The 57,671-nt window shown below is 49.2% G+C and carries 51 protein-coding genes and 1 pseudogene (2 of these 52 cut by a window edge); 32 read left to right on the top strand and 20 right to left on the bottom strand.

Features of this window, described 5'->3' with window-relative positions:
- From P2W84_RS07265 to P2W84_RS07250, 4 genes are all read left to right on the top strand, one after another.
- Positions 1-69 carry the final stretch of an ATP-dependent Clp protease adaptor ClpS gene (locus tag P2W84_RS07265; protein WP_276089457.1) on the top strand. Its footprint begins 213 nt before the window's first position, so only the last 69 of its 282 coding nucleotides appear in the window; the start codon falls outside the window, past its left edge; its stop codon occupies positions 67-69.
- 131 nt (positions 70-200) lie between these two features.
- Positions 201-2,678: a TonB-dependent receptor gene (locus P2W84_RS07260; RefSeq protein ID WP_276089456.1), complete on the top strand. Its 2,478-nt coding sequence runs from the start codon at positions 201-203 to the stop codon at positions 2,676-2,678.
- Between the two features lie 18 nt (positions 2,679-2,696).
- Positions 2,697-3,251 carry an NUDIX hydrolase gene (locus P2W84_RS07255; RefSeq protein ID WP_276089455.1) on the top strand — a complete coding sequence of 185 codons (555 nt, stop codon included), beginning with the start codon at positions 2,697-2,699 and terminating at the stop codon, positions 3,249-3,251.
- A gap of 20 nt (positions 3,252-3,271) precedes the next feature.
- Positions 3,272-4,033, top strand: a complete 762-nt coding sequence (locus tag P2W84_RS07250) for a lysophospholipid acyltransferase family protein (protein ID WP_276089454.1) — start codon at positions 3,272-3,274, stop codon at positions 4,031-4,033.
- Here the strand turns inward: P2W84_RS07250 and P2W84_RS07245 are convergent.
- Together P2W84_RS07245 and P2W84_RS07240 are read right to left on the bottom strand one after the other, a co-directional pair.
- On the bottom strand, positions 4,030-4,779 hold the full coding sequence (locus P2W84_RS07245) for a LytTR family DNA-binding domain-containing protein (RefSeq protein WP_276089453.1): 750 nt from the start codon (positions 4,777-4,779) through the stop codon (positions 4,030-4,032). The genes P2W84_RS07250 and P2W84_RS07245 overlap by 4 nt on opposite strands.
- Entirely contained in the window at positions 4,776-5,807 is a 1,032-nt protein-coding gene (locus tag P2W84_RS07240; RefSeq protein ID WP_276089452.1) for a sensor histidine kinase, read from the bottom strand. Before P2W84_RS07240 ends, P2W84_RS07245 begins: the two co-directional genes overlap by 4 nt.
- On the opposite strand from P2W84_RS07240, the gene P2W84_RS07235 reads away from it, so the two are divergent.
- The 3 genes from P2W84_RS07235 (at position 5,778) to P2W84_RS07225 (ending at position 8,845) form a co-directional block, all read left to right on the top strand.
- Positions 5,778-6,230, top strand: coding sequence for a hypothetical protein (locus P2W84_RS07235; protein WP_276089451.1), 453 nt, complete (start codon positions 5,778-5,780; stop codon positions 6,228-6,230). The two genes, P2W84_RS07240 and P2W84_RS07235, sit on opposite strands and share 30 nt — an antisense overlap.
- 186 nt (positions 6,231-6,416) lie before the next feature.
- Complete coding sequence (locus tag P2W84_RS07230) at positions 6,417-6,794, top strand: BlaI/MecI/CopY family transcriptional regulator (protein ID WP_276089450.1); 378 nt, start codon at positions 6,417-6,419, stop codon at positions 6,792-6,794.
- Entirely contained in the window at positions 6,791-8,845 is a 2,055-nt protein-coding gene (locus P2W84_RS07225; protein ID WP_276089449.1) for a TonB family protein, read from the top strand. Before P2W84_RS07230 ends, P2W84_RS07225 begins: the two co-directional genes overlap by 4 nt.
- Positions 8,846-8,954: 109 nt before the next feature.
- Here P2W84_RS07225 and P2W84_RS07220 read toward each other — a convergent pair whose 3' ends face one another.
- The 4 genes from P2W84_RS07220 to P2W84_RS07205 all read right to left on the bottom strand — a co-directional run bounded on the left by P2W84_RS07220 (position 8,955) and on the right by P2W84_RS07205 (position 14,123).
- Positions 8,955-9,725, bottom strand: coding sequence for a succinate dehydrogenase/fumarate reductase iron-sulfur subunit (locus P2W84_RS07220; RefSeq protein ID WP_276089448.1), 771 nt, complete (start codon positions 9,723-9,725; stop codon positions 8,955-8,957).
- A gap of 9 nt (positions 9,726-9,734) precedes the next feature.
- Positions 9,735-11,714 carry a fumarate reductase/succinate dehydrogenase flavoprotein subunit gene (locus P2W84_RS07215; protein ID WP_276089447.1) on the bottom strand — a complete coding sequence of 660 codons (1,980 nt, stop codon included), beginning with the start codon at positions 11,712-11,714 and terminating at the stop codon, positions 9,735-9,737.
- A gap of 18 nt (positions 11,715-11,732) precedes the next feature.
- The gene (locus P2W84_RS07210) at positions 11,733-12,413 is read right to left on the bottom strand and encodes a succinate dehydrogenase cytochrome b subunit (protein WP_276089446.1); all 681 of its coding nucleotides are present in this window, start codon (positions 12,411-12,413) and stop codon (positions 11,733-11,735) included.
- 177 nt (positions 12,414-12,590) lie between these two features.
- Positions 12,591-14,123 carry a Do family serine endopeptidase gene (locus P2W84_RS07205; RefSeq protein WP_276089445.1) on the bottom strand — a complete coding sequence of 511 codons (1,533 nt, stop codon included), beginning with the start codon at positions 14,121-14,123 and terminating at the stop codon, positions 12,591-12,593.
- Positions 14,124-14,331: 208 nt separating this feature from the next.
- Here P2W84_RS07205 and dapF point away from each other — a divergent pair, with 208 nt between their 5' ends.
- Positions 14,332-15,117 (top strand): diaminopimelate epimerase, encoded by a 786-nt coding sequence (dapF, locus tag P2W84_RS07200; protein WP_276089444.1) that lies wholly within the window; start codon positions 14,332-14,334, stop codon positions 15,115-15,117.
- Here dapF and P2W84_RS07195 read toward each other — a convergent pair whose 3' ends face one another.
- The gene (locus tag P2W84_RS07195; protein ID WP_276089443.1) at positions 15,118-17,397 is read right to left on the bottom strand and encodes a helix-turn-helix domain-containing protein; all 2,280 of its coding nucleotides are present in this window, start codon (positions 17,395-17,397) and stop codon (positions 15,118-15,120) included.
- A gap of 68 nt (positions 17,398-17,465) precedes the next feature.
- Here P2W84_RS07195 and P2W84_RS07190 point away from each other — a divergent pair, with 68 nt between their 5' ends.
- Both P2W84_RS07190 and P2W84_RS07185 read left to right on the top strand, forming a co-directional pair.
- Positions 17,466-20,270 (top strand): outer membrane beta-barrel family protein, encoded by a 2,805-nt coding sequence (locus tag P2W84_RS07190; RefSeq protein ID WP_276089442.1) that lies wholly within the window; start codon positions 17,466-17,468, stop codon positions 20,268-20,270.
- A 56-nt stretch (positions 20,271-20,326) separates the two neighbouring features.
- Entirely contained in the window at positions 20,327-21,118 is a 792-nt protein-coding gene (locus P2W84_RS07185; RefSeq protein ID WP_276089441.1) for a GLPGLI family protein, read from the top strand.
- Between the two features lie 28 nt (positions 21,119-21,146).
- Here the strand turns inward: P2W84_RS07185 and P2W84_RS07180 are convergent, their stop codons facing one another.
- Entirely contained in the window at positions 21,147-21,842 is a 696-nt protein-coding gene (locus P2W84_RS07180; protein WP_276089440.1) for a response regulator transcription factor, read from the bottom strand.
- Between the two features lie 11 nt (positions 21,843-21,853).
- Positions 21,854-23,692, bottom strand: coding sequence for a HAMP domain-containing sensor histidine kinase (locus P2W84_RS07175; protein ID WP_276089439.1), 1,839 nt, complete (start codon positions 23,690-23,692; stop codon positions 21,854-21,856).
- 372 nt (positions 23,693-24,064) lie between these two features.
- Between P2W84_RS07175 and P2W84_RS07170 the strand changes: the two genes are divergently transcribed.
- The 3 genes from P2W84_RS07170 to xth are packed head-to-tail and all read left to right on the top strand — an operon-like array spanning position 24,065 to position 26,736.
- On the top strand, positions 24,065-25,498 hold the full coding sequence (locus tag P2W84_RS07170; protein WP_276089438.1) for a sensor histidine kinase: 1,434 nt from the start codon (positions 24,065-24,067) through the stop codon (positions 25,496-25,498).
- Positions 25,499-25,501: 3 nt separating this feature from the next.
- Positions 25,502-25,903: a response regulator gene (locus tag P2W84_RS07165; RefSeq protein ID WP_276089436.1), complete on the top strand. Its 402-nt coding sequence runs from the start codon at positions 25,502-25,504 to the stop codon at positions 25,901-25,903.
- Between the two features lie 59 nt (positions 25,904-25,962).
- The gene (gene xth, locus P2W84_RS07160; protein WP_276089435.1) at positions 25,963-26,736 is read left to right on the top strand and encodes an exodeoxyribonuclease III; all 774 of its coding nucleotides are present in this window, start codon (positions 25,963-25,965) and stop codon (positions 26,734-26,736) included.
- Positions 26,737-26,822: 86 nt separating this feature from the next.
- Here the strand turns inward: xth and P2W84_RS07155 are convergent, their stop codons facing one another.
- Positions 26,823-27,188, bottom strand: a complete 366-nt coding sequence (locus tag P2W84_RS07155; protein ID WP_276089434.1) for a DUF3127 domain-containing protein — start codon at positions 27,186-27,188, stop codon at positions 26,823-26,825.
- Positions 27,189-27,260: 72 nt separating this feature from the next.
- On the opposite strand from P2W84_RS07155, the gene P2W84_RS07150 reads away from it, so the two are divergent.
- The 8 genes from P2W84_RS07150 to P2W84_RS07115 all read left to right on the top strand — a co-directional run bounded on the left by P2W84_RS07150 (position 27,261) and on the right by P2W84_RS07115 (position 34,511).
- A complete protein-coding gene (locus P2W84_RS07150) occupies positions 27,261-28,448 on the top strand; it encodes a class I SAM-dependent RNA methyltransferase (protein WP_276089433.1) in 1,188 nt (395 codons plus the stop codon).
- A 55-nt stretch (positions 28,449-28,503) separates the two neighbouring features.
- Positions 28,504-28,779: a helix-turn-helix transcriptional regulator gene (locus tag P2W84_RS07145; protein WP_276089432.1), complete on the top strand. Its 276-nt coding sequence runs from the start codon at positions 28,504-28,506 to the stop codon at positions 28,777-28,779.
- Positions 28,780-28,809: 30 nt separating this feature from the next.
- Entirely contained in the window at positions 28,810-29,463 is a 654-nt protein-coding gene (locus P2W84_RS07140) for an HD domain-containing protein (protein WP_276089431.1), read from the top strand.
- Positions 29,464-29,532: 69 nt separating this feature from the next.
- Positions 29,533-30,795, top strand: a complete 1,263-nt coding sequence (locus P2W84_RS07135) for a putative DNA modification/repair radical SAM protein (RefSeq protein WP_276089430.1) — start codon at positions 29,533-29,535, stop codon at positions 30,793-30,795.
- Between the two features lie 7 nt (positions 30,796-30,802).
- Complete coding sequence (locus P2W84_RS07130; protein WP_276089429.1) at positions 30,803-31,651, top strand: TIGR03915 family putative DNA repair protein; 849 nt, start codon at positions 30,803-30,805, stop codon at positions 31,649-31,651.
- Positions 31,652-31,714: 63 nt separating this feature from the next.
- Entirely contained in the window at positions 31,715-32,740 is a 1,026-nt protein-coding gene (locus P2W84_RS07125) for an ATP-binding protein (protein ID WP_276089428.1), read from the top strand.
- Between the two features lie 104 nt (positions 32,741-32,844).
- Positions 32,845-33,486, top strand: a complete 642-nt coding sequence (locus P2W84_RS07120; RefSeq protein WP_276089427.1) for a DUF47 family protein — start codon at positions 32,845-32,847, stop codon at positions 33,484-33,486.
- 14 nt (positions 33,487-33,500) lie between these two features.
- On the top strand, positions 33,501-34,511 hold the full coding sequence (locus P2W84_RS07115) for an inorganic phosphate transporter (RefSeq protein WP_276089426.1): 1,011 nt from the start codon (positions 33,501-33,503) through the stop codon (positions 34,509-34,511).
- A gap of 45 nt (positions 34,512-34,556) precedes the next feature.
- Here the strand turns inward: P2W84_RS07115 and P2W84_RS07110 are convergent, their stop codons facing one another.
- Positions 34,557-35,876: a carboxypeptidase-like regulatory domain-containing protein gene (locus P2W84_RS07110; protein ID WP_276089425.1), complete on the bottom strand. Its 1,320-nt coding sequence runs from the start codon at positions 35,874-35,876 to the stop codon at positions 34,557-34,559.
- On the bottom strand, positions 35,869-36,447 hold the full coding sequence (locus P2W84_RS07105; RefSeq protein WP_276089424.1) for a sigma-70 family RNA polymerase sigma factor: 579 nt from the start codon (positions 36,445-36,447) through the stop codon (positions 35,869-35,871). The genes P2W84_RS07110 and P2W84_RS07105 overlap by 8 nt, the downstream gene beginning before the upstream one ends.
- Before the next feature lie 100 nt (positions 36,448-36,547).
- Here P2W84_RS07105 and P2W84_RS07100 point away from each other — a divergent pair, with 100 nt between their 5' ends.
- The 8 genes and pseudogenes from P2W84_RS07100 to P2W84_RS07065 all read left to right on the top strand — a co-directional run bounded on the left by P2W84_RS07100 (position 36,548) and on the right by P2W84_RS07065 (position 45,921).
- Positions 36,548-38,461, top strand: coding sequence for a von Willebrand factor type A domain-containing protein (locus P2W84_RS07100; protein WP_276089423.1), 1,914 nt, complete (start codon positions 36,548-36,550; stop codon positions 38,459-38,461).
- The gene (locus P2W84_RS07095; RefSeq protein WP_276089422.1) at positions 38,448-39,179 is read left to right on the top strand and encodes a DUF4197 domain-containing protein; all 732 of its coding nucleotides are present in this window, start codon (positions 38,448-38,450) and stop codon (positions 39,177-39,179) included. The genes P2W84_RS07100 and P2W84_RS07095 overlap by 14 nt, the downstream gene beginning before the upstream one ends.
- A 73-nt stretch (positions 39,180-39,252) precedes the next feature.
- Positions 39,253-40,104 (top strand): M23 family metallopeptidase, encoded by an 852-nt coding sequence (locus tag P2W84_RS07090; protein ID WP_276089421.1) that lies wholly within the window; start codon positions 39,253-39,255, stop codon positions 40,102-40,104.
- Between the two features lie 50 nt (positions 40,105-40,154).
- Positions 40,155-41,267 (top strand): annotated as a pseudogene (locus P2W84_RS07085) (DEAD/DEAH box helicase); the annotation flags it as partial.
- Between the two features lie 393 nt (positions 41,268-41,660).
- Positions 41,661-42,941: a replication-associated recombination protein A gene (locus P2W84_RS07080; protein ID WP_276089420.1), complete on the top strand. Its 1,281-nt coding sequence runs from the start codon at positions 41,661-41,663 to the stop codon at positions 42,939-42,941.
- Positions 42,942-42,948: 7 nt separating this feature from the next.
- Complete coding sequence (locus P2W84_RS07075; RefSeq protein WP_276089419.1) at positions 42,949-44,427, top strand: DUF5687 family protein; 1,479 nt, start codon at positions 42,949-42,951, stop codon at positions 44,425-44,427.
- The gene (locus tag P2W84_RS07070; RefSeq protein ID WP_276089418.1) at positions 44,424-45,119 is read left to right on the top strand and encodes an ABC transporter ATP-binding protein; all 696 of its coding nucleotides are present in this window, start codon (positions 44,424-44,426) and stop codon (positions 45,117-45,119) included. Before P2W84_RS07075 ends, P2W84_RS07070 begins: the two co-directional genes overlap by 4 nt.
- A 121-nt stretch (positions 45,120-45,240) precedes the next feature.
- Positions 45,241-45,921 (top strand): OmpA family protein, encoded by a 681-nt coding sequence (locus P2W84_RS07065; protein ID WP_276089417.1) that lies wholly within the window; start codon positions 45,241-45,243, stop codon positions 45,919-45,921.
- Positions 45,922-46,050: 129 nt separating this feature from the next.
- Here P2W84_RS07065 and P2W84_RS07060 read toward each other — a convergent pair whose 3' ends face one another.
- Positions 46,051-46,398: a hypothetical protein gene (locus P2W84_RS07060; protein ID WP_276089416.1), complete on the bottom strand. Its 348-nt coding sequence runs from the start codon at positions 46,396-46,398 to the stop codon at positions 46,051-46,053.
- Between the two features lie 136 nt (positions 46,399-46,534).
- Between P2W84_RS07060 and P2W84_RS07055 the strand changes: the two genes are divergently transcribed.
- Positions 46,535-47,545 carry a Gfo/Idh/MocA family oxidoreductase gene (locus P2W84_RS07055; protein WP_276089415.1) on the top strand — a complete coding sequence of 337 codons (1,011 nt, stop codon included), beginning with the start codon at positions 46,535-46,537 and terminating at the stop codon, positions 47,543-47,545.
- 7 nt (positions 47,546-47,552) lie between these two features.
- On the opposite strand, the gene P2W84_RS07050 is transcribed toward P2W84_RS07055, so the two are convergent.
- From P2W84_RS07050 to P2W84_RS07040, 3 genes are all read right to left on the bottom strand, one after another.
- Complete coding sequence (locus P2W84_RS07050) at positions 47,553-48,539, bottom strand: alpha/beta hydrolase (protein WP_276089414.1); 987 nt, start codon at positions 48,537-48,539, stop codon at positions 47,553-47,555.
- 56 nt (positions 48,540-48,595) lie between these two features.
- A complete protein-coding gene (locus P2W84_RS07045; protein WP_276089413.1) occupies positions 48,596-50,893 on the bottom strand; it encodes a TonB-dependent receptor in 2,298 nt (765 codons plus the stop codon).
- A 100-nt stretch (positions 50,894-50,993) separates the two neighbouring features.
- The gene (locus tag P2W84_RS07040) at positions 50,994-51,338 is read right to left on the bottom strand and encodes a hypothetical protein (protein ID WP_276089412.1); all 345 of its coding nucleotides are present in this window, start codon (positions 51,336-51,338) and stop codon (positions 50,994-50,996) included.
- A 255-nt stretch (positions 51,339-51,593) separates the two neighbouring features.
- Here P2W84_RS07040 and P2W84_RS07035 point away from each other — a divergent pair, with 255 nt between their 5' ends.
- Positions 51,594-51,986, top strand: coding sequence for a response regulator (locus tag P2W84_RS07035; RefSeq protein ID WP_276089411.1), 393 nt, complete (start codon positions 51,594-51,596; stop codon positions 51,984-51,986).
- On the opposite strand, the gene P2W84_RS07030 is transcribed toward P2W84_RS07035, so the two are convergent.
- The 4 genes from P2W84_RS07030 to pdhA form a co-directional block, all read right to left on the bottom strand.
- The gene (locus tag P2W84_RS07030) at positions 51,983-52,753 is read right to left on the bottom strand and encodes a Ku protein (RefSeq protein WP_276089410.1); all 771 of its coding nucleotides are present in this window, start codon (positions 52,751-52,753) and stop codon (positions 51,983-51,985) included. The two genes, P2W84_RS07035 and P2W84_RS07030, sit on opposite strands and share 4 nt — an antisense overlap.
- Positions 52,754-52,807: 54 nt before the next feature.
- Positions 52,808-54,190: a histidine--tRNA ligase gene (gene hisS, locus P2W84_RS07025; protein ID WP_276089409.1), complete on the bottom strand. Its 1,383-nt coding sequence runs from the start codon at positions 54,188-54,190 to the stop codon at positions 52,808-52,810.
- A gap of 87 nt (positions 54,191-54,277) precedes the next feature.
- On the bottom strand, positions 54,278-55,918 hold the full coding sequence (locus P2W84_RS07020) for a pyruvate dehydrogenase complex dihydrolipoamide acetyltransferase (protein ID WP_276089408.1): 1,641 nt from the start codon (positions 55,916-55,918) through the stop codon (positions 54,278-54,280).
- A gap of 31 nt (positions 55,919-55,949) precedes the next feature.
- A complete protein-coding gene (pdhA, locus tag P2W84_RS07015) occupies positions 55,950-56,945 on the bottom strand; it encodes a pyruvate dehydrogenase (acetyl-transferring) E1 component subunit alpha (RefSeq protein WP_276089407.1) in 996 nt (331 codons plus the stop codon).
- Between the two features lie 229 nt (positions 56,946-57,174).
- On the opposite strand from pdhA, the gene P2W84_RS07010 reads away from it, so the two are divergent.
- Positions 57,175-57,671, top strand: the 5' portion of a protein-coding gene (locus P2W84_RS07010; RefSeq protein WP_276089406.1) for an NlpC/P60 family protein. 58 nt of this gene lie beyond the right edge of the window; 497 of the gene's 555 nt are visible here — the first part of the coding sequence; it begins with the start codon at positions 57,175-57,177; its stop codon lies beyond the right edge, outside the window.

Here is a 57,671-nt window from a genome sequence, read left to right as displayed (position 1 = left end):
TCTTTTACCGAAATGGAGGTTTACCGGAAGATCCTTCAGCAGGAAGGGCTTACTGTTTCCGTTGATTAGTCTGCAAGGACCTGCCGGTTAACAATAATTTTACTTTCACAACTGCTTTTTGGTGTAATAAAATAGTTACTGCCTCCTTTTTTAAACTTAGGCCCCTTTTCTTTGTCTCCCTTATACACAAGGGACCTGAGATGAAGAATTACCAAAGACTATTTTTACTGATTATTACCGTATTTTACTTATTCCCCCTGGAAGGCGGCGCCCAGACTACCAGTGCCAGAATAACGGCAAAAGTGATGGATGCGCAAAGCGGCGAGACCATTCCGTTTGCTACGGCTGTGGTCCTGAACAGGAAAACAAAAGCCGTAGTCAAAGGAGCACAAACAGATGCTGACGGCAACCTGAACATAGCCGCACTGGCAAAGGGAGTATATACCTTTAAACTAAGCTATATCGGTTATCAGACCATGGTCCGCGATTCCCTGCAGGTATCTGACCAGCCGGTCAACCTCGGCACCATCAGAATGAAGCCTTCAAAAGGCACGGTACTTAATGAGGTGCAGGTTACTGCTCAGAAAAGTACGATGCAACTGGGTATCGACAAAAAAGTGTTTTCCGTTGACCAGAGTCTGGTAAGCGAAGGAGGCTCCGCTTCGGACTTACTCCAGAATGTTCCTTCGATCCAGACCGATATCGACGGAAATGTCAGCCTCAGGGGTTCGACAGGTGTCAGGGTACTGATCGACGGCAAGCCCTCTCTTATCGCAGGGGGCAGCGTTGCCCAGATCCTCCAGTCAATTCCTGCCAGCTCCATTGAGAGTGTTGAAGTGATCACCAACCCTTCAGCCAAATATGATGCGGAGGGCCAGTCGGGCATCATCAATATCGTCCTCAAGAAGAATAAGAAACTGGGACTGAACGGATCGGCAGCACTGACTGCCGGTAACCGCGATAACTATAACGCCAATACCAGTCTAAGCTTCCAGAACAGCAAGGTTAATCTTTACGGCAACTACAGTTATCGTTACGGTAACAGAACAGGGGGCGGCTACAGCAACATCTTTTATAAACAGCCGCTTTCCTCAACTGTCTATGCCAATCAGCTTACGACTGGCGATATGCTGGAAAAAGGCCATAACGTAAAAGCCGGCATAGACTATAACCTTTCCGAAAAAAGCATACTCAGCTTCTCCGGCGGATTCAATATCCGTGACAACGACCGTACAGAACTGCTGAAGATAGACCAGCTTGACGCGGCAAAGAATCCGGTAAACCTCAGCAACAGGAACAATACCAATCTGGGCTCAGGCGGAAGTTATGATCTTAGTCTCGATTTTAACCAGAAATTTAAAAAGCCCAAGGAGGAACTTACCTTTAATTTCAGCTTCTCTGAAGGCGACAACGATAATCTTCAGTTATATAACACCGAATTTTATGAGAGCGACGGAACAGGCAATACCTTGCCCAACATTCAGCGAAATGACGGATATGGCTTTAACCGGAACTACAACATACAAACAGACTACACTTTACCTGTAGGAAAAGCAGGTAAGGTCGAAGCCGGTTACCGGAGCCAGATCAGAACATCAGAAAGCAGCAACCTCTCCGAGTTACAGGACGCACTCACCGGAGTATACGTACCGAACTTTGCATTGACCAATCAGTTCAACAACAAAGACCAGGTACATGCGCTGTACCTCAATTATCAGAACCAGGTGAACAACTTCGGTTACCAGATAGGTCTTAGGGCAGAAGACGCCAGGCTGGATACCCGCCTCGGTGTATATGACAATTCCGGTGCGATCAGCCATGTCCCGGGAAAAGTCGCCTATACCAGGCTTTATCCAAGTGTCTTCCTTACACAGAAATTCAAAGGCGACCAGCAGGTGCAGCTTAGCTACAGCCGTCGTGTCAACAGGCCCAGGGGCTGGGATACCAATCCCTTCCTTGATGTATCAGACCCACTGAACTACCGCAGGGGCAATCCAAACCTCAGGCCAGAGGACGTGCACGCATTTGAGCTCAGTTACAGTAAGTTCTGGCAAAAGGTGACACTGATTTCAAGTGCCTACCTGAGGCAGACCGATGACGTGATCCAGCGGGTGCGCACCGAACCCGACGAAAACGGCATTACCATCACAACGCCGCAAAACCTTACGCGTAATTATTCGAGCGGCCTGGAACTGATCGGTCGTGTAGATGTCGCCAAAGCCTGGAATTTCACCGGGAACATCAACCTCTATCAGAACAAGATCGTTGGTGTGCCTGAATTCGGCATCGTCGAAAACTCGGGGTTCAGCTGGAACGCCAACCTGACCAACAACTTTACGCTGCCCTACGGAATTACCTTGCAGTTAAGGGGCGATTACCGGGCACCGGAAGTAATGGCTCAGGGCAAAAGAAACGCGATGTACGGAGTTGACGCAGGCGCAAAGTATGACTTCAAAGACAAGAAGTCTTCGCTGAGCCTGAATGTGCGCGATGTGTTCAATACGCGGGCCTGGAGTATGACTACAGACGCCAACAACACCGTTATCGATTTCCGTCGCAGGATGCAGGGCACCATGGCCAGCCTTACTTATTCCTACAGGTTTGGAAAAACCAGCTTTGGCAGCAAAAAGAAAAAAACGGACCAGCAGGAAATGCGATCTGATGAAGAGCCTTTCTAATTTTTGTATATTGGTACCATGGAAGAGACAAACCCCTGGATTACCATAGAAAGCCATAAGATCTACGAAAATAAATGGATCGGCCTCACTGAGCACCAGGTGATCAACCCTTCTGGTGGCAAGGGTATCTATGGCGAGGTGCATTTCAAGAACTACGCCATAGGCATATTACCGGTTGATGAAGACCTCAATACCTGGCTCGTGGGACAGTACAGGTTTCCGCTCAAAGCCTATAGCTGGGAAATCCCGGAGGGTGGCGGCCCGCTGGAATCAGATCCGCTCGAAAGTGCAAAAAGGGAACTGCTGGAAGAGACCGGAATGACGGCAAGCGAATGGACAGAGCTGCAGCGCATGCATCTTTCCAACTCTGTGAGCAACGAACTTGCCATCATTTATATTGCCAGGGGCCTGACAATGGGTGAGGCAGAGCCGGAGGAAACCGAGCAGCTCACCGTCAGGAAGCTACCGCTTAAGGATGCCTGTCAGATGGTGCTGAACGGGGAGATTACCGACAGCATGAGTGTGGCCGCCCTGCTCAGGGCACAGCTGCTCCTCAAAGATGGCCATTTGTAGAATTTCAGTATCATTGCAACATGAATAAATTCCTAGGTTATCTCTTAAGCCCGGTCTTTTACCTGTGTTTCTTTCTGATACTGGTTATTTTCCAGCCCATTCAGTGGTTTTGCTACAAGGTACTTGGCTACGCCGCCCACAAGCGTTCTGTAGATATCCTTAATTTTTTCCTTACTTACAGTACCCTGACACTGGGGGCCAGTACACGCTTTATCAACAGGCAGGCGCTGCCTAAAGACAGGCCTATCATTTTTATGGCCAACCACCAGAGCATGTATGACATACCGGCACTCATCTGGTTCCTCAGAAAATACCATGTTAAATTCATTTCCAAAATAGAACTGACCAAAGGCATTCCCTCCATTTCGTTCAACCTGAAGTATGGGGGCGGGGCCAACATCGACCGCAAAGACAGCAAACAGGCCATTTCAGAGATCATCAAGCTCGGGCGGAGGATGAAGGAGCATACCTGGTCAGCAATGATCTTCCCGGAAGGCACCAGATCAAAGGACGGCCAGATGAAACCTTTCCAGGTTGGTGGTATCGCCACCCTGCTCAAGGTAACACCTCATGCACTAATTGTTCCGGTGGCTATTGAAAATTCCTGGAAACTGGTACAGTTCGGCAGCTTTCCGCTTAGTTTTGGCGAACGTCTGAAATGGACCGTCCTCCCACCGATAGAACCGGCAGGCAGGACACCGGATGAAGTCAGCAATGAAGCTGAAAATGCCATAAGGTCTCATCTGGGCCAGCTCCCTGCACCGATCCGCGAGCGCATTTAAATGTTCTTGTTATCGATGTGCCTGAAGAATTCATCCCGGTAGGTATCACCGATAGGGATCACTTTGCCGCAGATAGAGATCCGGCTCCTTTCAATGCTTTCGATCTTATCCAGGGAAATAATGTAAGACTTGTGTACCCGGATAAACTGGCCCTGCGGAAGGGTTTCTTCCATTTTCTTCATATTCTGAAGCGTGATGATACGTTCAGTCCTGGTATAGATAGAAATGTAGTCCTTTAATCCTTCAATATAGAGGATATGATCCAGTTCGATCTTCTGGATCTTATGTTCCGTTTTGACAAAGATAAAATCCTGGACCGGGACCGCAGCAGCAGAAAAAGGTGCAGAAGTCAATATCGGCTGCGGGGGCTGGACCACCTCCACAGGCTTTACCTGGTTGTGGACCTTTTCCACCGCCTTGTAGAAACGGTCGAAGGCAATCGGCTTCAGCAGGTAATCTGAGACATTCAGATCATAGCTTTCCAGCGCATATTGCGAATAGGCAGTCGTCAGGATATATCTGGCCTTGGAATTGGCGATCTTCAGAAACTGGATGCCTGTAAGTTCGGGCATCTGGATGTCCAGAAACACCAGGTCCACTCCACCGGCCTGTACCATTTGCAGCGCCTCTATCGCATTCTCCGTTCTCTTAACCAGTTCGAGAAAGGGCACTTTGGATACATAATCCTCTATAATATCCAGTGCCAGCGGCTCATCATCAACAGCTATACATTTTAACTTCGTCATATATCCAGCATTAATTCGCTTGTGTAGTGTGTAGCCGAATTTACAATATTTAATTTATACCTGTCAGGATAAAGCAACTGCAGGCGCCTTTCCACATTACTCAGACCCACTCCCCCCATTTCATCCTTGTTGTAATTGTTCTTTTTGTTGGTAATGCTGAAATGGAGAATCTTCTGGTTCGCGATAATATTGATCCGTATCGGGTCCTTCGGGTCATTGGCAACCCCATGCTTGAATGCGTTCTCCACAAAGGAAATCAGGATCAGCGGAACGATGCGCTGGTGGTCGATCTCCCCGTTCATGGTAAATTCCACAAAGGCCCCGTCTTTAAAACGCAGTTTCTGCAGCTCGATGAAATTCTGTACATATTCAATCTCCTTGCTCAGGGAAACCCAGCTATCGTTACTCTCATAGATCATATAACGCATCATCTCCGACAGCTTCAGGATCGCATCGGGTGTTTTCTCTGATTTCTGATAAGCCAGCGAATAAATGTTATTGAGTGAGTTGAACAGGAAATGCGGGTTCAGCTGCGACTTCAGGAACTGCAGTTCCATTTCTTTCCGTTCCCTTTCCAGGTTACGCTGTACCCGTTCATTGCCCGCCCAGTCGATCGCAAACTTGAGCAATGCACTGATGACTACAAAAAAACCAGATATGAATAGTGCTTCCGCCGCATACCGCGCCAGTGAACTGTATGCTACCGCACCCTTTTTACCGGAATAGGTCAGCAACTGCTCCGGGTTCAGGCTCGCAATAGCTGTCTTGATGACACACATACCCAGTATCAGCAGCGTGATCGACACCATATACAAGCCGTAACGCTTCTGCTCCTTTACCAGCATCGGGATCAGCAAGGTATAGTTGATATAAAATATCGAAACATTACATACCCCCGAATAGCCATAGATGATCCCGATATCTCTAGCGCTGTAGGTCCTCCTGTTCAGGACAACATCCAGAAACAGCAGGGAACAGATCAGTGACCAGAAAATAACATGTACAACCAGTGGTCTTTTATTATCCATACCTCAAATATCCTTATCAAAATAGACAATCCGGCATTTCCCGGCATTTTCATTCGACGAACAGGCATTTTTTTTCTACCAACACCGGCAAAGCCTGCTCCAGACCTCAAAACCGGCATTCGGGGCGTTCATCTAGGAGAATATCCGCTTGGTCTAAAACATTTTAGCGGGGCGAATTTTATGATTCTCTTTGTTTCATCAAAACACAACAAGAAAATTAAACATAGCCATCAGGCCAAAAAATACAAGATCATGAAAAAGTTAACCAACATCTCTCCTTTCCTTTTGCTGCTTGTTCCGGTATTCATTGCCACCCTGCTCACTTTGGCAGTCGGCAACAGCCAGGCAAACGAGGAAATGGCGATGAAAAGTGCCCCCGTAAAATCCGGCACATTGACTATCAGCACTTTGTTTTCAAAGTAAATTCCAAAGCACTCATACAAATTAGTTTTAGTTAATAGTTAGACAAGGCAGGAGGATTCCTGCCTTTTTTTTAAATAAATTTTGAAAACTAAAATATTAGTTATACGTTTATACTAAAGACTTAGTTATCAACCCGGCAATGCGCAGTGCGGGGACTGGCTAATCAAGCACTAAAACTGATCAGAAATGGAAATTAAAGACCTCACAAAAGCGGAAGAGCAGATCATGCAGATCCTATGGCAGATAAAGAAGGGTTTTGTAAAAGACGTTATTGACCATTTACCAGAACCCAAACCGGCCTACAATACTGTCTCTACCATCATCCGTATACTGGAAACGAAAGGGTTCATCGGCCATGAAACATTTGGCAAAGCCCATAACTATTATCCACTCATCAGCAGGGAAGATTATAAGCGTCATGCGACGGACAAATTACTCGGCAATTACTTTGAGAACTCGGTGGAAAGTATGTTCTCCTTCTTCGTCAAAGAAGAAAAACTCGACCTGGATGATGTCGATGAGATCCTGAAAATGATTAACAAACTCAAAAAGAAAGAAAAATGAACTGGGCACATTACCTCCTGCAAGTCAACCTATACCTGGTGGTATTCTATGGCTTCTATAAACTCCTGCTCGACAGGGAAACTTATTTCAAACTGAACCGGCTGTACCTGCTCTCTGCAGGCATCCTGTCGCTGGCCATTCCATTCTTACGATTCGAGTGGTTCACGACTCAGCCCGTAGCACAAAAGGTCTACGTCGGGGTGGACCAGCTCAATGGCATCATGAGCCAAATCATCGTCAGCCCGGAAAAACAGGAAAGCATCAGCCTGACCGATACGCTTGTCGTTGTTTACCTGGCAGGCGTACTGGTCGCCATGCTGATATTTGTGGCAAAATTCTGCCGGGCACTGCTGTTGCTGCGTTCACCTGAAAAAAATGCAGCCTTCTCGTTCTTCGGCAAAAAAGTCGTCGATCAGCACATGGACGGTGTGGAAACGGTCAACGAACATGAGCATATCCATATGCGCCAACTGCACTCGGCCGACATCATTTTATTTGAGCTGATCGGTATCTTACTCTGGTTTAACCCCGTAATCTACGCCATCAAACGTACGATCAGGAATATCCACGAATATCTTGCCGACGAGGCCGCCGCCCATTTTCAGGGTAATAAAGACCAGTATGCCCTGCTGCTGATGAGCAAGGCGATGGGTGTAGTACCAAGTACGCTGACCAACAACTTCGCGGCCAGATCCATGCTCAAAAAAAGGATTGCTATGCTTTATAAGGAGCGTTCTGCAAAAACCGCAGTCCTGAAATACGGCTTCTTCGTACCCCTATTCGGCCTCGCACTCATCCTTTCTTCCGCCACCGTCAGGAAGAATGAAAACCTGAGAAGCCTCGCAGAAGAAATCCCGCTGGATGCTCCGGTAAGCACGGTCAGAGAAGTGGTGGCCGCGACTGCCCGAACTGCCGGGCTCAGCCGGGTTACGGGAAACCCCAGGATCATTACTTCCGGCGAGAACAGCATTAACCCGGACTGGGAAAAATTCTACAACCACATCAGGACAACCATCAAATACCCCGAGGCCGCGAGACGCGCAGGGATCACCGGCATCGCTCAGATCAAGTTCGGTCTGAAAAACGGGGAAACCCGGGACCTGAGTATAGCAGGCGCCTCCCTGGGTGGCGGCTGCGATGTTGAGGTAATGAAGTCCATCCTGTTTTATCCTGACCTGAAGGATATTCCCGATGGTCAGTACGTGCTCCGCGTTGCCTTCACTTTAACTGACGAGGATGCTGCTGCTGTATCTGCGAAGGCCAGGGCCCTGAAGAATCTCCCCGGCTATACCCTGTTAAACACGATCAATGTGAGAGGCTTCAAACCATCAGGTACTGCAAGCCAGCCGGTGGAAAGCTCACCGGAGGCACAAACCGAAAAGGTATACGACTTTGTCAGCCTGGAGACGCAACCTACCTTTCCCGGTGGGATGGCAGCGTTCTACAAATATATCGGGGACAACATTAAATATCCCCAGCAAGCCCGGGACAATAAGATTGAAGGTAAGGTATTTTTATCCTTTGTCGTGGAGAGAGACGGCAGCCTGACCGATATCAAGGTAGAAAGGAAACTAGGCTACGGAACTGATGAGGAGGCGGTCAGGGTGATCAGCAAAAGCCCCAGATGGATTCCTGGCGTCCAGGGCGGAAAAAAGGTTAGGGTAAAATACAACCTGCCGATCGCCTTCAACCTGTCTCCATCGAAAAAGCCGCCCCTTGCTAATGTGGAATCAATACTGGGAGGAAAGGTTGCTGGTATCAGGGTTAACAGCGAGAAGTCGACGGACACGAACAAAACCGTACAAATCCGTGTCAGCACACAGCCGCTTTATATCGTTGATGGTGTAAAACTCGACAACAAAACCGGACCTGACGGCCTATTACTTTCTCCGCTCTCAACCATCAAACAGGAAGATATTGAAGCGATCCACGTGCTTAAGGATGACGATGCGATAAAGACTTATGGGAATGCGGGAAAGTATGGTGTCATCATCATCACCACAAAATCAGGAAATAAAAAAGGCCCGGCTAACCAGAAAAAAGACGAATAAAAAATTGAGAACGCCCTCAATCCGATAATTAACGCCTCAATGCAAGAAGGCCCCGGATGGTTATCCGGGGCCTTCTTACGTATACCCTTGTCTCGTGGATATAAAAGTATTAAATATCTTCTTCAGAAACAAATTTTGCAGAATAAAAGTCTCGGTTCATTCTTGCGATGTTTTCTAGCGAAATACCTTTAGGACATTCTGCTTCGCAGGCACCCGTGTTGGTACAGTTACCAAATCCTTCGGCATCCATCTGCGCCACCATACTTTGTACCCTTTTGTAACGCTCAGGTTGCCCCTGTGGTAAAAGCGCCAGCTGCGAGATCTTGGCCGAAACAAACAGCATTGCAGAAGCATTCTTACAGGTAGCTACGCAGGCACCACAACCGATACAGGCCGCTGCCTCGAAAGCAGCATCCGCCTGACGCTTAGGAATAGGCAGGTTGTTCGCATCCTGGGCATTACCGGTGTTCACGGATATGAAACCGCCTGCTGCAATGATCCTGTCAAACGCAGAACGGTCTACCGTAAGGTCTTTGATGACGGGGAAAGCCTGCGCCCTCCAGGGTTCCACCACGATCGTATCACCGTCTTTAAACGAACGCATGTGAAGCTGACAGGTTGTGATCAGGTCCTTCGGACCGTGCGGACGTCCGTTAATGAACATCGAGCACATTCCGCAGATCCCTTCACGGCAGTCATGATCAAAAACGATCGGCTCCTCACCTTTATTGATCAGTTGCTCGTTCAGCACATCGAACATTTCTAAAAAGGACATATCAGGCGAAATATCAGACACCTTATAATCAACCAAAGCACCTTTGCTTTTGCTATTCTTCTGACGCCAAACCCTCAGCGTCAAGTTCATATTTCCTGTACTCATGATACTGTACTATTTATAACTCCTTTGTGCTACTTTAATATTTTCAAACTTCAGCTCCTCCTTGTGCAGCTCAAAGTTCACTCCTTCTTTAAACTCCCAGGCCGCCACGTATGCATAATTCACGTCGTCACGCAAGGCTTCTCCTTCTTCGGTCTGATACTCCTCCCGGAAGTGTCCGCCGCAACTTTCGTTTCGGTTCAGCGCATCGATACACATCAGCTCACCCAGCTCAATAAAGTCGGCAACGCGACCCGCCTTTTCCAGTTCTGTATTCAGCTCATCGGTGCTTCCCGGTACCCTGACATCCTTCCAGAATTCCTCACGAAGCTGCCTGATCTCCTGGATCGCCTCCTTAAGCCCTTGTTCGTTCCTCGCCATACCGCATTTTTCCCACATGATATGTCCCAGTCGCTTGTGGAAATGGTCAACCGATTTCGTACCCTTAATGCCGATCAGCGTATCCAGAATGCCCCTAGCCTTTGCCTCAGCCTCCACGAATGCAGGGTGGTCGGTAGGGATCGCCTTTACGGAGATCTCCTTAGACAAGTATTGTCCAATGGTATATGGCAATACGAAATAACCGTCGGCCAGCCCCTGCATCAGCGCGGAAGCGCCCAGGCGGTTGGCGCCGTGGTCGGAGAAATTTGCCTCCCCGGCACAATACAGACCAGGTACAGTAGTCATCAGGTTATAGTCTACCCAAAGACCGCCCATCGTATAGTGCACCGCAGGATAGATACGCATCGGTGTCTCATAAGGATTCTCGCCGGTGATCTGTGCATACATGTCAAACAGGTTACCGTATTTTTCCCTGATCACCTCGGTACCCAGGCGCATACAGGTTTCCTTATCCGGGTGGTGATTACCCGCCTTAGCTGCCTCAATCCTTCCGTAACGCTCTGTATTTGCCTTAAAGTCCAGGTATACCGCCAGTTTAGAAGCGCCTACTCCATAGCCTGCATCGCAACGTTCCTTGGCCGCCCTGGAAGCCACGTCACGCGGCACCAGGTTGCCGAAAGCAGGATAACGGCGTTCCAGGTAATAATCACGCTCGTCTTCGGGAATGTCCTGAGGTTTGCGCGGATCGTCTTTCTTTTTAGGCACCCAGATACGTCCGTCGTTACGCAGCGATTCTGACATCAGCGTCAGCTTGCTCTGGTGGTCTCCCGATACCGGGATACAAGTCGGGTGGATCTGTGTATAGCAGGGGTTCGCAAAATAAGCGCCCTGTTTGTGTGCCTTCCAGGCCGCAGTCACGTTACTGCCCATCGCATTGGTCGACAGGAAGAACACGTTTCCGTAACCGCCGGTAGCCAGCACAACTGCATGTCCGAAATGACGTTCCAGCTCCCCGGTGATCAGGTTACGGGCAATGATGCCCCTGGCCTTGCCATCGATCTTCACCACTTCCAGCATCTCGTGACGGGTATACATATCTACCTTGCCCATACCGATCTGGCGTTCCAGTGCTGAATAAGCCCCGAGCAATAACTGCTGCCCAGTCTGGCCCGCAGCATAAAAGGTACGCTGCACCTGCGTACCACCAAAGGAACGGTTGTCCAGCAGGCCGCCGTATTCACGTGCCAGCGGCACGCCCTGGGCCACGCACTGGTCAATGATATTCGCGCTCACCTCAGCCAGGCGGTGTACGTTGGCCTCACGTGCGCGGTAGTCGCCGCCCTTAATCGTATCATAAAATAAACGGTAAACGCTGTCACCGTCATTCTGGTAGTTTTTTGCTGCATTGATACCACCCTGTGCGGCGATAGAGTGCGCCCTTCTCGGCGAATCCTGGAAACAGAAACACTTTACCTTATAACCCATCTCCGCCAGCGTAGCGGCAGCGGAAGCACCGGCAAGACCGGAACCTACAATGATCACTTCGATGCTTCTTTTGTTGGCCGGGTTTACCAATGGTACAGAAGAACGGAACTTAGTCCACTTTTGGGTCAATTCGCCTTCCGGAATATTTGAATTCAATTCTGACATAATTCTTTTCGTTCTTAATTATTTAATAAAACCCAGGTAGATCGCCAAAGGCATCAAAGCAAATATGAAAGGGATAATAATGGAAAACCATACACCTGTCTTCCTGATGACCGGCGTATATTTTTTATGGTTCCAGCCTAAGGTCTGGAAAGCCGAAGCAAAACCATGCAGTAAGTGATAAGCAAGGGAAAACATGGACAGCACATAAAGTGCGACGATGACCGGATTCTGAAAGGTTTCTACCATTACTGCAAAAAGGTCGTGGTTACCATTCGCATCCTCGGTAGGAATACCGGTAAATCTTGACATCACCCAGAATTTTGAGATGTGTACGATCAGGAAGATCAGCAGCAGTGTACCCAGAAGGCCCATTGACCTGGAGTACCATTTGCTGTTGGCAGAACCGTTATTGACCGCATACCTTACCGGCCTTGCCTTCTGGTTTTGAACCGTAAGGTTATAGCCCTGGTAAATATGTCCCAGCAATCCGAGAAACAAAACTACCTCCATGGTCCTTATAACCCAGTTTGTCCCCATAAAATGGGCACCCATGTTAAAAGTCAGCCCCCCGTCATTCACAAAGATGAGAGAATTCAGGAAGCAGTGTACTACGAGAAAAGAGATCAGGAACAGGCCGGTAATACCCATTATTAATTTTTTCCCTATTGATGAGGAAAAAGCGTTTCCGAAACTAGCCATTAGAATAATATTTTTTTAGTTCTGTTGTGCAAAAGTATTTAATTAAAAAATTAATTGATAAATACCAAAGACAAAATAATGACAAATGAGCTATTTAGAAACATTCTAAGAATTCGGAGGCAGGCAATAAAAAAAGGGGCATGAAAAGCCCCTTTTTTATATCCCAGAGAATAACGATCAATTGATACTATAGGTAAAAGATCCCTGCGGTCCGACACCAGTGATGGTAGTCATACCATTTCTGGAATTCGGCAATGCATTCTCTACATCCTTTGAACTGTTCACCGGCCGGCCATTCACGGAAGTAATGATCACCCCTTTAGGCACCTCCCAGTTGTCAAACAACTTACCACGCTCTGTACCAGTCACCACTACTCCGCTCTTCACACCATACTTCGCTTTCTGAGCCTCAGAAGCTGGGGCAAAGGTTGCCCCAAGCTTATCAAAGCTGGTTCCTGTAGGCTTATTGCTGGACGCTGTCTTCGGCCTGGTGTCCTCGTCTCCCCTTGACTTCAGGGTCACACTTACATTTTTCAGCTGGCCATCCCTCAGGTAGGTCAGTTGTATTTTATCGCCAGGGCTCAGACGGCCGATCCTTTCCTGCAGATCAGGAGAGTCATAGATGGTCACACCGTCTACCTTTTTGATGATGTCGCCTTTCTTCAGTCCGGCAGCCGCAGCGCCGCTGTTCGGCAATACTTCAGAAACATACAGGCCTGTAATGTCCTTTACATCCAGCTTTTCAGCATTGTCCGCATCAAGCGTAGTAAAACTTACCCCGATATAACCACGTTTCACCTCGCCATATTTCCTGAAATCGTCCAGGATCTTTTTAGCCAGGTTCACCGGGATCGCAAAACCATATCCCTCATTCCTTCCGCTTTGCGAAGCGATCGCCGCATTGATGCCTACCAGCTCGCCGCTTGCATTCACCAGCGCACCACCGCTGTTCCCCGGGTTAATCGCTGCATCGGTCTGGATATAGGACTCGATGCTGGTATTCGCCCTAGAAGGCAGCTTTCCTGTTCTCTGGTATTCCTCATATTCTTCTTCGGTGGGCGGCTCCTGGTTTCTGGCCAGTATGCCGATGCTCCTTGCCTTCGCGCTTACGATACCCGCAGTAACCGTAGTCTGCAGATCCAGCGGGAAACCTACAGCCAGTACCCATTCACCGATCTGCACATTATCTGAGTTGCCCATCTTCACGATCGGAAGGTTGCTGGCCTCTACCTTGATCAGCGCCAGATCCGTATTCGGATCAGTTCCGATCACTTTTGCAGCGACCTTACGCCTGTCCGAAAGGATCACTTCGATCTTATCCGCTTTCTCTACAACGTGGTTATTGGTCACAATGTATCCATCCGGAGTCAGGATTACGCCGGAACCTGAAGCGGCCCTCGGCACACTTTGCATCCTTCTGCCACCGCCACCGAAAAATTCCTCAAACATGTCAAACGGAGAGCCTCCGACCCTGCTTGAGGTATTTCCATAAGTGGTCTTGATGTGCACTACCGCAGGTGAGACTGCAGCTGCAGCCTCTACGAAATCGACAGCTCCTGCTGAGGAAATCTTAGGGTTGTTCGCAAAGATCACCTTCTGCTGTTCCTCGAAGGAAAGGCTCTGATCCTGGCGTTCCAGCATTTTGTACCCGCCAATTGCAGCCGCACCACCTACAAACGCGGCCAACACAATTACTCCTATTTTTTTCATTTCTTTCATTTTTTGATTCATCTACCGGGCGATCAGTGTCGCAGTTCTGTGAGCCGGTACCAAAAGCTCATCGGAATATCATATTAACACCGTCATCGCATTTATTGCTTTCGTTAATTCAAATTTAATACCATATGAACGATATTTGCATCAGAAACAAGTCAGGAACATTGTTAAAAAATGTTAAAGCCTGGCAGCTAAACCACTCGTGAGCATGCACTTCTATAAATACCAGGGCGCCGGAAACGACTTTATCCTCATTGACCACCGTATGGGGCCGTTAAAAGACATCAGCTACAAACGCATCCATGAGTTGTGCGACAGGCGTTTCGGCGTCGGTGGAGATGGCCTGATGTTCCTTACAGACCATCCGGATTACGATTTCGAGATGCATTACTTTAATGCCGACGGCAATCCCGGCAGTATGTGCGGCAATGGCGGCAGGTGCATCGTCGCCTTTGCCAGGCACCTGGGCATTATTGACAAGGAAACTAACTTTCTGGCAGTAGACGGCCCGCATTATGCCAAAATTTCCGAAAATGGCGAATGGGTAGACCTGCAAATGATCGATATCGACACGATTACCAGGGACGGAAATGCCTATGTACTCAATACCGGTTCACCCCACTATGTCCTGCAGACGGAAAACCTCAAAGACCTAGACGTTTATCAGGAAGGCAAAGCCATTCGCAATAACGGCACCTACCGGGAAAAAGGCATCAATGTCAATTTCGTAGAAGACCAGGGCGACAGGCTCTTTGTCCGCACCTTCGAGCGTGGTGTGGAAGATGAAACCTTTGCCTGCGGTACCGGTGTTACTGCCGTGGCACTGGCAGTTGCCCGTCACAAACAGCAAAGCGGCCATATTGAAACCCCGGTAAAAGTACTTGGCGGTGACCTGAAGATCAGCTTCGACTATGACGGCCGGCACTTTACCAATGTCTTCCTGTGCGGCCCGGCAAAAAAAGTATTTGAAGGAGAGGTAGAACCCTGATCAGTCTCCCCCGGCAATGGCTGCGGCCAACCCGATCTTGATCTCGCCAAAAGAATATTCCCGTCCCAGGTATTCCCGGATCGGGTTCATTTGCTTTGTCTTCAGGATCCGGATCGCCTCCAGGATAGCCTTCAGTTTGTCCTCCCCGATGATCCCGGCCCCCGAGACCAGCCCTTCCGCTACATAATGGGCAAGGTGCCCCTCAATCGTTCCGATTACCATCTTACGCTCCAGGGCGATCTCTGCAATTGTCTTCCCTGATCTGAACAGTTCCAGCGACAGCTCCTTGGTATCTGTCTTAGGTTCCCTGGCTGCTGCTGTCTTTGCTTTTTTCTTCTTCTTGACGGCCTCACCGGCAAAAAGGTCACGCATCAGTTGGTCACGTTCCGCATTGCCGATCAGCCGTTCCGCATCCTGGCGCCTGAAATCCCTGTTATCCATCAGTGCCTGCAACAGGCCCGGAGCCTTTTGCATGCGTTTCATCTGCTCATAAAAGACCGATTCCATTTCTATCAGCTCGCCCAGGAATTCCTTTACCTGCTTCTCGTCCTGTTTCACCAGTCCGATACGTTCAAGAACCTGCACAGAAAGACCTGTCAGCAGCGGCACGAAATAAGTACTGGCGGCCGAAACCCGCTCCAGCAATTTCATCCTGCCTTCTTCCGATGCATCCGTACCCAGCCTGGTCAGTTGCACCTTAAACTTATCCCCGCTCTTTCTCAGTTCCACTACGGCCTGGAACAGCTTTTCCGCCCACTTATGGTGTTTCTGCTTCGCAGAGCGGTAAATGTCCTTATTGTAAGAATGTACATGCTCGTACAGGTAATTATCCAGCGCCGAAAGATCAAAGCATTTCAGCAGGTAATCCATCAAAAAACGACCGGTTTCCTGCCCCACCTGCTCCTGCAGAACCTCCATATCCGGCTTGGTCCCCGAAAAAAAACCGACATGCTGGTCCGGTCTTATTCCGGATCCGAGCAGCGAAGTCAGCACCAGGCCGTTCAGTGAACGCAACCTGGACAAGGCTACATATACCTGTCCGGGTGCAAATGCATTGCCCACATCGATGATCGCCTTATCAAAAGTCAGCCCCTGGCTCTTGTGCACCGTAATTGCCCAGGCCAGCTTCAGGGGGTATTGGGTAAAGGTTCCGACCAGGTCCTCCTTGATCTCCCCGGTCACTTTGTCTGTGGTATACCTGATGTTCTTCCAGGTATACTTCTCCAGCACGATCCTCGGTCCGCCGCCTTCCGGAGCCACCTCGATCAGGTCGGGCTTCAGATCCGTCACCACCGCGATCTTGCCATTAAAAAACCGTTGTTCTCCCGTAGGGTCGTTCTTGATGAACATCACCTGTGCCCCTGTCTTCAGCTCCAGGATATCGTCCGCAGGAAAGGCATACTCACTGAAATCATCTTCTATCTTTGCCCGGTACAGGTAGCTATATCCCGGCAGTTCGTCCAGGTGTTGCCGGTTCAGGGTATCCGCCTTGTTGTTGTGCGTGGTCAGCGTAATGTATTTATCCTTCAGTTCCGGCTTAAAATCTGCCCGGTAATACCGTTGCAGCAAATCCATATCGGCCTGGGTTACCCTATTGTTCCTTAAATTATTCAGCAGGTCCACAAACACCTGGTCTTCCTGCCGGTAGATCTTATCCAGTTCGATATACACCGGCGGATGCTCCCGCAGCACCTCTGCATCGAAGAAATATATACTCTGATAAAACTGAGAAAGCAGGCTCCACTCACTGTTCTTCACTACAGGCGGCAACTGATAGAGGTCACCGATAAAAAGTACCTGTATACCTCCGAACGGGGCATTGTTCCTGCGGACATAACGCAGTACCACATCCATTGCATCCAGCAGATCGGCACGAAGCATACTCACCTCATCGATGATCAGCAGCTCCATATCTACCAGCACCTTTCGCTTTGCCGCGTTCATCGTCAGATGTTTCACCACCGTTTTCGGAGTATGGTATTGCGTACCTTCGCCAGGATCACCCGGAGGATTCCGGGGCAGAAAAGTCCCGAAAGGCAGCTGGAACAGCGAGTGGATCGTCACACCCGACGCGTTGATCGCAGCGATACCGGTAGGGGCCACGATCACCGCCTTTTTATAGGTGTGCGCCACCAGGTTCCTTAAAAAGGTAGTCTTTCCCGTACCCGCCTTGCCTGTCAGGAAAACATGTCTGGATGTATAGTTTACAAACCTGGCCGCCAGTTCAGCCGGGCCCAGCTCCATCGCTTTCAATACCTCAAAGCTAACAAGAATTAACAAAATTTAACATGCCGTATAATTAAATACTAAAACCTTAGTTATATATTTGAACCACCTAAAAACCAAACATGAAGAAAGTCGCTCTCCTGACGGTGCTGCTGTTATGTTCCTTTGGACTGATCGCACAAACCAGTTATACGATCAAGGGTGCTGTTACCGACACCATGGCCAGCTATAAACTGGTCAATACCACCATTACCATTCTCAATCAGCAGGATTCAACACTGGTGAGGTTCGCAAGGGCAGATGCCGAAGGCCATTTCAACCTCAGCACACTCCGGCCCGGCAAATTCATCCTGCTGGCTACTTATCCGGGCTATGCAGATTACGCCGAAACATTTGAGCTTGACAGCGCACACACCGCTAAAGATTTTGGCACCATCGACCTCATCCTCAAATCAACGTTACTGCAGGACGTCATCATCAAGGGCAAAGTTGCTGCCATCAAGATCAAAGGCGATACCACCGAATACAATGCCGGCAGCTATGAGATCGCCCCCAATTCCAAGGTAGAAGACCTGCTTCGACAGCTTCCGGGCATACAAGTTGATAAAGACGGTAAAATTACCGCCCAGGGCGAAACCGTCAAAAAAGTCCTTGTAGACGGCGAAGAGTTCTTCGGCGATGACCCGACACTCGTCACCAAGAATATCCGCAGCGATATGGTCGATAAGGTACAGCTCTACGATAAGAAAAGCGACCAGGCCACCTTTACCGGCATAGATGACGGGGAAAAGACCAAGACCATCAACCTCAAACTGAAGGAAGATAAAAAGAACGGTTATTTCGGTAAGCTGGAAGGTGGCGCGGGCACCAGCAGATTTTATCAGAATCAGGCCATGTTCAACGCCTTTAAGGGTAAGCAGCGCTTCTCGGGGTATGGTATTTTTGGAAATACCGGGCAGACCGGTCTCGGCTGGGAAGACAATTCCAAATACGGCAGTTCCGGCAATATGGAAATGAGCGACGATGGCGGCGTCATGTTCTTCAGCAGCGGAGACGATGGGTTCAATTCCTGGAACGGCCGCTACGATGGCCGGGGTATCCCCAGGGCGGCCAGCGGCGGCCTGCATTACGAGAACAAATGGGACAGTGACAAGCATGCCCTCAATACCAATTATAAGATCGGCCAGGTAGACGTGGCAGGCAATAGTGACAACATCAGCCAGAACAACCTGCCTGACGGCATCATTAGCAATAATTCCGCACAACGTTTCGACAACAGCGTATTCCGCCAGAAGGCAGACGCCACCTATACCATCAAACCAGACAGTACCAGTTCACTGAAATTCATGATGGACGGCTCCAAAAGTAATACCCGGACCAACGACAGCTTTAATGCTTTCAGCCGGCGGGCAGACAGCTCATTCATCAACACCAGTGACCGGAAACTCAGCAACGATTCCGAAAAGCAAGGATTTAATGCTTCGGCACTCTGGTCCAAAAAGCTGAAGAAAAAAGGACGTACCCTATTACTTAACATCCAGGAAGCATACAGAAAGACCAGTGACGACGGCTACCTGTATTCGACCAACAACTTTTACGGTGCAGGCGCCCTGCCGGGAAGTATGCCCGACAGCACCCGCACCATCGACCAGCAAAAAGTAACCGAAGCCAGCAGCAATAGCCTTAATGGTAACCTGACTTTTACTGAACCCCTTTCAAAAAGCTTCTCTCTCGTCGTCAATTACGGGTTAGGCCTGATCAACAGCAGTTCCGACCGCCGTTCCTATAATAAATCGGCCTCTGGCCTGTACGATCAGCTGGACACCCAGTTCAGCAATGACTTCCAACTCGATCAGCTCTCGAATAAGGGCGGCATAGCAGCCAATTACAATAAAGACAAAACCAGGTTCAGTCTGGGTACCGACATCACCCATGTAAACTTCAACCAGTACAATGGGTATACAGGGCAGACCTTTAAACGTAATTTCGTCAATGTAAACCCGCGCGCCAGCTACGGCTACCGCTTCTCACAGCAACGCGCTGTCAGTATCAATTATTACGGCTACACCAATCAGCCCGGTATCGAACAGATACAACCGGTAAGGGTAAATACAGACCCGCTCAACATTACGCTCGGCAATCCCGACCTGCGCCCGTCTTACAGCAATTCTGTGAGCATGTATTATAACTCCTATAAGATCATCACCGAACAATCACTATGGATATACGGAAGCTACCAGATGGGTTTCAACCCGATCACCAGCAGTGTGACCACCGATCTTGCTTCCGGTAAGACGACCTATCAGTCCATCAACCTCAGCGGAAAAACCCCGGCTAGCTTTAACCTTGACATCAATACCGATAAAAAGATCAAGGCAATAGACCTTTCAGTTGGCCTCAGCCTGTCGGCGAACGGGAATACCAGCTATAACCTGACCAATGGTGTGCTCAACAAAACCAGCAGCAATACCTTTAACGGAGAGATCAGCTTTGGCAAATACAAGGCGAAGGCATATAATTTCCGGATATCCGGAGGTCCGGCCTATAACACCATTGTTTCCTCACTTCAGTCCGCGGCCAATAACAAGGGCTGGGGATTCAACAGTAATGGAAGTGCAGGCATCACATTACCTGGAAAAATCGAAATCAGTACCGACGGCAACTACGAATACAAGGCCAGGACTGCAGCTTTCTCCGATAACTTCAGCCGGTTCATCTGGAACGCGACCATCAGCAAAAAGTTTTTCAGGCAGGAAAACCTGGCCCTGAACATTACAGGGCGCGACCTGCTTAACCAGAATGCCGGCTTCAGCCGCTATGCCAGCGGCAATACGATCAGCCAGAACAGTTACACCACTATCCGAAGGTACTTTATGTTTTCCCTCGTCTGGGACTTTAACAAAATGGGCGGGGCACCGGCAAAATAGCACGCTATGAACCCCGGCACCAGATCCACCTGGCAAATAACCTATAGAAACAAAAGATGAAACAGACATTAAAAGCAACCTGCGGCGTACTCTTCTTCAGCATCATCCTTCTGGCAGGCCCTGTAGTGGCCCAGAACGTCCGGTTTACGCCAAGCGGCGTCATCGAATACGAAAAAAGCGTGAACATGTTTGCCCTGCTCAAGCGCAACATGGGTGAAAGCACCAGTAATTTCTGGAAAGATCTCTACGAAAACTATCGCCGCAACCAGCCTCAGTTCAAGGTATTAAAAAGCACGCTCGTCTTCTCCGGCAACAAAACCCTCTTTACCCCTGTAGCGGAAACTGAATCGGAGCGCGGGTTCTTCTTTTCAAATGACCCGATGGTAAACCAGAACAACACCATATACAGCGATCTTTCCAGCAATACCTTCATCGCCCAGAAGCAGGTCTACGAAGAAACCTTTCTTCAAAAAGACAGCCTGCGCAAGATCAACTGGAAACTGACCAGCGAAATGCGTACCATTGCCGGTTACGAATGCCGCCGGGCCAATGCCATTATCCTCGACTCCATTTATGTCGTCGCCTTTTATACCGATAAGATTCCTGTATCCGGCGGACCTGAATCCTTCACAGGGCTTCCGGGTATGATCCTGGGCGTGGCCCTGCCCCATGAAAACATCACCTGGTTTGCAAAATCCGTTACAGACAAACCCGTTGCCGCAGCAGAACTCAAGCCCCCGGTCAAAGGGAAGTCAACAGACTATAAAGGATTAAGTAAGATCATCAACGATGCCCTCAAAGACTGGGGCGAATATGCAAAATCTGCGCTCAAGGCATTCTCCTTGTAACCTGGCAGTCTCTGCGGGAAGTAAAAACTTAATTGACCAGCAGTTTATAACCCTTACCGTGCACGTTCAGGATCTCCACCCGGTGATCTTCCCGCAGGTATTTCCGCAGCTTGCTCAGGAACACGTCCATGCTACGCCCGTTAAAGTAGTTGTCATCATGCCAGATACTCAGCAGCGCCTCTTCACGGGTCAGCACTGAATTCTTTTTCAGGCAAAGCAGGCGCAACAGTTCTGCCTCCTTGGTAGACAGTTTCTGGTTCTGACCCTTATAATGAATCATTTGTGTCGTATAGTCGAAGGTATAGTCACCGATCTCAAAGAAGGTCTGCGGAGGCAAAACCTCAACAGGCTCCTTGGCCGCGACACGTTTCAGCAAGGCATTGATCCGCAGCAAAAGCTCTTCGATACGGAACGGTTTGGTAATGTAATCGTCACCGCCAAGGTCATAAGCAGAAGCCTTGTCTTCCATCATTGCCTTTGCCGTAGCGAAAATGACCGGCACATGCTCGTCAATCTTCCTGATCTCCTTACCCAGCGTAAAACCATCCTTCTTCGGCATCATCACATCCAGTATGCACAGATCGAACTTCTGCTTCGTGAAAGCCTTCAGGCCCTCCTCCCCGTCCACACACAATACCACATCAAACTTACCCTTAAGCTGCAGGTAATCCTGCAAAAGCTGTCCCAGGTTCGGGTCGTCCTCAACCAACAAAATCTTCTTCATGCGTCGCTAATTTATACGTTTAGTGGTATACTGATCTCAAATTTCGTTCCCTTGTCCTTCTCACTGTGCACTTTTATGGTGCCACCCATCTGCTGCAGGATATCCTGCACATAATTCAGGCCCAGTCCAAAGCCCTTTACATCGTGCAGATTGCCTGTCGGCACACGGTAAAACTGGTCAAATATCCGCCGTGACTGTTCTTTGGTCATGCCGATCCCTTCATCAGCCACATCGATCTGCAACTTCCTGGCCGTGTTTCGGGTACTGATGGTAATCTTAGGGGTACCTATGCTGTACTTATTGGCATTATCGATCAGGTTATAAATGACATTAGACAGGTGCAGTTCATCGCCCTTTACCACGGCATCTGTCGCTTTCAGGTCCAGCGTCACCACCGCTTCCTTCTTTTGCAGCTGCAGCGACATGCTGTCGGCTACCGCGACGATCAGTTCATTCATATCCACAGGCGCTTCTTCCAGTTTCAGCTCCTTTTTCTCCAGCCGGGCGATGCTCAGTACCCGCTCGATATGGTTACCCAGGCGTACGTTCTCATCATAAATAATACCTGCAAGCCGGTTTATGCGCTTCTTGTCCTCCACGATCTCCGGATCCTTCAGCGCCTCGCTCGCAATCATGATCGTCGCCACCGGCGTCTTGAACTCATGCGTCATGTTGTTGATGAAGTCTGTCTTCATTTCCGAGATCTTCTTCTGCCTGATGATCGCATAGATCGTATACGTAAAAATAAAGATCAGCACCAGCAACAATCCAGCCGACGAAGCCATCGTTATCCACATATTGCCAATGATCAGTGCGTTCTTATTCGGAAAGCTTACGAACAGCATCCCCGGGTCACGGAAGATGTCATTCCCGAACAGGGGGATCTTATAGGTATTGCTCGCCAGGTTTTCCTCCTCCTTATTATCGGAAGCCTGCCTGTACAACAGTGAATCCTTATTGGCCAGCTTCAGCCAGAAATCATAATTGATGCTGATGTTGCGGTTCAGCAGTTCTTTTTTCAGCAAGGCATCCAGTTCATCCTTTCCGATACGCTTTTCCAGCGGTACGTTGACCTGCATCATCTCCGTACGCACATCCTTCAGGTAGTCCAGGCTGTTCATCTCCATCATCACCGTATCTTCCACCAGGGCCTTCAGGCCTTCTTCATACCGGCGTCTGGCCAATTGGTCTTCCCTTTTAAAGTTACTGGCCAGTTCCGGCGTAATACGCTCCAGTGTTACGGTAATGGGGGCAAAGGTCTTGGGATTAAAGGCAAGGTATCGTACGCTGTCCGGCCATTGCCCGGCAGGAGCAGCAAATAAGGTACTGCGCTTGGTCAGCAACTGCTGCTTAACCTGCCCCTTAATGTTACCAAATTCATCCTCAAAATAATCTACCCGTACCTCCAGCACAGACTTGGGGTCTTTTTTCGCAGGGCCCGATATCGCCTGAAACTCATCTTCACTGATCATTCTCGGCTCCAGAAATGTCTTGCGCAAAATACTGTCCCGTATATTCAGACTCTCATTGATCTTCACCAACTGGGCCTGCCTGCGGCGCGCCTCTTCTTCCTTAAATTTTTCCTTGAAATCAACAATGGCCTGGGCCTGGTCGCGTACTGCCTGATCGCGCTGGCGCCTCATCTCCACATCCTTCTTACTGATATGACTGGCAGCATAACGCTTCTGCACCTTACTGACCACGTCATTCAGCGCCTCGTTTACATTCTGCTCAAAAAGCTGTGATTTCAGGTTATACGCCTCCTTGATGTAATACAACTGCATTACAAAAACCCCGAGTAACGCCACCGTCATCAGGGTCGAGATCAGCCAGAGACTCCGTTTCTTCATCTTAGTTCCTAAACAAATTTAACGAAGCCTTAAGATAAGCCGGGATTTTTAACAAAATTTAACAACGAGACCTTGGAATATTGCAATGTATCCAGTAACGATCACCTTCCGATCTGCTGTGTATCCGCTTACGCGGCAAAAGAAGTATGAATAATCTTTGAGTCCGCCTTTTTTCGGAAAAAAGGCGGACTCAAGGCGTACTCACCGCGTACTCACCGCTTACTCACATTGGTATCAGGTGAGAGAAGAACCGGACACAGATCAATTTAAAAATGCCGGAAAATCCATACCCCTCTTTTTTACCGCTTTTTTTCCTTTTCTTTACATCATCTCCCGCACATTCATATTGCAACGCATACCGGCTTGACCACAATGCAAACTAAAATCGAACTTTACCAGCTGGTCTCGGCACTGGCCGGCCTGGGTATTTATGAACGCAACCTGAGCACCGGGGCAGTGTACTGGAACGAGTACTTCCGCGAGATCCTTGAAGTAGATGCGGAGTACCAGCCGGATGGAGAGATTGCAGCTATATTTTATAAAAATCCTGATGAGGTCCGTAGCATGATCCGGCAGGCGGTAGCGCTTGGCAAACCGCAGCAGGCTACCTTGCAATTGGTTTCTGCAAAGGGAAATCTCAAATGGGTAAAGATCAGGATGCATGTCCGGACAGACCAGACGACAAACGATATCATTTACGGTACGTTTGAGGATGTGACCGAGGAAGTGGTGCTCAAGCAGCTCCTGGAAGAAAGGGAACGCAGGTTTGTACAGGCATTTTCGCATGCGCCTATCGGAATGGCCCTGGTTTCGCCGGAAGGACGCTGGATGCGAATCAACGACAGCCTTTGCACCTTGCTCGGTTTCGATGAACAGGAGCTGACCGGCAGGTTCTTCAGGGATTGTACCCATCCCGACGACCTGGACGCAGACCTGGAAAAGATGCAGCAGCTCCTTGCCGGGGAAATCATCAGCTACAGCATGGAAAAAAGATACATCCATAAAAGCGGGCATTTTATCTGGGCACTGCTTAATGTTTCGATCGTCAGGGATGAGGACCAGCAGCCGCTATACTTTATTTCTCAGATCAAGGACATCACGGAGCGGAAAAAGAATACTGATACCATCAGGGCGCAGAATGAGCGCCTGCTCAATTTCGCGCACATCGTGTCGCACAACCTCCGATCGCATGCCGGCAACATCCGGATGCTCACCAATATGATCAGCCTGGAAACCGACGCTGCAGAAAGGGAGATACTGATCAGCATGCTGGACACGAATGCCGAAAACTTGCTGAGTACCCTCGCGGGCCTGAACGAGGTGGTAAAGATCCATGACGAGGGGCTCTCGGGAAGGGAGGTTGTTTCCCTTTGTTCAGAGATCAGCCGGGTGACCACGATCCTCTCGGCCTCTATTATCAGGGAAAAGGCCACTGTGCTGGTCCGTACCGACAGTGATGTCGAGGTCCTTTTCAACAAGGCTTACCTGGAAAGCCTGTTTATCAACCTGATTACCAATAGCCTGAAATACTGCCATCCGGACCGTGCCCCGGAAATCACCATTACCATCGAGGCCTTGCTCGGATCGGTGAACATCATCTATTCTGACAACGGCTCAGGCCTGGACATGGGCCTTCACGGACATAAACTTTTCGGTCTGTACAAAACCTTCCACGGGAACGAAGATGCCAGGGGCCTGGGATTGTTCCTGGTGAAAAACCAGGTCGAAGCCATGGGCGGCACCATTACGGCCGAAAGCAGCCCCGGCAACGGCATTACCTTTTACATCAATATTTCTAAAAACTGACTTATGGAACAACTGGACGTCGCCTGTATTATCGACGATGACAAAATCTTCACTTATCTGCTGTCAAAACAGATGCAGCTGATCAATTTCAGCAAGACCACGCTCATTTTTCCGAATGGCCTGGAGGCGTTGAAATACCTGAAACCGATCCTCGAATCGCCGGAATCACTGCCTTCAGTTATTTTACTGGACCTGAATATGCCGGTACTGGACGGCTGGCAGTTTCTGGACCAGTTCGTGCTGCTGAAACCTAAAAAGAAGATCACGGTGTATATTGTCAGTTCGTCCATTGACGCTGCCGACCATGAGCGGGCGAAAAAATACGAGGCGATATCGCAGTTTTACATCAAGCCGGTTACACAGGCCCATCTGACGGAGATGCTGATGCACCTGAAGTCGGCCTGAGCTGAAGTGTACCTGCAGCGCGGCCGGCAACAAACCATGCAGACGATTGTTTATTGTTCATGAAGATCGCAACATATAACGTCAATGGCATCAACGGAAGGCTGCCTGTACTGCTGCGCTGGCTGGCGGAAGCTGAGCCGGATATTGTCTGCCTGCAGGAGCTGAAGGCACCCCAGGAAAAATTTCCGCTGGAGGCCATTCAAAATGCGGGCTACCAGGCCATCTGGCATGGGCAGAAGAGCTGGAACGGGGTCGCCATACTCACCAGGGGCACAGCAGGCAGAGAGATCTGCAGGGGCCTCCCGGGGGATGAGGAGGATATCCAAAGCCGGTATCTCGAAGTATTCACTGCAGACCTCCTGATCTGCTGTCTCTACCTGCCTAACGGCAACCCGGCACCGGGGCCTAAGTTTGAATACAAGCTGAAATGGTTTGAAAGGCTCAGCCGGCATGCGGAGGGGCTGTTGAAAAAAGGCCTTCCGGTCGTATTGACCGGGGATTTCAACGTCATGCCGACAGATATGGATGTGTACAAACCGGAACGCTGGGTAGATGATGCGCTTTTCCGGCCGGAGACGCGCGCGGCCTTTGCCGGATTGATGGGCCAGGGCTGGACTGACGCTATCCGCACCCTGTATCCCGGTCAGAAGATCTATACTTTCTGGGATTATTTCCGCAATGCCTATGGACGGGACGCAGGTCTTCGGATCGACCACTTCCTGCTCAGCCCTGCGGTTGCCGGGCGGCTGCGCTCGGGCGGCGTAGACAAGCATGTACGCGGCTGGGAAAAGACCAGTGATCATGCACCGGTATGGATTGAGCTTGAGCCCTGAACTACGCAAAAAAGCGCATGAAAAAAGCCGCTCCGGGCTATGGAACGGCTTGGGTTAATTTGTTTATTTAAAAAAGACGGTTGTGCTTAGAAAGGAAGATCGTCATCCTCGCCTGCGGTAGCGCTAAGGTCTGCCGGAGGTGCATACTGAGGCGTCGGGGCCGCCACGGTATTGGCCAGGCTATTGATACGCCATACCACGAGGCTATTGAAATAAGAGGTCTTACCTGTTTTGTCTGTCCAGGGACGTCCGCGGAGGTTAAAGGAAACTTCTACCTGGTCGCCAGGCTTCAGGCTGTCAAACAGCGCGGTCTTGTCTTGTAACGCCTCAAATCTGATGTATTCAGGATATGTCGGGTTCTCTGCATATTCAATGATAAGGTCGCGTTTCTTAAACGTTTCGCTCACCTGCTGTAAAGCTCCGATCTCGTGCACTTTTCCTTTAATTTCCATATCGTTATACTGTTTAATCTTAGTAAAGGATCAAATCTCTATATTTTTATTGATAACTTTGCGGTTTCACATATGCAAGTTTTCCACAACAGATCCAGGGTAATCATCACCTGTAATAAGCGGCTCTCTCCTTACCTTCAGCAGGAAATACAAGAGCTGGGCCATGACCCCGTGCGTGTTTTTCCAACAGGCACAGAGCTGAATATCACCCTGACGGAATGCATCAGGCTAAACCTCAACCTGCGCTGCGCCAGCCAGATCCTTTACAGTCTGAAAACCTTTAAGGCGGAGGGGCCGGAGGAGCTGTATCAACAGCTGAACGCCATGCCCTGGGAAGAGCTGATCGATTTTACCGGGTATTTCTCGGTAACGTCCAATGTGGATAATCCAAACATAACGACTCCACTGTTTGCCAACCTGAAGGTAAAAGATGCCATCGTGGACCGGATCAAGGACAAAAAAGGCATCAGGCCAAACTCCGGCTCGGACGTCAATAAGGCGGTGGTGCACCTGTACTGGAAGGGCAGCGAGGCGGAGGTTTTCCTGGACACCTCGGGCGAGACGCTGGCGAAGCATGGCTACCGGAAGATACCGGGCAAGGCGCCGATGCTGGAAGCCCTGGCTTCAGCTGTGGTGCTGAGCAGCCAGTGGGACCGGAAATCACCTTTTGTAAACCCGATGTGCGGTTCAGGTACGCTGGCCATAGAGGCCGCACTGATCGCGACCAACCGCAGGCCGGGACTGTACCGGATGAACTATGCCTTCATGCATATCCTGGGTTACGATGAGCAGGTGTTCTTTGAAGAGCGCAGACGGTTGAAAGACCAGGTGGTCAAAAATGCAGACCTGCAGATCGTCGCCTCGGACATTTCTGCCGATGCGGTTGAGGTGGCACGAAAAAATGCAAAGACGGCGGGTGTAGACGGACTGATTACTTTCGAAGTCTGCGATTTTGCAGAGACCCCTGTTCCGGAAACCGGCAAGGGTGTAGTGGTCTTCAATCCCGAATATGGAGAGCGACTCGGCGTACACTCCAAACTGGAGCTGACCTACAGCCGTATGGGCGATTTTATGAAACAGGCATGCAAGGGTTATTTTGGCTATATCTTTACCGGCAATCCGGACCTGGCTAAAAAAATCGGGCTGAAGGCTTCCAGAAAAATCGAATTTTATAACGGAAAACTCGATTGCCGTATGCTGGAATATGAATTGTACGATGGCAGCAGAAGACCCGAAAGAAAAATTTTAGGTGACTCATAAATCCAAGCGGATTTTCTCTTCGTATATGCCCGATTAAGGGGAATTAAGAACCATTATGAAAGATATTATCCGTGAAAAGGCCAGATTGGCAGCAATAAACATCAGGAAAACAAGGGAATTCAAAGGCTATACACAGGATTATCTGGCGGCCAAGATCGGAATTTCGCAAAACGCCTATAGCAAGATAGAATTGGGCTATAGTAAAATCTCCATTGACAGGTTGTTTGAGATATCCATACTGCTTGGTGTGGATGCTACCGCATTGATCTCGACGCCTACGGCCGAACTGCTGCACTCGCTGTCTGAAAAAGTAACATTGGAAGAAGCTTAGCCTGACCGGATTTAGGCTATCTTTGCCGTCATGGATACGGAACAGATTACAGCGGAAACCATCCGTTTTGTAAAAGCGCAGCTGGCGGGGGCCGAAGCGGGTCACGACTGGTTTCATATTGAGCGCGTTTACCGGAACGCCATGGCCATTAATAAGATCGAAAAAGGGGATATCCTGACCATTTCGCTCGCAGCTTTGCTGCATGACATTGCAGACAGCAAGTTCCATGACGGCGACGAAGAACTGGGGCCTTCGATCGCTGCCGGATTCATGGAGGGCGCAGGCGTGAATGAAGCAACGGCTGCGCACGTGGTTCAGATCATCCGCAACATGAGCTATAAGGCCAGCCTGGGCCAGCTGACTTTCTCTTCAAGGGAGATGGATGTGGTGCAGGATGCCGACCGGCTGGATGCGATCGGAGCGATCGGTATTGCCCGGGCCTTCACTTATGGAGGTTATAAGAACAGGGTGCTCTACGATCCTTCTGTACCGCCCAAACCGGACATGAGCAAGGAAGCGTATAAAGCAGCCACCAACCCTACCCTAAACCATTTTTACGAAAAGCTGCTGCTGCTGAAGGACCTGATGAAGACAGCAACTGGCCGGGAGATTGCAGAAGAGCGGCATGCGTTTATGGAACAATACCTGGAACAGTTCTATGCGGAGTGGAACACTTTCAGGTAAACAGGCAAGCCTGGAAAACAAGCAAAAATAATTAGCAATATTTACTATATTTGTTAGCAAACAAGGTTTATGACAAATATAGACAGACTGACTAAGAAACTCGACATACTGGCTGATGCCGCCAAATATGATGTTTCCTGTTCATCAAGCGGCAGCAACCGTAAGAATGCCGGCGGAGGGCTGGGCAACGGCCATAAATCGGGCATATGCCATACCTATACAGAAGACGGGCGCTGCGTATCGCTGCTGAAAATCCTGCTGACAAACCATTGTATCTTCGATTGTGCATATTGCGTTTCACGCAGGAGCAATGACATTGAACGGGCAGCTTTTACGGTTGATGAAGTGGTGTCGCTGACGATCAATTTTTACCGCAGAAACTATATCGAGGGACTGTTTCTGAGTTCAGGGATTTTCAAGGATGCTGATTTTACCATGGAGCGTTTGCTGAGGGTCGTGAAGAAGCTGCGACTGGAAGAGAACTTCAACGGATACATTCACCTGAAGACCATACCCGGAGCCAGTGACGAACTGACCCGGGAAGCAGGGCTTTACGCGGACCGGATGAGCATCAACCTGGAAATGCCTACCGAAAGCGGACTGAAGCTGCTGGCCCCGGAAAAAAGCCACGCAGATGTAGAACGCCCCCTGGGCTTTGTAAAAGATGAGATTGTCCGGTTTAAGGAAGAAAGGGCACTGATCAAAAGCGTACCGAAGTTTGTACCTGCAGGGCAGAGCACACAGATGGTGATCGGGGCTACTCCGGAAACAGATATGGAGATCATGCGTACGGCAGACCGCTTTTACAGGGATTTTTCGCTGAAACGGGTTTATTATTCGGGCTATGTGCCCATCAGTATGGACAACCGGCTGCCGCGGATCGGTTCGCAGCCGCCCCTGATCAGGGAGAACAGGCTATATCAAACAGACTGGCTGATGCGCTTTTATGGCTTTCATGTCAACGAACTGCTGAATGAGTCTAATCCGCACCTGGATATCGATATAGACCCCAAACTGGGCTGGGCGCTTCGAAACCTGCAGTTTTTTCCGGTCGACGTGAATACAGCTGCATACCGGCAGATCTTAAGGGTGCCGGGCATTGGCGTGAGCTCTGCAAAGAAGATCGTACAGGCCCGGCAGTTTGGCCGCCTGCGGATTGACCAGCTGAAGAAAATGGGCGTGGCCTATAACCGGGCCAGGTTTTTTATCCGCTGCGCGGACGGTCCATACCAGCTAAAGGATTACCAGCATACGCAGATCAAGTCGTTCATTCTGGCGGAGAGCGAGAGTAAATACCTGAAGAGCAGCGTACAGCAACTGGCTTTGTTTTGAGAAGACGATGAAGATATACCTTATTGACGGCAGCCTGGAGAGCATTCTTTGCGCAGTATTTGAGTGGTTTGAGCGCAAGCCGGGTAAGGTACGGCTGGTAAGGCAGAGCGAATACCGGCCAGATGCCTTTTCCGAAATACTGAAAATCGTTAACCGCAGGGATAGCGCAGACCGGGTATGGAAGGGGCTCAAGAATAAATTGCCAGCGGTATGGATGCGTCGCTTCTATTGCACCTTTCTTTCGGAATTGCCGGAAGCCCCGCAGTTGCTGTTTGATTTTGCCTGTTATATTTTCAGCGCAGGAAAGGGAACGGGCGGGAAAAACACGGCAGCAGCGCACGCGTACAGGGCTAATGATCCGGAAAACAATTATGGACATCCTGCGGTACTGGGGATTGCGCAGGTCGCGGTGAAAGTAGAGCGGGAGAAGCACAGGATGGAGGCGTTTATCCGTTTTAAGCAGCTGCAGAATGACAGGCAGGAAGCACAAAAGGGGGCCATGCACAGCAGGGATGGCCTGTACTACTGCGTGATCGAGCCGGACTTTAACGTGATTCCGCTGATCGCAAAGCATTTCAGGGACAGGTATGCCGACCAGTGCTGGCTGATCTACGATCTGCGGAGACATTATGGCATACATTATGACCTGCAAAATACACAAGAGGTGTCACTGGACCGCGAGGCGGAACGCGGACTGCTGAAGCAGGCCGGAACTTCTGCCCCTGAAGCGGAAACACAACATACAGAATTGTGGCGGCACTATTTCAGGAGCACAAATATCAAAGCCCGGAAAAACACAAAACTCTTTATGCGCCATGTACCTAAAAGATACTGGCGCTACCTTACGGAAATTTAAATTTATCTTGTAAATTGCCCTTAACATCCTGAAATTAAAAGCGCAATCTATTTTATTAAGAAGATGAAACTAAGTGTACTGGTACTTATTGCGGCCTTAGCCGTGGGCCTTTCGATCGGCCTGGTCAACTTTTACTTCCAGCACAGCTGGTATTGGGGTGCAGTCACCTTCGGGGTGGCCTTTGCTTCGGCGTTTGTGATCTTCTATTACCTTCTGGAAAAATACATTTACTCAAAGATTGTCCTGATCTATAAACTGATCCACAACCTGAAACTGGGTAAGGACCTGAAAGACGCACTTGGCGAGTATGTGAGTTCCGATCCGATCAATGACGTAGAACAGGAAGTAAAAGAATGGGCGGTAGCAAAAAAAAGCGAGATCGATGTGCTGAAAAAGCAGGAACAGTTCAGAAGAGAATTTCTCTCAAACGTATCACATGAGTTCAAGACCCCGCTGTTTGCGATACAAGGTTATATAGACACTTTGCAGGATTGTATTGCAGACGACCCCGATTCGGCGGCCAAGTTCCTGAAAAAGGCTGCGGACAATGTGGAAAGACTGAGCTACCTGATCAACGACCTGGACGCAATCGCCAAGCTGGAATCGGGAGAAGTGCCGATCAATTATGTAAAATTTGATTTCGTGGGCCTGGCCAGAGAGGTGATGGAAATGCTGGAGGACAAGGCGAAGGCGAAGGACATCAAGCTGTTCTTTAAGGAAAAATATACGCATCCGGCCCTCGTAAAAGCCGACCGGGAGAAGATCAGGCAGGTAATGATCAACCTGCTGGAGAACTCGCTGAAGTATGGTAAGCCGGGAGGCGCTACAGCGATCAAGATATTTGAACTTCACGACCAGTACCTGGTGGAAGTGACCGATGACGGGATCGGTATTGACGAGAAACACCTTCCCCGCCTTTTTGAGCGCTTTTATCGTATCGATACGCACCGGTCGAGACAGGAAGGCGGCACAGGCCTGGGGCTGGCTATTGTAAAGCATATCCTTGAAGCGCATCAGCAGATTATCTCGGTCAGGAGTACCCTCCAGATCGGCTCTACCTTCGCCTTTACTTTGCAAAAAGCGAGCTAAGCACAGAAAAGCCAGGCTAAGCAGCTGATGTTAAGCGAAAAACTTAACAGTTAACACTAACTTAACATTGCACTCATACTTTTGTAGCACTATATATACGAAAGATGAATAGCATTTTTAAGTTCTTCACACCAAGAGACAAAAAATTTCAACCGCTGTTTGAACAGGCGGGGAGCAATGTATTGAAGATCGCTGAGGCCCTGCTGCAGGCACTTTCGGCTACTGACCCTGAAAAAAGAAAGGAATACATTAAGGAAGTAGAGCGCCTGGAGCACGTAGGGGACGACATCACCCATTCTATCTTCCTGGAACTGAGCAAGAACTTCATTACCCCATTTGACAGGGAAGACATTCATGCGCTGGCCAGTGCAGTTGACGATATCGCCGATTACATCCACGCTTCGGCAAGCAATATAGAACTTTATAACCTCACCGTAATAAGCGACCCGATGATCAAACTGGCGGAACTGCTGGTGGAAATGTGCACAGACCTTGAAAAGGCGATCAAGGAACTGCGCAGTTTCAAAAACATCCGCGTGATCGCCGATGCCTGTGTAAGGATCAACAGCGGCGAGAACCAGGCGGATTATGCCTGCAACCTTGCCATTGCGCGCCTGTTTGAATTTGAGACCAATGCGATCGAACTGATCAAACAGAAAGAAGTACTCCAGACACTGGAGCTTGCTACAGATAAATGTGAAGATGCCGCCAATGTGCTGGAATCTATTTTGGTGAAGAACGCATAATAAACCTCTATAAAATGGTAAGTACCTTATTGATTGTTGTTATTGTCCTGGCGATCGCCTTTGATTATATCAATGGCTTTCATGATGCGGCCAATTCTATTGCAACGATCGTCTCTACAAAAGTACTGTCACCTTTCCAGGCTGTGCTCTGGGCGGCGGCTTTTAACTTTGCTGCATACTTTTACTTTACGGACCACAAAGTGGCCAACACGATCGCAAAGACCGTGGTGGAAAACTTCATCACCCTGGAGGTGATCCTGGCCGGCCTGCTGGCTGCGATTATCTGGAACCTGTTTACCTGGTGGTTTGGCATTCCGTCAAGTTCTTCACATACGCTGATCGGCGGTTTTGCGGGTGCGGGTATGGCGAAAGCCGTAACCCTGGGCCAGAGTGTGCTTTCCGCCATTAACCTGGGTCCGATCATCAAAGTGGTTTCCTTTATCGTACTGGCACCGGTAATTGGTATGCTGATATCGGTGATCATCTCGATCATCATCCTGCATCTTTTCCGATATGCCAGGCCTTCGGTGGCTGAAAAATGGTTCAAGCGCCTGCAACTGGTTTCTTCTGCTGCCCTGAGCTTTGCCCACGGCGGTAATGACGCGCAGAAAGTAATGGGTATCATCTATGTAGCCATGGTGGCTGCCAACGTGCTGCATACTGGTGACGCGATGCCGGAGTGGATCCCGATCTCCTGCTACGGTGCCATTGCACTGGGCACCATGAGCGGTGGCTGGAAGATCGTGAAAACCATGGGTTCAAAGATCACCAAGGTAAATGCCTTTGAAGGCGTTGCTGCTGAATCTGCCGGTGCGGTAACCCTGGGCATTACCGAGCATTTCGGTATCCCGGTTTCAACTACGCATACCATTACGGGCTCTATTGTAGGCGTAGGTTTGCTGAAAAGGGTTTCTGCTGTGCGCTGGGGCGTAACGGTAAGCCTGCTTTGGGCCTGGGTGCTGACCATACCGGTTTCGGCTACCCTTGCGGGCATCGTATTCAGCATTATCCACCTGTTCTTTTAACTGAAGGATCTTCGTAACTGATCCGAAGAAACGGACTTTGTCCGCTCAAAACTGTAAAACAAGATTGACTTCATCATGGGCCTTGTCTGCAACCTTCCAGCCTGGCCCGTTTTTGATGAGCCTGACCAGCTCGGCATCATACATTTCTGAAACGCCCCTGATCACGGTAATGTTTACCGGTCTACCTCCGCTGATACTGAAATGTACCTCCGCAGTACTCCCCTTCTTCGCCTGACCGGCAAAACGGTTGGCCCGGACCAGGTAAGCTTTGTATTTGTCCATTCCCGAGCTTGGCTGAGGGATTTTATCGCCTGGTGCACCGGTATTGTTCCGGATATTCAGTCCAGCAACCTTACCTTGTAAAAGCTGCTCTACATGAGCGACCGGCACATCCTGCACGTCCTTTGCCGATGCGACAAGCGACTGGCCTGCGGGCGGAGCTGCCAACCGTTTCTGATAACCCTGGATGACCGTCTCATTGAGATTGTTCCTGGTTTCCCTTAAAGAAGCCACCATATTATTTCCGATGACCGGGAAAACCTGTGTGGTGTAGCCGGTATAGCTAAGGGTCAGTTTTTCAGTATTCTCGGGAACAGAAACCTGATAATTTCCCTCGCTGTCTGTCTGGCCTACGCCCTTGGGAGGCGTACCGGCAAAAATACCGGCACCGGCAAGTGGCTGCCCTGTCTCCGCATCGAGCACTCTTCCGGTAAGTATCCGGTAGCCGGGTACCTTGTTATTGGCGGACGCAATGTCTTGTTCGACGGCAATGGCCGATGCCGCAACGGGTTGCGCCTCATCTGCCTTACCTGCGCTGTCCTGAGCAGTGCGCTCTGCCGGCACGGGCACCGCTTCGGTAATATAGATCTGAGCCTTAGGTTTAGGGGCCGCTGCTGCCGTCTGTTCAATCGGACCGCTATCGGCGGTCTTCCGTGCGGCAACCTGTCCGGCGGTTGACAATACACTGTCTGCAGCAGATACCCTGGGGGCCAGGCTCACATCAACCTGTTTAGGTTGCCTTTGCTGTCTGGCCAGAGATTCCTGGTAATTCGACTGCCTCATCCAGAAGATCACACCTGCGGAAATGAACACCACAGCAGCCGAGGCGGCAATACTGAGCCGCTGCCAGGTAATGATCCTGGTTTTCCTCTCCTGTTCTTTTCCTTCAATGCGTTCCTGCAACTGTTGTTGCAGGAGGGAAAGGGATTCGAGCGAACGCTTCGGAGATGCACTGAGTCCCTCCAAAGCCTGGGCCACAAAGGGATCCTCAAGGGCCTGCCGTTCTACCCGGTTCATGGATTTCGCATCCAGCTTACCGTCGAGATAGTCCTCTAATACCGCTATGTCTAACCAGTCCTTATTCACCGCTGTTCCTTTCCATGCATATTTTTAGGTTACGCTTGCCATTCTGTATATAACTCTTCACCTTCGTCATCTCATAACCCGTTATTTCCGAGACTTCCTTATAACACTTCTCCTGCAGGTAAAACAAATCGACACTGGCGCGCTGTTCCTCAGAAAGTGTTTCCATACACTTTTCCATGACACTGAGCCTTCTTTCTTTTGCATCGTCGACATCAAGATGCACAAAATCCATATTTTCCACAAAAGAATCTTCCAGTGCAACAGTGTGGTGTCTTGTAGCCTTTCTGAGCGCCATCAGGCAGTGGTTACGGGTAAGGACATGGAGCCAGCTTTTGAAATTCTGCACGTCATGGAGCCGGAGTTTGGTGATGAGCTCTTCGAATATCTGCATGACCGCATCCTTGCTCTGTTCTTCGTCTTTAAAGTAATTAAGGCAAACCCCGAATACCAGGTGCATATACCTGTTGTACAGTGCGCCTAATACTTCAAGGCTGCCACTTTGTTTATAGCTGGCCACGAGTTCTGCATCGGTCTGTTCCGTTGTATGGCTTTTTTGCTTAATGAACTTCAAGGATAAGCGGGAGTTTTTCTCAAGTATAGAAATATTTTTTGATATGGCTATGGAATTTCTGTACGGCACACATCATTTGAGCAACCAAAACGCAAAAACCATGAAACAGTTTATCCTACCGTTTTTAATTCTGCTGATCTGCACTGCTTTCAGGATATCTGCAGAAGAAACAATGACCATTACCGGAAAAGTGACGGATGCGGCTACCGGGCAAGGGCTTGCAGGCGTATCCATCTTCGCAGGCATGCCACCCAAAGGCGCGGGGCACACCAAACCTGACGGCACTTATAAGATTGCTGTACCGGCCGGCACGAAGCGGCTGATATTTAGTTATGTGGGCTATCAGTCCCGTACTCTGGAAATCAACGGTATCGTCATTAACGTAGCGCTGTCAGCATCAAAAAACACGATAAACGAAACAGTCATCAGAGGCTACCAGAAGCGGACGGGAAACCCCTTTGCCGCAATGGCAACCGGTACAACGGATGTTCCTGTTGCAAATGTAGAACAGTTGCTGCAGGGTAAGGTGGCAGGACTAAACCTGCAAAATAATGAATCTTATACGGGCATTAATGAAAATTCGTTTAAAACAGCATTAACACACCCGCTTTCTACCTTTTCTGTCGACGTGGATGCTGCCTCTTACAGCAACCTGAGACGGTTCATCAATAACGGTGGCCTCCCGCCTGCTGATGCGGTACGCATCGAAGAAATGGTCAATTATTTTGACTATGAATACCCGCAGCCAAAGGGAAATGACCCGGTAAGTATCTGCACAGAAGTTGCTGACGCTCCCTGGAATACCCGCCACAAACTGGTAAGGATTGGATTGCAGGGCAAAAAGGTTCCCACAGACCGTTTGCCCGCATCCAATCTGGTATTCCTGATCGACGTTTCCGGTTCCATGAACTATTATAATAAACTGCCCCTGCTGGTCTCATCGTTTAAAATGCTGACGGGGCAACTGAGGCGGGAAGACAGGGTAGCGATCGTCGTCTATGCAGGCAATGCCGGCCTGGTGCTTCCCTCCACGCCTGGCAATGAGAAAATGCAGATCAAAGACGCATTGAACAGGCTGAGCGCCGGCGGCTCTACTGCCGGGGGGCAGGGGATAGAACTGGCCTATAAAGTCGCGGCACAGCACTTCATCAAAGAAGGCAATAACCGGGTAATCCTGGCGACCGACGGCGACTTTAACGTCGGGGCAAGCAGCGACAGGGATATGGAACAACTGATCGAAAGTAAGCGAAAAAGCGGGATATTCCTGACTGTTCTGGGCTTCGGCATGGGCAATTACAAGGACAGCAAAATGGAAGTCCTGGCTGATAAGGGTAATGGAAACTATGCTTACATTGATAACATCAGCGAGGCCAGGAAGGTGCTGGTCAATGAATTTGGCGGCACGTTGTTTACCATTGCCAAGGATGTAAAGCTGCAGGTAGAATTTAACCCGGCTAAGGTACAGGCCTACCGGCTGGTCGGCTATGAGAACCGGATGCTGAAAGCCCGGGATTTCAACGACGACACTAAAGATGCAGGGGAAATGGGTGCCGGACATACAGTCACCGCCTTTTACGAGGTGATCCCCGTAGGGGTTAAAAGCAGCTTTTCGGAAAGCGTGGATCCGTTGAAATACCAGCGGTCACCGGAGAAGGCCGTAAAACTGACCGGCAATACCGAGCTGATGACCGTTAAACTACGTTACAAAGAGCCGGATGGCGATGTGAGCAAGTTGATGCAGCAGACCGTCGCAGACAGGGGAACCTCCTTTGCGCAGGCTTCTGAAAACTTCCGTTTTGCGGCAGCAGTAGCCGAATTTGGGCTGCTGTTGAAACAGTCTCCCTTCAAACAAAACGCCAGTTTTGATCATGTGATCAGTGCTGCTTCGGCCGCACTGGGCAGAGATCGTGAGGGTTACCGCGCAGAATTTGTCAAACTGGCCAGATCGGCAGGGATTATGGCCAGGGATTTGCTTACTTTTGAGCAAACCGAAAAACGGAATGAAAAAGATTAATATCTGTTTACTCGCGCTGGGCCTGATGGTTTTTGGCGGATGTGATGTACAGAGCCAGGCCCAGCTTGGAAAAATACTGAGCCAGATACCGGGAGGAGACCCAACAACTGCGGAGATCGGGCAAGGCCTGAAACAGGCCCTCGAAATCGGCACTGCCGCGGGTGCAGACCGGCTGTCGGCAAAGGATGGATTTCTGGGCAACCTTGCCGTGAAGATCCTGTTCCCTCCCGAGGCGCAGAAAGTGGAGCAGACATTGAGGAGCATTGGCCTGGGCTCATTAGCCGATAATGTAGTTACCAGTCTGAACAGGGCTGCGGAAGATGCGGCAAAAGAGGCCAAACCGATCTTTATCTCTGCGATTAAACAGATGACGATTGCCGATGCGATGAATATCCTGCTGGGAGATAAGGACGCGGCGACACAATATTTCAAACGTGTAACCACAAGCCAGCTGACAGAAAAATTCAAGCCAGTGATCTCGGCCAGTCTGGGCAAGGTGGGCGCGACCAGATACTGGGGCGACGCTGCGGCTGCTTACAATAAAATCCCGCTCGTAAAACCGGTGACAACCGACCTTTCAGCCTACGTAACCCAAAAGGCAATTGATGGTATGTTCCTACAGGTGGCCCAGGAAGAGCTGAACATCCGCAATAATATCGGCGCCAGGTCTACGACGCTGTTGCAAAAGGTCTTTGGCTACGCAGACAGAAAACGTTAGATTTCATGAAGGACTTTTATATGAAACCTAAAATCATATATTTGTAACTCAAGGATTTCTAACTCTTAAACCAATGGCAAGGAAACTGGAAAAAACCACCATTATCTTTGTAAACAAAAACCAGAGTTCAGGCAGACCGATACAAGTACCCGCAGGTATCGTCACCCACTGGAAAAAATATCTGGCGGCTATTGCCGCCATCTTTGTCGTCCTGATAGGGACTATTCTTTACCTGACTTACAGCAAGGCTTCGGTAGAACTTTCCAATGATCAGCTGGTGCGGGAACTGCACAAACAGCGTAAGCAGCCTGTTACTGAGCAAACCAACGACCTGGATACTTCCGCGATCAAAAAATATTACCAGTCCATAGACCGCAAACTAATGGTGATCAACAGATACCTGAAGGCCCGCGGCATCCGGCAGATCATTCCCAATGTAGGCGGTGAGGAAGAAAAAGAAACCCTTTCGGCAAAAGAAGCCGGTGAATTTTATGATGCCCACCTGGATAAAATGATCGACTATGTTGCCTTTACTCCTATGGGTTATCCTCATTTCGGCAGGATCACATCGGGCTTCGGCCACCGGGAAAATCCGTTCACAGGCGAAAGCGTGGAGCGGCACAAGGGACTGGACATTAAGGGGCGGAAAGGCGAAATCGTCAGGAGTACAGCGAGCGGAAAAGTAGTTGTGGCAGGCCGCAAAGGCGGCTATGGCAACTGCATCGTGATCAGGCACGCCAATGGTTTCGAAACCTATTATGGCCACTTGTCAAAGATTCTGGTGAGGAACGGACAGCGGGTAAGCGCCGGCGACCGTATCGGCAAGATCGGCTCCACCGGACGCTCTACCGGCCCGCACCTGCACTATGAGGTTCACCGTTACGGTAAAGTAATCAATCCCAGGTCTTTTTTAGTACTCGAATAAATGTGCAAAAACCTTACTTTTACCAATGCTAACTATTATTAAAAGCAAAATTGGATTTTAAAGACTTTAATTTCAACACAGACCTTTATGAAGGCCTGCAGGCGATGGGATTTCGCAACGCTACACCGGTCCAGCAGCAAGCTATACCACTCATACTGGAAAACAAAGACCTGATTGCCTGTGCGCAGACAGGGACAGGGAAAACAGGCGCATACCTCCTTCCGGTAATGAATAAGATCATCGGCACTCCGGAACGGCACAACAATACGCTGATACTGGCCCCGACAAGGGAGCTGGCCCAGCAGATCGACCTGCAGGTCGAGGCACTTTCCTACTTTACAAACATCAGCTCATTGACGGTATACGGCGGTGGGGACGGAATTACTTACGATCAGCAGAAAAATTCGATGCGCGACGGTGTGGACATCATCATTGCGACCCCCGGGCGCCTGATCTCTCACCTTTCTTCAGGTACGCTGAAACTGGACAAATTGCAGCACCTGATCCTGGATGAAGCAGACCGGATGCTGGACATGGGTTTTTACGACGACATCATGCGTATTGTGAGCTACCTGCCAAAGGAGCGTCAGACCGTCATGTTTTCGGCAACTATGCCTCCCAAGATCAGAAAACTGGCCTCCAGCCTGCTGAACCATCCGGAACAGATCAATATTGCAATTTCCAAACCTGCCGAGGGGATCAGCCAGCAGGTCTACATGATCCACGATGAGCAAAAAGTAGCCTTGCTGAAGGATTTACTGAAAAATGGCGGCTACAAAAGCATTATTATATTCGCATCGACCAAAGACAAGGTGAAGAACCTGGGTCGTGTATTGAGGGGACTGCACCTGAAAGCAGAGGCTTTTCACTCTGACCTGGGACAAAAGGAACGGGAAGCGATCTTATTGCAGTTTAAAAACAAGAACTTGCCCATCCTGATCGGAACTGACGTACTGAGCCGGGGGATAGACGTGGAAGGTATTGATCTGGTGATCAATTTTGATGCGCCGCATGATCCTGAAGATTATGTGCACCGGATCGGCCGGACCGCACGTGCCGCAACTAAAGGCACAGCGATTACCCTTGTAAACCCCAGGGACAAACGTAAACTGGCCAACATCGAGAAACTGATCGAAAAACAAATTGAACGCATGCCGCTGCCCGGGCACCTGAAGCCCGCCGAAGGTGGAGCCGCCGGTCAGGCTCCCGAAGAAGGCACTGAGACGCGCACTAGGAATAAGAAAAACCAGAAGGGAAAGCACAATGGCAATACTGGCGACCGGACTAAAAACGGGCAGCCGGCTGCAGCTGAAGCCGTAACTGGCGTGAGTGCTCCGAAAGCTGATAAAACCGGTCCGGTTACGGAAAACGGTCCTGACGGAGAAACCGGGGAAGCAAATGCGGCACCTAAAAAGAAGAAGCCTTTCTGGAAGCGAAAGAAAGCAAAGGGCGGTAATGGAGAACAGCCGGATAATATCGCAACGGAACGGCCTGGAATTACAACAGCCGGACAATAAGGTTAGCATATCAGAAAGGGGTTTTGTATCTTTACTTTTATGCAGAACCTTCCACCCTTAGCTGAACGGATGCGTCCGGAAAGCCTCGATGAGTATGTCGGGCAACAGCATCTTGTAGGGCCGGACGCTGTGCTGAGGAAAGCAATACAGAGCGGGCAATTGCCTTCAATGATCTTCTGGGGCCCTCCGGGGGTGGGCAAGACCACACTCGCCTATATCATTTCCAAAACCCTGGACCGTCCGTTCTTTAACCTGAGCGCGATCAATTCAGGGGTAAAGGATGTAAGAGAAGTGATCGAAAAGGCCGCTCAGTTGAAGGACAGCCTGCTGGGCCTCCCGATACTGTTCATTGACGAGATCCACAGGTTCAGCAAATCACAGCAGGACAGCTTACTGGGTGCAGTGGAACGCGGATTGGTCACGCTTATCGGCGCCACTACCGAGAACCCTTCCTTTGAAGTTATCTCGGCCTTGCTTTCCCGTTGCCAGGTATATATACTCAAAGGCCTTACTGAAGAAGAACTGACAGGCCTGCTGCAAACGGCAATTGCGGAAGATGAAGTCCTTAAGAAAATGCACATCAAAATTGAGGAGCATGAGGCGCTGATCAGGCTGTCCGGAGGGGATGCACGCAAACTGCTCAACGTACTGGAAATTGTCATTAATGGGATCGGCGGTGAAAAGATCGTACTGACAAATGAAAATGTACTGGCCCATGCGCAGCAGAACATGGCCTTATACGACAAGGCCGGGGAACAGCACTACGACATTATTTCGGCTTTCATCAAATCGATCAGGGGAAGTGACCCCAATGCAGCCGTATATTGGCTCGCGAGGATGATCGAAGGCGGTGAAGACCCCTTATTTATTGCGCGGAGGTTGCTGATCCTGGCCTCGGAAGATGTCGGTAATGCCAATCCGAATGCTTTGCTGCTGGCCAACAACTGTTTCCAGGCGGTGAATGTGATCGGGTTCCCCGAAGCAAGGATCATCCTGGCACAGACCGTAACCTACCTGGCCTCTTCTGCCAAGAGCAATGCCGCTTATGAAGCGATCAACAGGGCTCAGGCACTGGTGCGGCAAACGGGCGACCTTCCGGTACCGCTGCACATCAGGAATGCACCGACCAAACTGATGAAGAAAATCGGATACGGTAGGGATTATCAGTATGCGCATGGCTTTGAAGGTAATTTTTCGGAACAGGAATACTTTCCGGATAGTTTAAGCGGCACCAAGCTTTACGACCCGGGCAGGAACCCCGCCGAAGACAAGATGCGGGAAAAGCTGAGACAAAACTGGAAAAACAAATACAACTACTGATATCGCTATGCTCTTTACTTTTTTAGACCACCAATGGAAAGCTTTCTGGAGATCAAGGAATAAAGGCGGCACCATCGCCGCCCAGATTTTTATGGGGCTGATGGTGCTCTATCTGCTTGCTGTAGCCATTGTACTCGGCTTTATGCTGGAGGTGATGGCAAAGCATATCTTTCCCGGAAAAGATGTAATGCTGGTATACAACGGGTTGATCCTGTATTATTTTGCCATTGATTTTGTGATGCGGATGCAGCTGCAGGACCTGCCGACGCTGAGTATCGTCCCGTACCTGCACCTGAACATACCCAGGCAAAAGCTGGTGAACTTTCTGAATGTAAGGGCCATTTTCTCCGCCTTCAACCTCTTCCCACTGATCCTGTTCCTCCCGTTCTGCCTGACATCGGTAGCAGATACCTTTGGCACTACGGTAGCCCTGATGTATGCATTGTCCATTCTGAGTCTCTGTATCTTCAACAACTACTTTGCATTATACATCAAGAGGCTGACAACAGATTATGTTTACCTCATTTTCGGCGTGATCGGTATAATTGCGGCCATCGGGTTACTGGAATACTTCAAGGTCTTTTCGATTTCAGCAGGTTCAAACGCTGTATTTACCGCCATTGCCCGGCGACCTTATATCGCCCTGGGTTTTCCGCTGCTGGCCGCACTGGTGTTCCTGCTCAATGCACAATACCTGAAAAACCACTTGTATACGGAAGAACTCAGGGGTAACAAGGAAAAGAAGGCCGCGACGGATTATCCCTTTCTGGACAGTTTCGGTGAGGTGGGGGCCCTGGCTGCACTGGAGCTGAAACTGATCCTGCGGCATAAACGCCCTAAGTCGGCACTGGTAGTCAGCCTTTTCTTTATGCTTTATGGCCTGCTCTTTTACAAACGTCCGCTGCTGGAACAGGATAATTTCGGAATGATGCTTTTTGCAGCTACCTTCATGACCGGGAGCAGCATCAGCATTTACGGGCAGTTTATGTTCGGCTGGCAGGGCGCCCATTTTGACGGGCTATTGGCCAATAAGGTCGATATGAGGAAATTCATTCAGGCCAAGTTCCTCTTGTTTACCATTGCCGCGACATTGATCACGTTAATGGTGAGCCTGTACGGACTGATGAGCTGGAAAATCCTCTGCATACAACTGGCAACTTACCTGTACAATATTGGCCTGGGTACCGTGATCGTGCTTTATTTTGCGACGAGGAATTACAAGGCGATCGATCTTTCGAAAAGCGCCGGTTTCAACTACCAGGGCGTAGGGGCAAGCCAGTTTGTACTGATGCTGCCTTATTTTCTGATACCGTACCTGTTCTACATCCCCTTTGCAAAGGCAGGCATGCCCTACTGGGGCCTTTTCAGCCTTGGCGCAGCAGGCCTGATATCGCTGCTGGCCAGAAATTTCTGGATAGATTTTATCCTCCGTGCTTTTCAAAAAAGAAGATATACCATTGCCTCCGGCTTCAGAGAAATATCATGATAGAAATTAACGAACTTAAGAAAGTTTACGGCAACAGGACCGTAGTAGATATTCCGTCACTCACCATTCATAAGGGTGAGACAATAGGGCTTGTCGGCAATAACGGAGCAGGAAAAACAACACTTTTCAGGATGATCCTGGACCTGATCCGGCCAGATAACGGCGAAGTACGCTCCAAGGGTGAAAATGTAGCTTCCGGATCGGCCTGGAAGGAATATACGGCCTCTTACCTGGATGAAGGTTTCCTGATCGATTACCTGACCGCGGAGGAGTACTTCCTGTTCATCGGCAGTCTGCATAAAATGGGGCCTGCTGACGTAGGAGAATACCTGAAACAGTATGAGGAGTTCTTTAACGGTGAGATCCTGAACCGGGGAAAGTACATCCGGGATTTCAGCAAGGGAAACCAGAACAAAGTGGGTATTGCCGCAGGCCTCATGCAAAAACCGGAGTTACTGATCCTTGATGAGCCTTTTGCTAATCTCGACCCGACTACCCAGATCAGACTCAAGGCCCTGCTCAAATCGCTCAAGGCAGACAGCAATCTCACCACGCTGATCTCGAGCCACGACCTAAACCATGTGACAGATGTCTGTGACCGCATCATTCTGCTGGAAAAAGGACATGTGATCAAGGACTTTATGAAAGATGAAAATACTTTAAGGGAACTGGAAGCCTATTTTTCAGCGTAAAATTGTCCTGATTTCTGGTCACCAGGCTTTCTGAGCGCAATGCTGTAACGATTTTAAGACAGTCAGTCAAAACTGGCATCAGGTTTGCCCTAGAGGTTTTGCATATAAAATAAGTAGTGTTATGATGACTTCTAAATTTAAAATAGCAACTTTCAGTGTGGCCATGGCAATCGGCGCGATGGCTTTCCAGGGATGTGACAGCATGACAAAAACACAAAAAGGTGCAGGCATTGGCGCAGCTACCGGTGGTGTGATCGGTGCCATCATCGGAAAAAAAGCAGGTAATACTGCAGTTGGCGCTATTATCGGTGCTGCTGTGGGTGGTACTGCCGGTGGTTTCATCGGAAAGCGCATGGATAAACAGGCTGCCGAAATTCAGACTGCAATTCCTAACGCAGAAGTGATCCGTGAGGGTGAAGGTATCATTGTAAAATTTGACAGCGGTATCCTTTTCGGTTTCGATAAATCTGATCTTACAGAGCAGGCCAAAGCCAATGTGAAGTCACTGGCCGGTTCCCTTAACCAATATCCCGGAACTGACATCAAAATCATCGGGCATACCGACAACAAAGGTACCGAGTCGTATAACCAGGGTCTTTCGCAAAGGAGAGCTGCTGCGGTGAAAGCTTATGCCGTTGCTCAGGGTGTACCGGCTTCACGCCTGATCACGATAGGCAAGGGTTTCTCTGAACCGATCGCGGACAATTCAACTGACGAAGGCCGTGCGGCTAACCGCAGGGTTGAGGTGGTTATCGTAGCTAACGATACCCTGAAAAAGGAAGCACAGCAGCAGGGAAAATAATCAGCACATTTACATCTACCTATAAAACGAGAACCCGGAATATCTCTGATATTTCGGGTCTTTTATTTTACCGGGTTTCCGTTTTTTAATGATTTTCCGGACCGGCAGCGGAGCACTTGCCCGTCAGCCTTACTGTTCGTAAATATCCTCGAAATATTGTATCGCAAGTGATTTCAACAAAAGCTCCTGCTCCATAAGTGCATAAGAAGGAACCGGCTTGATCAGTTTCCAGTGGGGCCAGCCATCCTGATCCAGTCCTTCCAGTTCGTAGAAGCCCATTTCACTCAACAGCCTGCAGGTGGCGATATGCATCAGCTCTTCCTTCTGCCGCTTGCTGAACCTGCCCGGGCCCTTCCCCAGTTCCTGCACCCCGATGAGAAAGAGTACGACTTTAAGGTCGGGCGCTTCGCTGTCGAACGCTGCTGCGATCCTTTCCTGCAGCTGCTTCCATCTTGCATGTATTTCGGCTGGTTTCATTCCTGCAAAGATACGGTTCAGGGGTAATCTTTATTGCATTTAGTTTCAGGCTTTAGTAATGGATTTGCTATTTTTAGCAAATGATTCTGCCCCGGGCGGTTTCTGCTGAGCAATAACCCATCACTAACAAAACAAAATGAGACAAATTATAACCGGTATTATGGCTTACGGTATGTCGGGAAGGGTCTTTCATGCCCCCTTTGTACATGCACATCCCGGACTGAAACTTCATGCCGTTACGGAAAGGACCAGAAAAGCTGCAGCCATCGATTACCCCGGCGTGATCAGCTATGATACGATTGACGACATCATTGCTGACGAGGCCATTGAACTGATGATCATCAATACGCCTAACTATACCCATTATGAGTATGCGGCGCGCTCGCTGAAGGCTGGAAAACATATCCTGGTGGAGAAGCCCTTTACGGCTACCTCGGCGGAAGCAAAGGAGCTGTTTGCCCTGGCTGAAAGTGTGGGCAGGAAGATCTTTTTCTATCAAAACCGGCGGTGGGATACCGACTATAATGTAGTAAAGGACGTCATCGAAAGCGGAAGATTAGGCAAGTTGAGTGAGGTGCATTTCCGTTATGACCGTTACCGTGCATCTATCGGCCCCAAAGTATTCAAGGAAGAACCTTATGCCGCAAGTGGTCTGATGTATGACCTGGCACCGCACCTGCTTGACCAGGCGATCAGCATTTTTGGCACGCCCCTGTCCTTTTATAAAGTACTCGGCAAAAACCGCAGGGACACTAAGGTAGATGATTATTTTTCCATTCACCTGAGTTACCCGGACAGCGTAAATGTTTTTGTACATGCAAATCTGTTACTGGTGGATCCGCTGCCGGCATTTGTAGTGAATGGCGCATCGGGTACGTTACATAAGAACCGATCCGATATACAGGAGGAACAACTGCTTGCCGGCATGAAGCTGGACAACCCGGCATATGGAATCGAAGCACCTGGGAATGAAGGAAAACTGACCCTTATTGACGAAGAAGGGAACAGGACTGTAGAATACCTGCCTTCGAGGCGCGGCAACTACCTGCCCTTATTTGAGGCCGTATACCAAAGTATTGTAAATGATGTACCTTACCCGGTAACACAGGCGCAGGTTCTCGCTCAGCTGGAAATCCTGGAGGCTTAAACAAAAGCTACAGGCTCCCGAGCAACGCTACATTAAACTCTGCCGGTATCTCTATGTGCGGAATATGCCCGCAGGCATCGAACTCGATAAGCTTTGCCCCTGGTATTTTAGCCGCTGTTTGTTTACCCAGCAATTTATACTGTCCGTAGATGGCTTGCTGATCGGGGCTTAATAATGCTTTGCCGACGATGGTCTTGTCTTCTTTTCCGATAAACAGGACTGTGGGAACCCGCACATTATAGAATTCGTAGACAACGGGCTGTTCATAGATCATGGTATAGGTCATTGCGGCTACCCTTGCCCACCTGGGAAAATCAGCACTGGTAGTCACACCGCCTGCTATCCTGACCAGTTCTTCATACTCGGCCTTCCAGTAGGTGAAGTAAGAAGACTGGTAATATTTACGGATGCTTTCAGCGGTAGTTCTCAGTTCCGTGCGGTAGTGTTCTTCAGTGGTCGCATACGGAATGAACCTGCGGTAATCTTCCAGTCCTATCGGGTTTTCGAGCAAAAGTTTTTCCGTAGTTTCAGGGTACATCAGTGCAAACCTGGTGGCCAGCATTCCGCCCATGGAGTGGCCAAGCACGCTGGCCTTTGATATCTTCAGGGTATCCAGCAGGGCCTTGCTCCACCTGGCCATCTGGTGAAAGCTATAGTGGATGAAGGGCTTAGATGACTTTCCGAAACCGATCTGGTCTGGTACAAGGACACGGAAGCCCCGGCTGCTTAATGATTTGATCACAGAAGTCCAGTAATAGCCTCCAAAGTTCTTGCCGTGAAAAAGCATGACCGTGCGGCCATTGGGCCTGGCCGGTGCGATATCCATATAGGCCATTCTAAGGTCCTGGCCTTCCGTGTGTATCGGATAATAGCTGACCGGATACGGATATTTTACACCATCAAGCGTTATGGACAGCGTGTCTGCTTTTTGTGCAAAGAGCACCTGGGAAGTGCTCCACAAGAGGATAAATGCTACTGCTATTCTTTTGAACATAGGTTAGATTTTAGGGTCAGCAACAAAGGTGATGCTGACCCTAAGCTAATCATTATTTACAAGAACGGAACAGTTATTCCGAACACAATATTCCGCCCCGGGTTATAGATTCCCGCCGGCTTATACCTGCTCAGGTGATTGTAATAAGTTTTGTTTAATAAATTCTGCCCTGTGATCCATAAGTTCAGCTTACCTTTCGGGGTCTTCACCGAGGTACCGATGCCCGCGTCCAGCAGTGTGTATCCGGAGGTCTGGGTCTCGAAGCTGTCAAAACGGGATTGCCTGAACACGTTGCTAACACCCACCTTGATATAGCTGTCGTCCAGCCCTTTGACAGAAGGCTCAAAACGCAGTTCGTTGTTGAGGGTGGCGGCTGGAATAAAAGGTAGCGGCATATCGTTTGCGCGGTTGGTCGCTTTTACATAGGCAAACGAGTTTTCAAAATGGACCGATCTGACCAGGTGAAAGTCTATACTGGCTTCTCCGCCGATGAGGTCTGCATTGGTCTGCACAAACCGGTAGACGGGTAAAGTCTCCGTATCGCCCGCCTCATTTTCGAGACCAATGGTTTCATTGTTAAAATTACCAGGATAGATGTAGTTATAGATCCGGTTCGCATACGCATTGATACCAAAAGTAACTTTATTGGCTGCATACTCCAGGCCAAGGTCAAATTGCAGGCTGGTTTCCTGCTTCAGGTCGCTGTTGCCGATCTCATAACGGAAAGTACCTTCGTGACGGCCATTGGCCCCAAGCTCAGCAATGTTCGGTGCCCTGAAGCCAGAGCCTGCATTACCTTTCAAAACCAGGTCCTTTGCTACTTCAAATGAAAAGCCCAGCGAACCCGATACATTCGAGAAGCTGTTGCGGAAGGCGCTGAACACTTGTTCATCGTCATGGATCAACTCCTTACCGGCTATCTTTTTATAATCATATCGTGCGCCGATATTAACTGCGCCTTTTTCAAAATTGCGCTTCAGGTACAGGAAGGCACCGACATTATCGGACCGGTAGTCGGGGATGAGAAATTCATCGCCTTTATTGAGATTATCCTGGTACATTCCCTGCAGGCCTATTGCCGGTTCCCATTTGCCTGCATTGGGAAAATAATACTTCACATCGTAAGTAAAGGAATTCAGGCGAAGGTTCAGACCTGGCTCCTGAGCGCTTTCTTCAAACTCCTTTCTCTGGTTCTGCTGGAATGCAAACGTAGTCTTTAACTGGCCTTTACCAAGAATAATGTTACTGTTCAGTGCTGTACGGTAATGGTTAATGTCCTGGTAAGGAAGCCCGGGCCTTCTGGAACGGGCATCAGCGTTACTAACCGGGTTGCCCTGCACATCTAAATAGATACCATTTTCATCAGGCCCCTCTTCTACCAATCCGATATTCGTATTGAATCTGGAAAAGGTAAGGTGCGAATAACCCCAGCTTTTGTTGACGCCTGCCATACCGCTCAGGTTAAATTCATTGAAGCCGGAATTGGGCACGACCGCGTCTTTATAGCTAAATCCGTATGCATTTTTGTAAGAAGCCCGGCCCCGGTAAACAAAGCCGTTGTCATTACCCTGGAGCATCAGCGAAGAAGCCGTAAGCCCGTTGTTTGTGGCATAGGAACTGGTAAATGAACCATTGAACGTACCAGGGGGCGGAACCAGGTCATCAATGATGTTGATGACCCCGCCAAGTGCATCGGAGCCGTACAGCAAGCTTGCAGGGCCTTTCAGGATCTCTACCCTTGAGGCAGCAAACTGATCTGCTTCAACGCCATGCTCGTCTCCCCATTGCTGGGCTTCCTCCCGGGCGCCGTCCACCATTGTCAGTACCCGGTTATAACCGAGTCCCCTGATCACCGGCTTGGATATAGCTCCGCCTGTACCCACCTGGGCCACTCCCGGCACCCGGGATATCGCGTCAACCAGGTTAGATCCGCCTGCACTTGATAATTCCTGTTTACCAACGGTCACCACAGACAGGCTATTGGTCCTGGTGTCTGAACTGAAGGGAGAGCCGGTAACTACGATCTCCGCGCTTTCTATGACCGAGGGGGTAAGGGCAATGTCCAATCCCTCCGGGCTGGAAAGATCAACAACCTGTGAATAAGTTTTATAACCTACGTACCTTACTTCTATCAGGAAGCGTCCCCTGGAGGGAACATTTCTCAGTGTAAAAGCGCCTTCATCATTGGTTGTGGTGGTCGCTTTGAGATCGCTGATATAGACTGTGGCCCCGGCAAGTGGTTCATGCGTAACGGCATCTGTTACCTTCCCTTTAAATTCTGCCAGACCGGATGCCGCCATGCTGAACGGAAACAGCATACAGATGAAGCATACCAAAAGATATATTCTTTTCATTTGTGTTTAAATGTAATGTTATCAAAGGCTATGCATACCATGCACAGCATCATTGACAATGGGTTCAAAATTGAATAATGGAAAAACGTCCTGAAGACGATCAGGCTGGATTTTCGGGAGGTCCCCTGAGCGAAGGTACTTCCGCCTCGATGTGGACGGCAGTTAAAGCAACCTGTTTAGTCACAAAAGGGCTGCTCTGCAGAAATACTGCCTGTATTAAACGGGCGCGGATAAAATTCTTTTCGAAATGTGCCGCACAGACCAGGCAGGTATCGGCATGATTGCGAACATGCTCCTTATGGGTGCATTTTGCTTCCTTAGAAGACGAACATCCGGGGATGGCCTCATGGTGATGAAAAGCACCAAAAGGAGTTAATGCGATGGCAAAAACCATCAGCAGGAACATAGAAACGATCCGCCTGATATGTTGTATTTTCGTCTTCAATGCGGCACTAAATTACTGAAATCATCTGAAGCCACAAATATATAGGGTGCAGTCGTTACCGGCCGCACCCTAAAACCTAAAACTAAAAACTACCAATAAGACGGGTTCACCTGTCCAAAGTTTCATCAAACCTATCAAATCTGCCTAAATATGAGACTAAGATGATAATTGAAAACTTTCTGTTTATTTCTTTTAAAAAATTGATGAACAAATCAATTACAGAATTATATTTGTACTTATTTAATCGATATCATTTTGCCTAAAAGCACAGCACTTTATAAAAATGTCCTGGTTATTGAAGATAACCATGCAATCCTTGATGTGATCACATTGATCCTTCAAAGTGAAGCATATAAGGTAGCAGGTTTAAATAAGGGAGCAGATATGATGATGCATATTGAGGCCTTTAAGCCCGATCTCATTATACTGGATATTATGCTTCCTGACGGCGACGGCCGGGAACTCCTGAAGCTGATCCGTTCTGAGCCAAAGACTACCCATATACCTGTACTGATGATCTCTGCACGCTATACTTCGGAAAATATCCAGCATGGCGAGTATATACCAAATGGCTTTCTTCCCAAACCCTTTGACATCGACGAGTTGCTGGATAAGATTGAAGGTATCCTTGCCGGAAAACAATACTAAGCGCCCTTTCTTTCGCTCAGGCTTTTCATCAGCTGGCCATAGAGATCATCGTTCGATGTTTGCTTTGGTTTCAGCTTTTTGACGGTCGCACGTTTTCCCTTCGCTTTTGCCTTAATGATCTTCATTAGTGCAATGCTGTATTCATCATGGAAGCTCTTGATATCGAATGCGGATGAGTATTGCCGGATCAGCGCAAGTCCCACATCCAGCTCCTTTTTACTGATGGCTGATGCGGAAGGTATATTGATATCTTCTGCGGAACGGATTTCTTCCGGAAACCTGATCTTTGTAATGACCAGTAAATTGTGCATAGGATGGATGACACAGAGGTTCTCCGTACTCCTCAGTACAAACCTGGCCACACCGGCCTTTCCCGATTTTTCCAGTGCTTTTTGCAGTAGTACATATGCCTTCTTCCCCTGATTTTCAGGCTCAGCATAGTAGGAAGTCTCATAATAAACGGGGCTGATTTCATCAATGTTCACGAAGTTCTCCAACTCGATCAGTTTGGTCTTTTCCGGCATGGCATCTTCAAAATCAGCTTCATCCAGGATGACATACTGTTCATTGACCTGGTATCCCTTTACAATACGATCGTAAGGAACCTCTTTACCGGTTTTTTCATTGACACGCTTGAAACGTATACGTTCGAGATCACGTTCGTCCAGCATGTCCAGGTCCAGGCTGCTGCTCTGAACAGCCGAATACAGTTTTACGGGAATATTGACCAGGCCGAAACCAATAGCGCCTTTCCAGATTGCTCTCATAATCGGGTACTTTCCAGATTAACAAGACTTTGGAGCTATTGTTTTGAGACGCCCTCAGCTGATCTTCAGTTTGCTGATAATCTCCGCAGCCGACAGCCTTTCCTGACCTCCGTCCTGCATATTCTTCAGCGTCAGCTTGCCGCTCTCCATCTCATCGCTGCCGATCAGTATGACGTAAGGTATACGCTTGTCGTCAGCATAACCCAGTTGCTTTTTCAGCTTTGCAGCTACCGGGTAAAGCTCTGCCGCAATTCCTCCGTCCCGCAAACCGGAAAGTAAAGGCAGGGCATATTGCTCCGCTTTCTCATCAAAGTTACTGATCAGTACCTTTGTGCCCACAGCGGAAGAAGCAGGAAAGAGATCAAGCTCCAGAAGAACATCATAGATCCGGTCAGCGCCAAAAGAAATACCTACTCCGCTCAGGCCCTTCAGCCCAAACATACCCGTCAGGTCATCATATCTTCCACCGCCTCCGATACTGCCCATTGCGACTTCATTGGTCTTCACTTCGAAGATGCAACCCGTATAGTAGTTCAGGCCGCGGGCCAGCGTAATGTCCAGTTCTGTATTGCCAGCTTGCCTGCCCCCGTTCAACGCGGCTACATATTCAAGTACCTTTTCAACTTCAGCGATACCTCTTAATCCTGTTTCAGAAGTCTTCAGGATCTGTTTCAGGCTTTCCAGTTTTTCCAGGGTTGTACCTTTCAGAAGGATAACGGGCTTCAGTATGTCAATGTCTGCATCGGTGAAGCCCCTTTCCAGAAGTTCGCCGATCACCCCGTCCAGGCCAATCTTATCCAGCTTGTCAATGGCTACGGTCATGTCGACAATCAGTTCAGATTTCCCGATGATTTCCGCAATGCCGGAAAGTATCTTCCGGTTATTGATCTTAATCGTGAAATCCTTAAGGCCCAGGTTGGTCAGCGCCTCCTGGTAAATACCTACAAATTCAGCTTCGTTCAATAAGGTATCCGAACCTACAACATCCGCATCGCACTGATAAAACTCCCTGTATCTGCCTTTTTGAGGGCGGTCTGCACGCCATACCGGCTGAACCTGAAAACGTTTAAAGGGAAACGAGATCTCGTTCTGGTGCATGACCACATATCTTGCAAAAGGAACTGTCAGGTCATATCTCAATGCCTTCTCACTGATTGCTGGAAGGATTTCCGAAGACCTCGCTTCCGCGAGCAGTTGCGGCCCTACTTTAGACAAATAATCGCCACTGTTCAATATTTTGAAAATCAGTTTATCACCCTCATCTCCATACTTTCCGGTAAGCGTTGCCAGATTTTCCATCGATGGTGTCTGTATTTCTGCATAACCATACTTTCTGAATACCGTCTTTATCGTATCAAAAATGTAATTACGCCTGACCATTTCAAGCGGAGAAAAGTCCCTGGTGCCTTTAACCAGCGAAGGTTTGATGTTTGACATGGGCGCAAAAGTACAAAAACTAAAAGGCATAAAAAAAGGCCGTCCGCCTTTTACGGACGGACAGCCTGTATATGATAAAGCAGATACTTAAGCCAGCAGCCTGATGGGCTCTTCCAGCAAGCCTTTCAGCGTCTGCAGGAATGCTGCGCCCGTAGCGCCATCTACTACCCTGTGATCGCAACCGAGGGTCAGCTTCATTACATTACCCGGTACAACCGCATTGTTTTTCACCACAGGAACCTGCTGGATCGCACCAACGGACAGAATAGCCCCGTCAGGTGAGTTGATAATTGACGTAAATTCGTCAATACCGAACATACCCAGGTTGGATACCGTAAATGTAGAGCCTTCCCAGTCACTTGGTTGCAGTTTCTTGGCCTTTGCCTTTTGTCCGTATTCCTTAACTTCTGCGGAGATATGCGACAGCGATTTCCCATCAGCAAACCGGACGACAGGTACCAGCAAGCCGTCTTCCACAGCCATAGCAACGCCAATGTTTGTATGTTCATTGAAACGGATCTTATCGCCACCCCAGGAAGAATTAACCGCCGGGTGTTGTTTCAGTGCCACTGCTACTGCCTTAATAACGATATCATTAAAGGAAACCTTCACCGGAGCGACCGCGTTTATGGCGGTACGGGCCGTGATCGCATTGTCCATGTCTATACTGATGGTCAGATAGAAATGAGGGGCAGTAAATAAGCTTTCGGCCAGGCGCTTGGCAATGACCTTACGCATCTGTGATACCGGCTTCTCTGTGAACTTCTCTTCTCCGATATATTGCGGGATTACGGCAGCAGGTTTTTCACCGGAAGCCGCAGCAGCAGGTTTTGCTTCCGCCGGTTTGAAATTCTCTACATCCTTCCTGATGATCCTTCCTCCTTCTGCACTACCGGAAACCTGGGCAAGGTCAATGCCCTTATCCCTGGCTATCTTTTTGGCAAGCGGAGAGGCCTTCACGCGATCGCCTGATTCCTGATCTTCCCCGGCCGCCGTTCTGTCCTCTGCCTTTTCCGCAGCGACAGGCTGGTCCTTTTTCTGATCGGGAGCAGCTTGCGCAGGAGCATCGCCCTGGCTCAGAATACTGCTGATGTCCGTTCCTTCAGGACCGACGATGGCAATTATTCCATTCACCTTTGCGGCCTGTCCCTTTTCCACACCGATATGGAGTAAAGTCCCTGTTGCATATCCCATCACCTCCATCGTTGCCTTATCGGTTTCAACATCGGCAAGGATATCGTCATCCTTCACCTTATCGCCAACCTTCTTGTGCCATTCGGCAATGACACCTTCGGTCATGGTATCGCTAAGCAGCGGCATCCGGATTACAGTAACTCCTTTTTCTGCAAGTTCTGCCTCAGACAGGCCCGATCCGGAACCTTGTGCAGCTGCCTGCTTTTCCTCCGCCGGTTGCACTTCCGGTTTCTCCGCCTTCACAGATCCGGCGGCGGCACCTTGTTCCGCTTCCAGGGCTGCTTTATAATCTTCACCCTCCTCGCCGACAACGGCGATTACGGCATCCACAGGTACGGCTTTACCCTCTTCCACACCGATATATAATACCGTCCCGTCCCAGTAAGACTCCAGGTCCATGGTCGCCTTATCTGTCTCGACCTCGGCCATTACATCGCCGCTCTTTACTTTATCGCCCACTTTCTTGTGCCATTTAGCCATAACTCCTTCGGTCATGGTATCGCTCATTTTGGGCATTCTAACAATTTCAGCCATCTTATGATATCAAATGAATACTGTTGCTTAATTAATCGAGTACATAAGGGTAATCCTGCTGAACATAGACGTCCCGGTAAAGTTCTGCCGGATCAGGCCACGGAGATTCCTCTGCAAATTTAACCGCCTCGTCTACGAGCGTCTTAACCTTGGCTTCTATTTCTGCGATCCAGGACTGATCAGCATATTTCTCTTCCAGGATCACTTCCCGTACCCTTTCGATCGGATCCTTAGCCTTATAATCTTCCAGTTCCTCTTTAGTCCTGTATTTGGCCGGATCTGACATGGAATGTCCGCGGTAGCGGTAAGTCCTCATCTCAAGGAACGTCGGGCCCTCGCCATTGCGGGCACGCTGGAAGGCTTCATCCATTGCGGTATGCACTGCGATAGGATCCATGCCGTCTACAGGTGCACACGGCATATCAAAACCAAGCCCTATCTTGTAGATATCGGTCATATTGGTGGTACGTTCCACAGAGGTACCCATCGCATAACCATTATTTTCACAAACAAAAATTACCGGCAGTTTCCAAAGCATGGCCATGTTGAAAGTCTCGTTCAGCGAGCCCTGACGGACTGCTCCGTCACCCATATAACATACATTGACATTCGTAGTGCCCTTATACTTCTCGGCAAATGCAATGCCCGCACCCAGCGGGATCTGTCCGCCAACAATACCGTGGCCACCATAAAAGTTATGCTCCTTACTGAACAGGTGCATAGACCCACCTTTACCTTTTGAGCATCCGGTAGCCTTGCCATACATTTCAGCCATGATTGCATTCGGGCTGACACCCAGTGCCAGTGCATGTGCATGGTCACGGTAAGCCGTAATCATCGAATCCCCCTGCTGCATTGCAGAAACCGTTCCGGCAACAACTGCCTCCTGGCCAATGTATAAATGACAAAAGCCGCGTATTTTCTGCTGTCCGTAAAGCTGACCGGTCTTCTCTTCGAATTTCCTCATCAGCAGCATAGACTCGAACCACTTCAGGTAGGTATCCTTATTAATTTCTACTGCACTCATTGTAAGGTGTTGATTTGATTTACGCGAGCAAATCTAATTTTTTATTGCCACATAAGGAAGAAAATGATTGTAAAATGAACACTAAGACGGTGGAAATGTGGAAAACTTCCTGCAAATATTCCGTGACATTTGGATAACATTTGCAAAATATATAAGTTTGCTGCTCAAACAATAAGCCCAAAGGGATTGCGTTTAAGTGTAAGTTCCATTACCCAAACTTAACAGTAAAATGATAAAAAAGTTTTTGTTGTCTTCTTTCATCGCAATGTGCGCCGTTATCACCCTGAACGCGCAGACAAAAACAAAAGAAACCACTAAACTCGAAGATCCGGATAATTTAGCTTCCCAGTACTTTTCACAGGTAATGGGTGTCGCTGTGGACGCGACCTCCAACATCAAACTTTACAAATTCATTTACGAATGGATAGGGACACCTTACCGTTTCGGGGGCAACACGGAGCGGGGGATCGACTGTTCAGCCTTTACTAAGGCGATTTACGATAAAGTTTTCAACACGACTATCCTTCGTAATTCCCGTGATATCTTCAGTATGGTAGATCCGCTTCCAAAGGACGAACTGAAAGAAGGAGACCTGGTATTCTTTAAAATCAAAAGCAGGAGCATTACGCATATTGGCATTTACCTGGGAGATAACAGGTTTGCACATGCCTCTTCGACCCGGGGCGTAGTGATCAGCAACCTCAATGAGCCTTACTATTCCCGCTA

It is taken from the genome of Pedobacter sp. JY14-1, assembly GCF_029269825.1.
Lineage (GTDB): Bacteria > Bacteroidota > Bacteroidia > Sphingobacteriales > Sphingobacteriaceae > Pedobacter.
Note: the sequence above shows the minus strand (reverse complement) of the source record. Positions and strands in the feature narration are given on the sequence as shown.

Excerpts from the sequence above, each read along its gene's own strand:
- P2W84_RS07260 (WP_276089456.1), top strand. The coding sequence starts at position 201 with ATGAAGAATTACCAAAGACTATTTTTACTGATTATTACCGTATTTTAC.
- P2W84_RS07255 (WP_276089455.1), top strand. The coding sequence starts at position 2,697 with ATGGAAGAGACAAACCCCTGGATTACCATAGAAAGCCATAAGATCTAC.
- P2W84_RS07250 (WP_276089454.1), top strand. The coding sequence starts at position 3,272 with ATGAATAAATTCCTAGGTTATCTCTTAAGCCCGGTCTTTTACCTGTGT.
- P2W84_RS07245 (WP_276089453.1), bottom strand. The coding sequence starts at position 4,779 with ATGACGAAGTTAAAATGTATAGCTGTTGATGATGAGCCGCTGGCACTG.
- P2W84_RS07235 (WP_276089451.1), top strand. The coding sequence starts at position 5,778 with ATGTACAACCAGTGGTCTTTTATTATCCATACCTCAAATATCCTTATC.
- P2W84_RS07240 (WP_276089452.1), bottom strand. The coding sequence starts at position 5,807 with ATGGATAATAAAAGACCACTGGTTGTACATGTTATTTTCTGGTCACTG.
- P2W84_RS07230 (WP_276089450.1), top strand. The coding sequence starts at position 6,417 with ATGGAAATTAAAGACCTCACAAAAGCGGAAGAGCAGATCATGCAGATC.
- P2W84_RS07225 (WP_276089449.1), top strand. The coding sequence starts at position 6,791 with ATGAACTGGGCACATTACCTCCTGCAAGTCAACCTATACCTGGTGGTA.
- P2W84_RS07220 (WP_276089448.1), bottom strand. The coding sequence starts at position 9,725 with ATGAGTACAGGAAATATGAACTTGACGCTGAGGGTTTGGCGTCAGAAG.
- P2W84_RS07215 (WP_276089447.1), bottom strand. The coding sequence starts at position 11,714 with ATGTCAGAATTGAATTCAAATATTCCGGAAGGCGAATTGACCCAAAAG.
- P2W84_RS07210 (WP_276089446.1), bottom strand. The coding sequence starts at position 12,413 with ATGGCTAGTTTCGGAAACGCTTTTTCCTCATCAATAGGGAAAAAATTA.
- P2W84_RS07205 (WP_276089445.1), bottom strand. The coding sequence starts at position 14,123 with ATGAAAAAAATAGGAGTAATTGTGTTGGCCGCGTTTGTAGGTGGTGCG.
- P2W84_RS07190 (WP_276089442.1), top strand. The coding sequence starts at position 17,466 with ATGAAGAAAGTCGCTCTCCTGACGGTGCTGCTGTTATGTTCCTTTGGA.
- P2W84_RS07185 (WP_276089441.1), top strand. The coding sequence starts at position 20,327 with ATGAAACAGACATTAAAAGCAACCTGCGGCGTACTCTTCTTCAGCATC.
- P2W84_RS07180 (WP_276089440.1), bottom strand. The coding sequence starts at position 21,842 with ATGAAGAAGATTTTGTTGGTTGAGGACGACCCGAACCTGGGACAGCTT.
- P2W84_RS07175 (WP_276089439.1), bottom strand. The coding sequence starts at position 23,692 with ATGAAGAAACGGAGTCTCTGGCTGATCTCGACCCTGATGACGGTGGCG.
- P2W84_RS07170 (WP_276089438.1), top strand. The coding sequence starts at position 24,065 with ATGCAAACTAAAATCGAACTTTACCAGCTGGTCTCGGCACTGGCCGGC.
- P2W84_RS07165 (WP_276089436.1), top strand. The coding sequence starts at position 25,502 with ATGGAACAACTGGACGTCGCCTGTATTATCGACGATGACAAAATCTTC.
- xth (WP_276089435.1), top strand. The coding sequence starts at position 25,963 with ATGAAGATCGCAACATATAACGTCAATGGCATCAACGGAAGGCTGCCT.
- P2W84_RS07155 (WP_276089434.1), bottom strand. The coding sequence starts at position 27,188 with ATGGAAATTAAAGGAAAAGTGCACGAGATCGGAGCTTTACAGCAGGTG.
- P2W84_RS07150 (WP_276089433.1), top strand. The coding sequence starts at position 27,261 with ATGCAAGTTTTCCACAACAGATCCAGGGTAATCATCACCTGTAATAAG.
- P2W84_RS07145 (WP_276089432.1), top strand. The coding sequence starts at position 28,504 with ATGAAAGATATTATCCGTGAAAAGGCCAGATTGGCAGCAATAAACATC.
- P2W84_RS07140 (WP_276089431.1), top strand. The coding sequence starts at position 28,810 with ATGGATACGGAACAGATTACAGCGGAAACCATCCGTTTTGTAAAAGCG.
- P2W84_RS07135 (WP_276089430.1), top strand. The coding sequence starts at position 29,533 with ATGACAAATATAGACAGACTGACTAAGAAACTCGACATACTGGCTGAT.
- P2W84_RS07130 (WP_276089429.1), top strand. The coding sequence starts at position 30,803 with ATGAAGATATACCTTATTGACGGCAGCCTGGAGAGCATTCTTTGCGCA.
- P2W84_RS07125 (WP_276089428.1), top strand. The coding sequence starts at position 31,715 with ATGAAACTAAGTGTACTGGTACTTATTGCGGCCTTAGCCGTGGGCCTT.
- P2W84_RS07120 (WP_276089427.1), top strand. The coding sequence starts at position 32,845 with ATGAATAGCATTTTTAAGTTCTTCACACCAAGAGACAAAAAATTTCAA.
- P2W84_RS07115 (WP_276089426.1), top strand. The coding sequence starts at position 33,501 with ATGGTAAGTACCTTATTGATTGTTGTTATTGTCCTGGCGATCGCCTTT.
- P2W84_RS07100 (WP_276089423.1), top strand. The coding sequence starts at position 36,548 with ATGAAACAGTTTATCCTACCGTTTTTAATTCTGCTGATCTGCACTGCT.
- P2W84_RS07095 (WP_276089422.1), top strand. The coding sequence starts at position 38,448 with ATGAAAAAGATTAATATCTGTTTACTCGCGCTGGGCCTGATGGTTTTT.
- P2W84_RS07090 (WP_276089421.1), top strand. The coding sequence starts at position 39,253 with ATGGCAAGGAAACTGGAAAAAACCACCATTATCTTTGTAAACAAAAAC.
- P2W84_RS07080 (WP_276089420.1), top strand. The coding sequence starts at position 41,661 with ATGCAGAACCTTCCACCCTTAGCTGAACGGATGCGTCCGGAAAGCCTC.
- P2W84_RS07075 (WP_276089419.1), top strand. The coding sequence starts at position 42,949 with ATGCTCTTTACTTTTTTAGACCACCAATGGAAAGCTTTCTGGAGATCA.
- P2W84_RS07070 (WP_276089418.1), top strand. The coding sequence starts at position 44,424 with ATGATAGAAATTAACGAACTTAAGAAAGTTTACGGCAACAGGACCGTA.
- P2W84_RS07065 (WP_276089417.1), top strand. The coding sequence starts at position 45,241 with ATGATGACTTCTAAATTTAAAATAGCAACTTTCAGTGTGGCCATGGCA.
- P2W84_RS07060 (WP_276089416.1), bottom strand. The coding sequence starts at position 46,398 with ATGAAACCAGCCGAAATACATGCAAGATGGAAGCAGCTGCAGGAAAGG.
- P2W84_RS07055 (WP_276089415.1), top strand. The coding sequence starts at position 46,535 with ATGAGACAAATTATAACCGGTATTATGGCTTACGGTATGTCGGGAAGG.
- P2W84_RS07050 (WP_276089414.1), bottom strand. The coding sequence starts at position 48,539 with ATGTTCAAAAGAATAGCAGTAGCATTTATCCTCTTGTGGAGCACTTCC.
- P2W84_RS07045 (WP_276089413.1), bottom strand. The coding sequence starts at position 50,893 with ATGAAAAGAATATATCTTTTGGTATGCTTCATCTGTATGCTGTTTCCG.
- P2W84_RS07030 (WP_276089410.1), bottom strand. The coding sequence starts at position 52,753 with ATGAGAGCAATCTGGAAAGGCGCTATTGGTTTCGGCCTGGTCAATATT.
- hisS (WP_276089409.1), bottom strand. The coding sequence starts at position 54,190 with ATGTCAAACATCAAACCTTCGCTGGTTAAAGGCACCAGGGACTTTTCT.
- P2W84_RS07020 (WP_276089408.1), bottom strand. The coding sequence starts at position 55,918 with ATGGCTGAAATTGTTAGAATGCCCAAAATGAGCGATACCATGACCGAA.
- pdhA (WP_276089407.1), bottom strand. The coding sequence starts at position 56,945 with ATGAGTGCAGTAGAAATTAATAAGGATACCTACCTGAAGTGGTTCGAG.